This window comes from Sphingomonas sp. TREG-RG-20F-R18-01, assembly GCF_022662475.1.
In the GTDB taxonomy this organism is placed as follows: Bacteria; Pseudomonadota; Alphaproteobacteria; order Sphingomonadales; family Sphingomonadaceae; genus Sphingomonas.
On sequence record NZ_JAKNQQ010000001.1, the window covers coordinates 844,585 to 901,189 of the forward strand.

General features: G+C 65.8%; 53 protein-coding genes, 1 tRNA gene and 1 pseudogene (2 of these 55 running past the window's edge). 21 read left to right on the plus strand and 34 right to left on the minus strand.

Translation table 11 applies throughout. From position 1 onward, the window contains the following. Positions 1–174 carry the start of an alpha/beta hydrolase gene (locus L8K25_RS04320; RefSeq protein ID WP_242137655.1) on the minus strand. Its footprint begins 939 nt before the window's first position, so 174 of the gene's 1,113 nt are visible here — the first part of the coding sequence; the start codon lies at positions 172–174; its stop codon lies off the left edge, out of view. A gap of 343 nt (positions 175–517) precedes the next feature. On the opposite strand from L8K25_RS04320, the gene L8K25_RS04325 reads away from it, so the two are divergent. Next, a complete protein-coding gene (locus L8K25_RS04325) occupies positions 518–1,492 on the plus strand; it encodes a lysylphosphatidylglycerol synthase domain-containing protein (protein WP_242137656.1) in 975 nt (324 codons plus the stop codon). A 120-nt stretch (positions 1,493–1,612) separates the two neighbouring features. On the opposite strand, the gene L8K25_RS04330 is transcribed toward L8K25_RS04325, so the two are convergent. Together L8K25_RS04330 and L8K25_RS04335 are read right to left on the minus strand one after the other, a co-directional pair. Next, complete coding sequence (locus L8K25_RS04330) at positions 1,613–1,996, minus strand: LysR family transcriptional regulator (protein ID WP_242137657.1); 384 nt, start codon at positions 1,994–1,996, stop codon at positions 1,613–1,615. Beyond that, on the minus strand, positions 1,996–2,202 hold the full coding sequence (locus L8K25_RS04335; RefSeq protein ID WP_242137658.1) for a TOBE domain-containing protein: 207 nt from the start codon (positions 2,200–2,202) through the stop codon (positions 1,996–1,998). The genes L8K25_RS04330 and L8K25_RS04335 overlap by 1 nt, the downstream gene beginning before the upstream one ends. A gap of 97 nt (positions 2,203–2,299) precedes the next feature. Here L8K25_RS04335 and L8K25_RS04340 point away from each other — a divergent pair, with 97 nt between their 5' ends. Further along, the gene (locus tag L8K25_RS04340) at positions 2,300–4,360 is read left to right on the plus strand and encodes an NAD(+) synthase (protein ID WP_242137659.1); all 2,061 of its coding nucleotides are present in this window, start codon (positions 2,300–2,302) and stop codon (positions 4,358–4,360) included. Positions 4,361–4,515: 155 nt separating this feature from the next. Here the strand turns inward: L8K25_RS04340 and L8K25_RS04345 are convergent, their stop codons facing one another. Together L8K25_RS04345 and L8K25_RS04350 are read right to left on the minus strand one after the other, a co-directional pair. Next, the gene (locus L8K25_RS04345) at positions 4,516–4,848 is read right to left on the minus strand and encodes a DUF6481 family protein (RefSeq protein ID WP_010162756.1); all 333 of its coding nucleotides are present in this window, start codon (positions 4,846–4,848) and stop codon (positions 4,516–4,518) included. A gap of 36 nt (positions 4,849–4,884) precedes the next feature. Further along, a tRNA-Ser gene (locus L8K25_RS04350) sits at positions 4,885–4,974 on the minus strand. Positions 4,975–5,123: 149 nt separating this feature from the next. Between L8K25_RS04350 and hspQ the strand changes: the two genes are divergently transcribed. Next, a complete protein-coding gene (gene hspQ, locus L8K25_RS04355; RefSeq protein ID WP_242137660.1) occupies positions 5,124–5,504 on the plus strand; it encodes a heat shock protein HspQ in 381 nt (126 codons plus the stop codon). A 72-nt stretch (positions 5,505–5,576) separates the two neighbouring features. On the opposite strand, the gene L8K25_RS04360 is transcribed toward hspQ, so the two are convergent. Further along, positions 5,577–8,114: a TonB-dependent receptor gene (locus L8K25_RS04360; protein WP_242137661.1), complete on the minus strand. Its 2,538-nt coding sequence runs from the start codon at positions 8,112–8,114 to the stop codon at positions 5,577–5,579. A 513-nt stretch (positions 8,115–8,627) separates the two neighbouring features. Here L8K25_RS04360 and rplU point away from each other — a divergent pair. From rplU to L8K25_RS04375, 3 genes are all read left to right on the plus strand, one after another. Beyond that, complete coding sequence (gene rplU, locus L8K25_RS04365; protein ID WP_010162753.1) at positions 8,628–8,978, plus strand: 50S ribosomal protein L21; 351 nt, start codon at positions 8,628–8,630, stop codon at positions 8,976–8,978. Between the two features lie 13 nt (positions 8,979–8,991). Then, the gene (gene rpmA, locus L8K25_RS04370; RefSeq protein ID WP_242137662.1) at positions 8,992–9,261 is read left to right on the plus strand and encodes a 50S ribosomal protein L27; all 270 of its coding nucleotides are present in this window, start codon (positions 8,992–8,994) and stop codon (positions 9,259–9,261) included. Positions 9,262–9,426: 165 nt separating this feature from the next. Next, entirely contained in the window at positions 9,427–9,963 is a 537-nt protein-coding gene (locus tag L8K25_RS04375; RefSeq protein ID WP_242137663.1) for a GNAT family N-acetyltransferase, read from the plus strand. A 1,064-nt stretch (positions 9,964–11,027) separates the two neighbouring features. Here L8K25_RS04375 and L8K25_RS04380 read toward each other — a convergent pair. Then, positions 11,028–11,936, minus strand: coding sequence for a metal-dependent hydrolase (locus L8K25_RS04380; protein ID WP_242137664.1), 909 nt, complete (start codon positions 11,934–11,936; stop codon positions 11,028–11,030). A 40-nt stretch (positions 11,937–11,976) separates the two neighbouring features. Between L8K25_RS04380 and L8K25_RS04385 the strand changes: the two genes are divergently transcribed. From L8K25_RS04385 to lptG, 10 genes are all read left to right on the plus strand, one after another. After that, positions 11,977–12,588 carry a TetR/AcrR family transcriptional regulator gene (locus L8K25_RS04385; protein WP_242137665.1) on the plus strand — a complete coding sequence of 204 codons (612 nt, stop codon included), beginning with the start codon at positions 11,977–11,979 and terminating at the stop codon, positions 12,586–12,588. A gap of 17 nt (positions 12,589–12,605) precedes the next feature. After that, positions 12,606–13,652, plus strand: coding sequence for a GTPase ObgE (obgE, locus tag L8K25_RS04390; protein ID WP_242137666.1), 1,047 nt, complete (start codon positions 12,606–12,608; stop codon positions 13,650–13,652). A gap of 274 nt (positions 13,653–13,926) precedes the next feature. Further along, the gene (locus L8K25_RS04395) at positions 13,927–14,484 is read left to right on the plus strand and encodes a Uma2 family endonuclease (protein ID WP_242137667.1); all 558 of its coding nucleotides are present in this window, start codon (positions 13,927–13,929) and stop codon (positions 14,482–14,484) included. 54 nt (positions 14,485–14,538) lie between these two features. After that, positions 14,539–15,645, plus strand: a complete 1,107-nt coding sequence (gene proB / locus L8K25_RS04400) for a glutamate 5-kinase (RefSeq protein ID WP_242137668.1) — start codon at positions 14,539–14,541, stop codon at positions 15,643–15,645. Then, positions 15,642–16,556: an NAD(P)H-binding protein gene (locus L8K25_RS04405; RefSeq protein ID WP_242137669.1), complete on the plus strand. Its 915-nt coding sequence runs from the start codon at positions 15,642–15,644 to the stop codon at positions 16,554–16,556. The genes proB and L8K25_RS04405 overlap by 4 nt, the downstream gene beginning before the upstream one ends. 59 nt (positions 16,557–16,615) lie before the next feature. After that, positions 16,616–16,858, plus strand: a complete 243-nt coding sequence (locus L8K25_RS04410) for an acyl carrier protein (protein WP_010162746.1) — start codon at positions 16,616–16,618, stop codon at positions 16,856–16,858. A 7-nt stretch (positions 16,859–16,865) separates the two neighbouring features. After that, positions 16,866–18,125: an aminotransferase class I/II-fold pyridoxal phosphate-dependent enzyme gene (locus L8K25_RS04415; RefSeq protein WP_242137670.1), complete on the plus strand. Its 1,260-nt coding sequence runs from the start codon at positions 16,866–16,868 to the stop codon at positions 18,123–18,125. A gap of 59 nt (positions 18,126–18,184) precedes the next feature. Continuing rightward, positions 18,185–20,137 (plus strand): ATP-binding protein, encoded by a 1,953-nt coding sequence (locus tag L8K25_RS04420; RefSeq protein ID WP_242137671.1) that lies wholly within the window; start codon positions 18,185–18,187, stop codon positions 20,135–20,137. Positions 20,138–20,280: 143 nt separating this feature from the next. Further along, entirely contained in the window at positions 20,281–21,453 is a 1,173-nt protein-coding gene (locus L8K25_RS04425) for an LptF/LptG family permease (RefSeq protein ID WP_242137672.1), read from the plus strand. Next, entirely contained in the window at positions 21,450–22,544 is a 1,095-nt protein-coding gene (gene lptG, locus L8K25_RS04430) for an LPS export ABC transporter permease LptG (RefSeq protein ID WP_242137673.1), read from the plus strand. Before L8K25_RS04425 ends, lptG begins: the two co-directional genes overlap by 4 nt. A 227-nt stretch (positions 22,545–22,771) precedes the next feature. Here lptG and L8K25_RS04435 read toward each other — a convergent pair whose 3' ends face one another. Beyond that, the gene (locus tag L8K25_RS04435) at positions 22,772–23,875 is read right to left on the minus strand and encodes a fatty acid desaturase (RefSeq protein ID WP_242137674.1); all 1,104 of its coding nucleotides are present in this window, start codon (positions 23,873–23,875) and stop codon (positions 22,772–22,774) included. A 135-nt stretch (positions 23,876–24,010) separates the two neighbouring features. Between L8K25_RS04435 and L8K25_RS04440 the strand changes: the two genes are divergently transcribed. Next, entirely contained in the window at positions 24,011–25,168 is a 1,158-nt protein-coding gene (locus L8K25_RS04440; protein WP_242137675.1) for an N-acetyltransferase, read from the plus strand. Positions 25,169–25,218: 50 nt separating this feature from the next. Here the strand turns inward: L8K25_RS04440 and L8K25_RS04445 are convergent, their stop codons facing one another. The 9 genes from L8K25_RS04445 to L8K25_RS04485 all read right to left on the minus strand — a co-directional run bounded on the left by L8K25_RS04445 (position 25,219) and on the right by L8K25_RS04485 (position 33,578). Then, positions 25,219–25,479: a hypothetical protein gene (locus L8K25_RS04445; RefSeq protein ID WP_242137676.1), complete on the minus strand. Its 261-nt coding sequence runs from the start codon at positions 25,477–25,479 to the stop codon at positions 25,219–25,221. 282 nt (positions 25,480–25,761) lie between these two features. Then, positions 25,762–26,532: an exodeoxyribonuclease III gene (gene xth, locus L8K25_RS04450; RefSeq protein ID WP_242137677.1), complete on the minus strand. Its 771-nt coding sequence runs from the start codon at positions 26,530–26,532 to the stop codon at positions 25,762–25,764. A 30-nt stretch (positions 26,533–26,562) separates the two neighbouring features. Beyond that, a complete protein-coding gene (gene erpA, locus L8K25_RS04455; protein ID WP_242137678.1) occupies positions 26,563–26,904 on the minus strand; it encodes an iron-sulfur cluster insertion protein ErpA in 342 nt (113 codons plus the stop codon). Between the two features lie 47 nt (positions 26,905–26,951). After that, on the minus strand, positions 26,952–28,163 hold the full coding sequence (locus L8K25_RS04460; RefSeq protein WP_242137679.1) for a M23 family metallopeptidase: 1,212 nt from the start codon (positions 28,161–28,163) through the stop codon (positions 26,952–26,954). Between the two features lie 208 nt (positions 28,164–28,371). Then, entirely contained in the window at positions 28,372–28,842 is a 471-nt protein-coding gene (locus L8K25_RS04465; RefSeq protein WP_242137680.1) for a peroxiredoxin, read from the minus strand. 8 nt (positions 28,843–28,850) lie between these two features. Further along, positions 28,851–31,508, minus strand: coding sequence for a DUF294 nucleotidyltransferase-like domain-containing protein (locus tag L8K25_RS04470; protein WP_242137681.1), 2,658 nt, complete (start codon positions 31,506–31,508; stop codon positions 28,851–28,853). A gap of 274 nt (positions 31,509–31,782) precedes the next feature. Beyond that, entirely contained in the window at positions 31,783–32,430 is a 648-nt protein-coding gene (locus tag L8K25_RS04475; protein WP_242137682.1) for a sigma-70 family RNA polymerase sigma factor, read from the minus strand. Positions 32,431–32,524: 94 nt separating this feature from the next. Continuing rightward, the gene (locus tag L8K25_RS04480) at positions 32,525–32,668 is read right to left on the minus strand and encodes a hypothetical protein (RefSeq protein WP_242137683.1); all 144 of its coding nucleotides are present in this window, start codon (positions 32,666–32,668) and stop codon (positions 32,525–32,527) included. Between the two features lie 103 nt (positions 32,669–32,771). After that, positions 32,772–33,578, minus strand: a complete 807-nt coding sequence (locus L8K25_RS04485) for a response regulator (protein ID WP_242137684.1) — start codon at positions 33,576–33,578, stop codon at positions 32,772–32,774. Between the two features lie 243 nt (positions 33,579–33,821). Here L8K25_RS04485 and L8K25_RS04490 point away from each other — a divergent pair, with 243 nt between their 5' ends. The 3 genes from L8K25_RS04490 to L8K25_RS04500 all read left to right on the plus strand — a co-directional run bounded on the left by L8K25_RS04490 (position 33,822) and on the right by L8K25_RS04500 (position 36,051). Then, on the plus strand, positions 33,822–34,019 hold the full coding sequence (locus L8K25_RS04490; RefSeq protein WP_242137685.1) for a NepR family anti-sigma factor: 198 nt from the start codon (positions 33,822–33,824) through the stop codon (positions 34,017–34,019). Between the two features lie 7 nt (positions 34,020–34,026). Then, positions 34,027–35,610, plus strand: a complete 1,584-nt coding sequence (locus L8K25_RS04495; RefSeq protein ID WP_242137686.1) for a histidine kinase dimerization/phosphoacceptor domain -containing protein — start codon at positions 34,027–34,029, stop codon at positions 35,608–35,610. Positions 35,611–35,916: 306 nt separating this feature from the next. Further along, on the plus strand, positions 35,917–36,051 hold the full coding sequence (locus L8K25_RS04500) for an entericidin A/B family lipoprotein (RefSeq protein ID WP_242137687.1): 135 nt from the start codon (positions 35,917–35,919) through the stop codon (positions 36,049–36,051). Positions 36,052–36,149: 98 nt separating this feature from the next. Here L8K25_RS04500 and tatC read toward each other — a convergent pair whose 3' ends face one another. The 8 genes from tatC to argS all read right to left on the minus strand — a co-directional run bounded on the left by tatC (position 36,150) and on the right by argS (position 42,698). Beyond that, on the minus strand, positions 36,150–36,929 hold the full coding sequence (gene tatC, locus L8K25_RS04505) for a twin-arginine translocase subunit TatC (protein WP_242137688.1): 780 nt from the start codon (positions 36,927–36,929) through the stop codon (positions 36,150–36,152). After that, entirely contained in the window at positions 36,926–37,354 is a 429-nt protein-coding gene (locus tag L8K25_RS04510; RefSeq protein WP_242137689.1) for a twin-arginine translocase subunit TatB, read from the minus strand. Before L8K25_RS04510 ends, tatC begins: the two co-directional genes overlap by 4 nt. An 18-nt stretch (positions 37,355–37,372) precedes the next feature. After that, on the minus strand, positions 37,373–37,609 hold the full coding sequence (locus L8K25_RS04515; RefSeq protein WP_242137690.1) for a twin-arginine translocase TatA/TatE family subunit: 237 nt from the start codon (positions 37,607–37,609) through the stop codon (positions 37,373–37,375). A gap of 27 nt (positions 37,610–37,636) precedes the next feature. Further along, a complete protein-coding gene (gene scpB, locus L8K25_RS04520) occupies positions 37,637–38,212 on the minus strand; it encodes an SMC-Scp complex subunit ScpB (protein ID WP_242137691.1) in 576 nt (191 codons plus the stop codon). Further along, positions 38,209–38,949 (minus strand): ScpA family protein, encoded by a 741-nt coding sequence (locus tag L8K25_RS04525; protein ID WP_242137692.1) that lies wholly within the window; start codon positions 38,947–38,949, stop codon positions 38,209–38,211. The genes scpB and L8K25_RS04525 overlap by 4 nt, the downstream gene beginning before the upstream one ends. A gap of 292 nt (positions 38,950–39,241) precedes the next feature. Continuing rightward, a complete protein-coding gene (locus tag L8K25_RS04530) occupies positions 39,242–40,249 on the minus strand; it encodes a glycoside hydrolase family 3 N-terminal domain-containing protein (RefSeq protein ID WP_242137693.1) in 1,008 nt (335 codons plus the stop codon). Between the two features lie 47 nt (positions 40,250–40,296). After that, positions 40,297–40,974, minus strand: a complete 678-nt coding sequence (locus L8K25_RS04535; protein ID WP_242137694.1) for an SPOR domain-containing protein — start codon at positions 40,972–40,974, stop codon at positions 40,297–40,299. Next, a complete protein-coding gene (gene argS / locus L8K25_RS04540; protein ID WP_242137695.1) occupies positions 40,974–42,698 on the minus strand; it encodes an arginine--tRNA ligase in 1,725 nt (574 codons plus the stop codon). Before argS ends, L8K25_RS04535 begins: the two co-directional genes overlap by 1 nt. A gap of 165 nt (positions 42,699–42,863) precedes the next feature. Between argS and L8K25_RS04545 the strand changes: the two genes are divergently transcribed. After that, the gene (locus L8K25_RS04545; protein WP_242137696.1) at positions 42,864–44,774 is read left to right on the plus strand and encodes a CocE/NonD family hydrolase; all 1,911 of its coding nucleotides are present in this window, start codon (positions 42,864–42,866) and stop codon (positions 44,772–44,774) included. A 136-nt stretch (positions 44,775–44,910) separates the two neighbouring features. Here the strand turns inward: L8K25_RS04545 and L8K25_RS04550 are convergent, their stop codons facing one another. The 9 genes and pseudogenes from L8K25_RS04550 to murB all read right to left on the minus strand — a co-directional run. Continuing rightward, a complete protein-coding gene (locus L8K25_RS04550; RefSeq protein WP_242137697.1) occupies positions 44,911–46,059 on the minus strand; it encodes a DUF1501 domain-containing protein in 1,149 nt (382 codons plus the stop codon). A gap of 5 nt (positions 46,060–46,064) precedes the next feature. Continuing rightward, entirely contained in the window at positions 46,065–47,564 is a 1,500-nt protein-coding gene (locus L8K25_RS04555) for a DUF1800 domain-containing protein (RefSeq protein WP_242137698.1), read from the minus strand. 220 nt (positions 47,565–47,784) lie between these two features. Next, positions 47,785–48,957, minus strand: a complete 1,173-nt coding sequence (locus L8K25_RS04560) for a deoxyguanosinetriphosphate triphosphohydrolase (RefSeq protein WP_242137699.1) — start codon at positions 48,955–48,957, stop codon at positions 47,785–47,787. Next, positions 48,954–51,392: an SPOR domain-containing protein gene (locus tag L8K25_RS04565; RefSeq protein ID WP_242137700.1), complete on the minus strand. Its 2,439-nt coding sequence runs from the start codon at positions 51,390–51,392 to the stop codon at positions 48,954–48,956. Before L8K25_RS04565 ends, L8K25_RS04560 begins: the two co-directional genes overlap by 4 nt. Positions 51,393–51,551: 159 nt before the next feature. Beyond that, positions 51,552–53,054 carry a cell division protein FtsZ gene (gene ftsZ / locus L8K25_RS04570; protein ID WP_242137701.1) on the minus strand — a complete coding sequence of 501 codons (1,503 nt, stop codon included), beginning with the start codon at positions 53,052–53,054 and terminating at the stop codon, positions 51,552–51,554. A 113-nt stretch (positions 53,055–53,167) separates the two neighbouring features. Then, positions 53,168–54,430 (minus strand): cell division protein FtsA, encoded by a 1,263-nt coding sequence (ftsA, locus tag L8K25_RS04575; RefSeq protein WP_242137702.1) that lies wholly within the window; start codon positions 54,428–54,430, stop codon positions 53,168–53,170. 39 nt (positions 54,431–54,469) lie between these two features. Next, positions 54,470–55,468, minus strand: a complete 999-nt coding sequence (locus tag L8K25_RS04580; RefSeq protein ID WP_242137703.1) for a cell division protein FtsQ/DivIB — start codon at positions 55,466–55,468, stop codon at positions 54,470–54,472. Beyond that, entirely contained in the window at positions 55,465–56,412 is a 948-nt protein-coding gene (locus L8K25_RS04585) for a D-alanine--D-alanine ligase (RefSeq protein ID WP_347341138.1), read from the minus strand. Before L8K25_RS04585 ends, L8K25_RS04580 begins: the two co-directional genes overlap by 4 nt. A gap of 7 nt (positions 56,413–56,419) precedes the next feature. After that, a pseudogene (gene murB / locus L8K25_RS04590) lies at positions 56,420–56,605 on the minus strand (UDP-N-acetylmuramate dehydrogenase); its annotated part runs 687 nt beyond the window's last position; the annotation flags it as partial.

The following is a 56,605-nucleotide window of genomic DNA, read 5'->3' on the forward strand; positions in this document are numbered from 1 at the left end:
GAGCACGCCACGCGCCGCCACGCCCGCAGGCGGCATTTCGACTTCGGCCGCGCTGCTGAATCCGGGAAGCGGCAACTGCGCTAATTGACGGCGCGGTGCGCAATCGCTCGCCCGCGCAGCCCCTCCGAGGCCGACCAGCATGGCAATCGCGATGACCCCGTAATACCTGCGCATCCCCCTACCCTTTCCTGCCGTCATTCCGTTCGCGCGGCGTTGCACCGACATGTCTGCCAGCCCCCGGCGCGGTTCGCAATCGGCCCGCGTGCCTTGCGATCGGCGCGGAGCTTGCCGCGGCGGTGTCGCACCGGTGACCGTCGCGGCACCGCTTCGGGCCTTTGTGGCGTAGCGCGAGCCCATCCCCGCCCGATCCCGCGTACGGCATGCGATCCGCGCTTGATTGACTCGCACAAAGCCACAAAGACACGAAGATGATGTGCGCACAGCCCGGCTGGTTCCACCCTGTTCCGATGAAGAATGCCGCTCCCCGGATCCGCGTCCCCAGCGGCACCGCCGCGCTATGAGCCGCTCCGCGCGGATCGGGTTGCTGCTGGCCACGATCGTGGGGCTCGGCGTCGCGGTCGGTACCGTCGGCACGGTCGGGCTGCAGCAGGTGCTGCGGGCGATGGCGTCGATCGGCTGGATCGGCATGGCAAGCTTTACCCTGTGGTCGGTCGGCGTGCTCGCGCTCCTCGGCATGGCATGGCTCGCGGTCGCACCGGGCCAGCCGGTCGAACGGCTCGGCTGGTTCGTCTGGGCGCGGACGACGCGCGAGGCGGCGACCGATATCCTGCCCTTCTCGCAACTGGGCGGGCTCGTCGTCGGTGCGCGCACGCTGGCGGCGTTCGGCGTGCCGCAACCGGTGATCTATGCCTCGATGATCGCCGACATGACGACCGAGATGGCGGCGCAGCTGATCTTCACCCTGTGCGGGGTCGGGATGCTGTTGCTGGTGCTGTCCGCGGCGCCGGTCCAGCAAGGGATCGTCCCGCTCGCGCTCGGTGGACTAGGCGCGATGGTGGCGCTGATGCTGTTGTTCGTCTTCGCGCAGAAGCCGATGCTCAGGCTCGCCGGCTCGCTCGGCGCGCGGATGTTGCCGGGGTCGGTCGCGGCGATGGCGGCGGTCCGCGCGGAACTCGACGCGATCTACCGTGCGCCGCGCCGCGTGATCGCGGCGTTCGTCTTCAACCTCGCGGCGTGGCTGGCGAGTGCCGCGGGCGCGTGGATCGCGCTGCGCTTCATGGGGTCGACCATGCCGCTGTGGGCGGTGCTGACGATCGAGGCGCTGATCTTCACGCTGCGCAGTGTCGCCTTCGCAATTCCCGGCGCCGTAGGCGTGCAGGAGGCGGCCTATGTCCTGATCGGCCCGCTGTTCGGCCTGCCGCCTGCGCATGCGCTCGCGCTGTCGTTGCTCAAGCGCGCGCGGGACGTGATCATCGCGGTGCCCGCGCTGCTCGCGTGGCAGGTCGGCGAAGCGCGGCGGGTGGTTTCGTGAGTGCATCAAATTGACGCGATACGCGCATTTCCGTTCGGGCCGAGCGAAGTCGAAGCCCACGGGCGCGGCGCTTGCCCTTCGACTTCGCTCAGGGCGAACGGGCGGTAAGGGTGCGGGTGCCTATCCCTCCTCGCGCACCGGCGGCAGCGGCTCGTCCCGCAGCATCACCTCAAGTCCCGACAGCAATCCTTGCTGCGATGCCGCCGCCAGCCCCGTCTCGAGCGCGCGATACGCCCCCAGCACCTCGCGCCCGAGATCGGTCAAGGACGCACCCCGTCCCTGCCCGCCGCCCGCCACCGTCTCGACCAGTTTCTCGCACCAGCAGCGGTTCATGCTGTCGACCAGCAGCCAGCTGCGGCGATAGCTCATCCCCATGGCGCGGCCCGCAGCCGAGATCGACCCCTCGCGTGCGATCGCCTCGAGCAGGTCGGCCTTGCCCGGCCCCATCGCGAGCTCGTCGCCGCAATAGAGCTGGGCTTTGATCTTGAGCGGACCGACGCGCATTATTTCCCGATCAGGACGTCGCTCGCCTTGACGATGACGGTCACCGTGTCGCCGACCGCAAGCGCAAGGTCGCTGATCGCTTCGTTGGTGATGCTCGACGTGACGATCGTACCATTGCCGATATCGACATGGACCGACCCGTTGACGGCACCGGCGTGCACCGCGGTGACCGTGCCCGAGATCTGGTTGCGCGCGCTGATCTTCATCGAAACACTCTCCTTCGTCGCCGCTCTATCACCGCGTGGGCGCGAGAGCCAATGCGCACCGGTGGCATCACATCCCAAACCCCGCTAAGCGCCGGACATGGCGAAAACGAAGGCGCATCCGTTCCATTCGATCCACACGCACGGCCTGATCCGGGTCGGCGCCTGCACCCCGCGCGCCAGCGTCGGCGATGCCGCCGCCAACGCCGCCGAGACGATCGCGCTGGCGCAGGAGGGCGATGCCGCCCATGCCGACCTGATGGTCTTCCCCGAGCTCAACATCACGTCCTACGCGATCGACGATCTCCACCTGCAGACCGCGCAGCAGCGTGCGACCGACGCGGCGATCGCCAGCGTCGTGGCGGCGAGCGCAAAGCTGCGGCCGGTGCTCGTCGTCGGGGCGGCGCTGCCGCGCAACGGGCGGCTCCACAATTGCGCAGTGGTGATCGCGCGCGGACGGATCCTCGGGGTGGTGCCCAAGACCTTCCTCCCCAATTACCGCGAATATTACGAGAAGCGCTGGTTCGCGAGCGGGGCCGGGCTGGCCGGGCTCGACATCACGCTGGCGGGCGAGACCGTGCCGTTCGGCACCGACCTGCTGTTTGCTGCGAGCGATCTCGCGCCGTTCGTCTTCCATGCGGAGATTTGCGAGGATTATTGGGCCCCCACGCCTCCCTCGACGATGGGCGCGCTCGCGGGGGCGCTGATCTGCTGCAACCTGTCCGCCTCGAACATCGTCGTCGGCAAGGCGCGCGAACGCGCGCTGTTGTGCGCCTCGCAAAGCGCGCGCGCGGTGTGCGGCTATGTCTTCGCCGCCTCGGGACCGGGCGAGAGCACGACCGACCTCGCCTGGGACGGCCAGGCGATGATCCACGAGATGGGCGAGCTGCTCGCCGAATCGTCTCGCTTCGGTCAGGAACGCGAACTGGTGCTGGCAGACGTCGACACCGGGCGAATCGCGCAGGAGCGGATGCGAGTCGGCACCTTCAACGATTCGGCGCGGCTGGCGGGCGACCCCGAACTGCGCTTCCGCCGCATCGCCTTCGCGCACCAACCGGACTTTGCCGACGCTGGCCTGCTCCGCGAGATCCGGCGCTTCCCGTTCGTCCCCAACACCCCCGAGCGACTCGACGACGATTGCTACGAGGCGTTCAACATCCAGGTGGAGGGGCTGCTCAAGCGATTCGTCGCATCGCGCTCCGAGCGACTCGTCATCGGGGTGTCGGGCGGGCTCGATTCGACTCACGCGCTGATCGTCGCGGCGAAGGTGATGGACCGCCTCGGCCTGCCGCGCGACCGGATCCTCGGCTTTACCATGCCCGGCTTCGCGACCAGCGACGGCACAAAGTCCAACGCCTGGGCGCTGATGCGTGCGCTCGGGATCGACGGCGACGAGATCGACATCCGCCCCGCCGCGCGCCAGATGCTCGCCGACATGGGGCATCCGTTCGCGGACGGCGAACCCGCCTATGACGTGACGTTCGAGAACGTCCAGGCGGGGTTGCGCACCGATTACCTGTTCCGCCTCGCCAACCAGCGCGGCGGGATCGTGGTCGGGACGGGCGACCTGTCCGAGCTGGCGCTGGGCTGGTGTACCTACGGCGTCGGCGACCAGATGAGCCATTACGGCGTCAACGCAGGCGTACCCAAGACGCTGATCCAGTTCCTGATCCGCTGGTGCATCCGCACGAATCAGTATGACGGCGAGACCGATTCGATCCTCGAGTCGATCCTTGCGACCGAGATTTCGCCTGAACTGGTGCCCGCGGGTGCGGATGGCGCGATCCAGAGCACCGAGGCGCGCATCGGGCCGTATGCGCTCAACGACTTCTTCCTGCATTATGTCGTGCGGCACGGGATGGCGCCGTCGAAGATCGCCTTCCTCGCGCTGCATGCGTGGCACGACGCGAGTGCGGGCCGCTGGCCGCGCGGTTTTCCGGTGGCGGGGCGCGTCGCGTACGATCTGCCGGTGATCCGCGCGTGGCTGGAAAAGTTTCTGGTCCGCTTCTTCGCGACCAGCCAGTTCAAGCGGTCGGCCTTGCCCAACGGGCCGAAGGTTTCGAGCGGGGGCGCGCTGTCGCCGCGCGGGGACTGGCGTGCGCCGTCGGACGGGACGGCGCAGGTCTGGCTGGACGAACTGGCGCGCGGGTTGCCGCGCTAAGCGCGCTTACCGCTCTATTTGCGCCTCCCCGGCGAAGGCCGGGGCCCATTAGGGAGAGAAAAGACGGCGCGTGCTGCGCTAGATGACCACAGCCTTCTCTACTGGGCCCCGGCCTTCGCCGGGGAAGTGAAGAAGGAATGCGGCCAGACCCGAAATTACTTGCGGCTCTTGCGCGCTGCGTAGCGGGCGTCGCGCGCCGCCTTCTTGTCGATCTCGGCCTGGATGGCGGCCTGCTTGGCTTCTTCGATCGCGCGTTCGGCGGCTTCGGCCTTGGCGATCTTCTCGAGCCGGGCTTCCTCGATCGCCGCCTTCTTCTCTTCGCGCTTCTTGGCTTCGGCAGCTTCCTTCGCCTCGCGCGCGGCGGCGCGGGCCGCGACGACCGCGGGGTCTACCGGCGGCTTGGACTTGAGCTTTTCCAGCGCGCGCTGCTTGGCGTCGGCGGACAGGGCCGCCCGGTCTTTGAAGGAAGGTTCTTTGTAGGATGCCATGTGGCGGGCTTTAACCTCATCGAGGAAAGAAGGAAATGGCGGAGAGGGTGGGATTCGAACCCACGGTACCCGTGAGGGCACGCCGCATTTCGAGTGCGGTACATTCGACCACTCTGCCACCTCTCCGCGAGGTCGTGTGATGCAGCCGTGAAGGCCAGCACCGGTCGGTGAGCGGGCGCCTCTAACGTAGTGGTTCGCGGGACGCAAGCGCTTGCGCACCGGTTTGTCACACAGCAATCGCTTGTGTGGCGCCCGGGAGCGCCTAAATCATCCATATGCACCGCACCCCCATCCCGTCCCCCCCGTTCGACAGCAGCATTGCCCTGCCCCCGGTCAGCCACGCCCGATTCGCGATCGGCGACGTCGTGCGGCACCGGATGTTCGATTTTCGCGGCGTGGTGTTCGACGTCGACCCGATCTTCGCGAACAGCGACGAATGGTATGACGCGATCCCCGAGAACGTCCGCCCGCGCAAGGACCAGCCCTTCTACCACTTGCTCGCCGAGAACATGGAGTCGAGCTACGTCGCCTATGTCAGCCAGCAAAATTTGATCCCGGACGATACCGACGAGCCGGTCGATCACCCGGCGATCTCCGGCCTGTTCGGCGATTATGAGGACGGGAAATATCCGCTGCGGCGCGAACACCGGCATTGATCGCGTCCGTGCGGAACGCCCCGGGAAGGACAGCGTCGACAACCGCCCTTCCGCGCAGGGACCGCGTTCCGGTCAGAACTTGAACGCGATCTTTCCGTAATAATAGCCGCCGTTGATGCCATAGGGTGCCGACAGCGGCGCATCGAGCACGTTGCCGCCGGTCACCAGCGTATTGTTGGTCGTCCCCGGTACCAGCGCGACGGTCGGTGGGCGCTTGTCGAACAGGTTGTTCGCGCCCGCCGTCAGATCGATCCCCGACGTGAGCGCGTAACTGACCTCGAGGTCGGCGATGAACGCGGTCGGCACCTTTTGCAGGTAGAAGGTCCCGCCATCCGGGCTCGCATAAGTCGACGATTTTCCATAAAGCGTCCCGCGCACCGTCGTCGTGAACCCGGCGACCGACCAGAGTGCCGAGGCGATCGCCTTGAACTTGGGCGATGCGGTTTCGAGGTTGGCGCGCGCGCCCGCGTCGAACAGCGGGATGTTGCCGAGCGTTGCCGGCGCTACCGCAAGGTGCGTGATCTTCGTTTCGTTATAGTTTCCCGACAGGCTCCAGCTGACCCTGCCCCATAGGCCGAAGTCCGAAGGAATGGTCGCGGTCAGCTCGACCCCGCGGGTGCGCGTACTTGCGCCATTGGTGAAAATGTTGATGCCGGTCTGGCTGACGGTCGGATCCAGCACGTTGCCGTTGGCGACGATCGCCGCCGTGACGATCGGGAAGTTGGTCGCCCCGCCCGACCCGAAGATCGATCCGGTCCCGAGGATCCGGTCGCGGATCTTGACCTGATAGGCATCGAGCGTGACGGTCAGCTTTCCGGTCCGGACAACCGCGCCCGCGCTCAGATTGGTCGACTTTTCGGGTTTCAGGTTCTGGAAGCCGATCAGCTTGGCGGCGGCGGAGTTGGCGGGCAGCTGCACGAAGGCGGACGTCGGGGAGACGTTGGTCGCGGAATAATAGGATTCGGCCAGGGTCGGCGCACGAAACCCGGTCGAGACCGTGCCGCGCAGCGCAAAGGCGTGCGAAAAGTCGTAGCGGCCGGTTCCCTTGAAGATCACCTTGCTGCCAAAGTCGCTGTAATGCTCGTAGCGTACCGCGCCATCCAGCTTGAGCGCGTCGACCGGCGAGGCGGCGACATCGAGATAGAGCGACTCATTCTCGCGGTCGTGCGTCCCGGCATCGGATGGCCGGAACCCGGGGTAGGACTGCGCCCCCTCCTTGTAGATCGACCCCGGATCGCCCGACCCGATCGCATAGCGGTTCTTGCGATACTCCGCGCCGAACGCGACGTTCAGGGGCAAGGCCAGCCCCATCTCGAACTCGGTCGAAAAGTCGGCGTTGGCGGTCAGTTCGGAGGCGGTGAACGACCCGTTGTAGAAATCGCGCGGCGTGAAGTGCGTATCGACGAACAGCGACCGATTCGCCGAGTCGAGGGTGTAGATGAGGTTCTTGTCCTTGCCGTAGGTCGTGCTCAGGTCGAACTTCACCGCGCCGACCTTGCCCTTCAGCCCGCCGGTAAAGGCATAGTCATCCTCGCGGATGCCCTCCCGCGGGTTGAACCCGTTCGGATAGGGAATCACTTCGCCCGGCGTCGTCAGCGTGCCGCCGACCCCGAGCACCGGCGACGCAATCACGCGATCGGGGACGCGCAGATTCTCGTAAGCGCTGGCGATCCGCTTGCTGTAGGTCCCGAAACTGTAAGCCTGCACCGCGCCGAAATCATAGCCCGCGTTATACTGGCCGTTGGTCAGCCAGGACTTGGCATCCCCGTTGATCCGGTTGACGTACGGGAAGCCCGGGATCGACTGGTACAACGGGCGTTGCGCGGCGCTGAGCGAACCGAGCAATGCCCCGCTGCCGTCCGTCACCCGTCGATCGAGCCCGCCGACCTGCGTGAAATCGTGGAAGCGGTGGAACACCGTCGCGTTGATGAACCCGGCATCGCCCACGCGCGTCGCGAGATGCAGCGTGCCGGCATAGGTCGTTCCCCCGACATCGTAATTCTTCCCGGCGGTGGCATAGCCGGACCCGCCCTCGCGGTCGTCCTTGAGGATGATGTTGATCACGCCCGCGATCGCGTCCGACCCGTATTGCGCGGCGGCCCCGTCCTCGAGCACCTCGATCCGCGCGATCGAACTGGGCGAGATCAGGTCGAGATCGGCCGTCGCGGCGCCCTGGTAGGGGCCGCCGAGGACCGCCAGGTTGGCCGTGCCGTGGCGCCGCTTGCCGTTCACCAGCACCAGCGTGTGGTTGGGGCTCAACCCGCGCAGCCGGGCCGAGAGGGTCAGGTTGGCGGTATCGCCGCCAAAGGCCTGGGCGGTGAACGACGGGACGAGCTGCGTCAGCACCTGGTTCAGGTTGGGCTGGCCGACATGCGAAAGCTCGTCGGCGCCGAGGACCTTGATCGGCGTGGCACTCTCGGCCGCCGTCGTACCGATTCGGCGTGTCCCGGTAACGATGATGTCGTCCTGCACGGCATCGGGTGCGGTGGGCGGAGCCGTTGCGGGCGCGGCCGGTTCGCCAGCCCTGGCATCCGGCGTCGAAGCGAAGGTCGGCGCGGCATGGATGCTCGCGACCGCGAGCGCACAAAGCGAAATCGAATGCTTCAACATGGCTTCAGAGTCCCCCAATGTCAGGTTACTCTCAGGAGCCCCGCTCCCACGGCTATATCGTTGTACGCACGTCTCCATTCGCCATGACCGCAGTTGCGGCCATACGTTTCCCCGTCGCGAAACGCGACATCACAAGTCTTCGCATACTATACCTGAACGCTCGTTCTTCTGCGGAAAGGGCAATTGCGCCTTCCGGACTTCCCCTGATCGTCGGCCGCGCAGCTGAACATTGCATCATGCAACATTTTTGCTTGATTCGTGATCGCCGCATCTGTTCCGATACGGATGACGCCACATCGCGTTTCGCATTGCAACATAAAGTTCATGATCGGCGCGCCATACCGTCCGAAATAGGTAAGTTTCGGCCCGACTATGGCGTTTGGGCAACGATATCGGCCCCTGCGAAGCCAGCTCGGCGGTTGACACAGCGCCACGCTTGGCATAGCTGGCGCTTCTTTCCCGCGCTCGGCTTGCCGTGGCGTGGGGTACAGGCATTTTTGAAAGTGATTTGGCATGTTCGCAATCGTGCGCACAGGCGGCAAGCAGTACCGTGTTGCCGCCGGAGACAAGATCGTCGTTGAGAAGCTCGACGGCGAAGCCGGTGCGTCGATTACGCTCGGCGACATTCTGCTCGCGGGCGAAGGCTCGGAGTTGCATTCGGTCGAGGGCCTGACGGTCTCGGCGGAAATCATCGCGCAGGCGAAGGCGGACAAGGTCATCGTCTTCAAGAAGCGTCGCCGTCACAACTATCGCCGCAAGAACGGTCACCGCCAGCGCCACACGATCCTGCGCATCACCGCGATCGGCAACAATGACAAGCAGGCAGCACCGGCCAAGGCCGATGCCCCGGCCGCTCAGGCGTAAGGAGTAGTTCGAGATGGCACATAAGAAAGCAGGCGGCTCTTCGCGCAACGGTCGCGATTCGGCAGGCCGTCGCCTTGGCGTCAAGAAGTTCGGTGGCGAGATCGCCATTCCGGGCAACATTCTCGTGCGTCAGCGCGGCACCAAATTCTACCCGGGCACCAACGTCGGCATCGGCAAGGACCACACCTTGTTCGCGCTCGTCGAGGGTCGCGTGACCTTCCACCAGGGCAAGCTTGGTCGCAAGTTCTGCTCGGTCGAGGAAATGGCGCAAGCCGCCGAATAACGGGCAACCGGACGGGTTGCCCACCAAGGCGACCCGCGTATCCGCAAGGATACCGAAACAAGGGAGACGGGTCCGCCCCGGCTCCCTTTTTTCATGTCTCCCGCGCCTGCTGTCGTGTCCATGTCATCCCGGCATGCGAACGACGGCGCACGAGGAGAGTTTGTGATGTTCGCTCGGACTCCGAGATTGACGCTGCGCCCCGGCTGGCCCGAGGATGCGCCCGCGCTGGTCGAAGCGATCGCGCACGAATCCGTCTGCACCATGCTCGCGCGCGCGCCCTGGCCCTATACGCTGGAGGATGCCGAGGCGTATCTGGCGCTGCCACGCGACGATCACAGCCCACGGATGCTGATCCTCGCGCACGACGGCGCACGGCCGGGGCTCGTCGGGGGAATCGGGCTGACGCAGGACGAATCGGGTCACGAGTTCGGCTATTGGCTGACGCCCGACGCCTGGGGCCGCGGCTACGCCACCGAGGCGGGCCGCGCGGTGATCGACATGGCGCGCCATGCGCTCGGGCTGCGGCATCTCCATGCGGGGCACTTCCACGACAATCCGGGATCGGGCCGGGTTCTGCGCAAGCTCGGCTTCCGCGAAACCGGGGTCGCGCCGCGCGCCTGCCGGGCGCGCGGAGCGGACGTGGCTGGCGTCACCTACGCGCTGGAGCTGGCTCCGGCGCGGGCGATGCCGCTGGCGGCGTGAGCGGGGTCGTGGCGGCAGTCCGCGGCCGCCTGTGACCTTGCCGCAGCCGTAGTCATGGTTGACGTCGATGGCGGTAACGGAGCACATCGAACCCTCCGCTTTCCGTCAGAAAGGGCGGCGACACCCGTCATTGGGGAGCTGCCTGCCTTTCCCGCAGAAGATGGTTGAGCGAGAACGCCAGTGGCGTCCCAAAACTCGCCGTGCGGATATGAGAAGCGGTCTGCGCCAATCACGAATGGCAATCTCTGGTGGTTAGCTGCCGTTCCGAGGGCCTACGCCGAACTGCCGCTGACGCAACCGGCGCACCAGATGGTAGGGCAGTAGCGACAGTCCAACCCACGGCAACAACGACGCGAGCACGAAAAAGCCGACGAACGATAAGCTGGATCCTAGTTGGCCAGCCTCTGTAACGCCAAGTGCGGCCGCTGCTACGGCCAGTGGGGTCAGCGCCCATATCCAAAACAATACGGAACGGACGCGGGATCTTGGCAGCAGGCCTATAGCCGCGCCACCCACAACTGCGAGCAGTGCAAGGTGCCAAACCTCTTGGGCGATCAGCTTATCGAACATGGTTTGATGTTACGCCCGACGCCGAATGACAGCAATTGGGCGACACCTGCCATTCCGACCGCCTCAAAAAGAACCCATAGTGCGACAGTCGTCGGTTGGTTGCGCCAATAGCCGCCCGAAGCATCCCCTTTCCTGAAATCTGCTCCCTATTGATCTGTCCCGGAACCACCTGTCCCGGGCAGCGAACGGAATGATCGCGCTCGCCGAATGGCGGCTTTCCGAAAACCCGTTCGCAAGGGTCAGCGGCCGCGTGACGGCGTTTCCCGACACCCCCCATGTCCTACACCGCCCCATTTTGCTAAACGTCCCGCGCGCTCTTTGACAGCTCCGATCCAGCCATGCCGACCGAGCAAGGGGCGCGGCGCAGCGGCGTGCGTTACGCCTAACTTTCCCCTAACCTTCCGATCAACGTCCACTCCGGCGGACCAGGATCACAAAGCCCATTCGTGCGGTTTTCCCGAGGCTTACGTCACCCGAGGCGGGCAACAGCGCGGTCAGGCCGCCGCCACCGCCACACGTGGCAACACCGCATCGGCATAATCGCTCTCGGCCAGCGCGATCAGCGCGCGGTCGTCGTGTTTCCACGGGTGAAAGCCCGGCAGGAAGAAGGCGCACCACGCCCCCAGGATCTTGCGCGCCATGCCGGGCCGCCCGAGCGCGTACCACAGGATGCCGCGATGGGCGCGCCAGCCGGTGATCCCGTCCTGCCGCAGCAGCTCGAGCATCCCCTTGTACCGTCCGACGAAAAACTTCTGCGTCGTCGCGAGCATGACGATCGCCTTGACCATCCAGCGCCGCCGCCGCGGCCAGTCGCGCGTCGCGTGCAGCCAGGTGTCATAGGCGACGCCCTTATGCTCGATCTCCTCGGCGGCGTGCCAGCGCCACAGCGCCGCTGCCTGTTCGTCGCCCCCCGCCAGATGGCGCGGGTTGGCGATCAGTTCATGCGCCAGCATCGCGGTGAAATGCTCGAGCGCCATCGTCGCGGCGAGCGCGCCGATCGGCGGCTTGCCCTTGGTGAGCGCGAGCGCCTCGTCGATATGCCGTTCGAGCAACCGCGTGTCATAGCCCTGGTCGGTGACATGCCGGTTGAACGCGACATGCTCGCGGGTGTGGATCACTTCCTGCTTGATGAACGCCTGGATCTCAGCGCGCAGACGCGGCGGCGTGCCCTCGCGGAAAGTGCGGACGCTGTCGACGAAGAACCCCTCCCCCTTCGGGAAAGTGACCGACAGCGCATTGTAGAAAGCGGTCGCGAACGGATCGTCGTTGAGCCACCAGCGCCGCATCGTCGTGCCGCGCCCGAAGCGCAGGTCGCGCGGCGTGATCGTCAGGTCGGCGGGAGTGGTTGCTTTCGCCACGAAATCCTCCAAGTGTTGGTGGACTGCAGCGCTCCGTAGCGGCATGCGCTGCTGACAGTTCTGTCAATAGGCCATACTTACATCCGTGTCAATAACTCGCAAACGCCTCAGCCCAGAAGAGTCGCGCGACGCCGCGATCGAAGCCGCCCGCGCGCTGTTGATCGAACAGGGGCCGCAGGCGGTCACCCTCAAGGCAGTCGCCGCGCGGATCGGGCGGACGCACGCCAACCTGCTCCACCACTTCGGGTCGGCGGCGGATCTGCAGCGCGCGCTGATCACGCATCTCGCCGATACGATCACCGCGGAAATCGGTGCCGCGGCGAAGCGTGCGCGCGCGGGCGAGGCGGACCCGCGCGAGATCGTCGACCTGACGTTCGATGCGTTCGCCAATGGCGCCGGGGCGATGGCCTCGTGGATGATCCTGTCGGGCAATCACGATGCGCTCGACCCGGTGCTGACCGCGATCCACCGCTTGGTCGACGAGCTGGCCGAGGGCGATGAATCGGGCAAGGCGATCTATGAGGAAACGCTGCAGCTGGTGCTGATGGCGATGGGCGATGCTCTCCTCGGTCGCGCAATGGCAAGCGCGCTCGGGCTGCCGCCCGAAGCCGCGCGGACGATCGCGACTCGCGCGCTGATCGCGTCGCGGAGTGGCGAATCACCGGCCGATGCGGCTAGTCTGGCTAAAATCGCATAATCCGCTAAGGAGCGGCCATGCATTTTCTTGACCAAGCAAAGATCTTCGTCCGCTCGGGCGCGGGCGGCCCCGGCGCCGTCAGTTTCCGGCGCGAGAAGTTCATCGAATATGGCGGCCCCGACGGCGGCAACGGCGGCAAGGGTGGCGACATCATTTTCGAGGCCATCCCCGGCCTCAACACGCTGATCGACTTCCGCTACACCCAGCATTTCCGTGCGCCGCGCGGTGCCGGGGGATCGGGATCGAATCGGACCGGCGCGGGCGGGGACGACCTCATCATTCGCGTGCCGATCGGCACGCAGGTCCTGTCCGAGGATCAGGAAGAAGTGCTCGCCGACTTCACCGTCCCGGGCGAGCGCGTCGTGTTCCTGCGCGGCGGTGACGGCGGGCGCGGCAATGCGACCTACAAGACCTCGACCAACCGCGCCCCACGCCAGCACGGCACCGGCTGGCCGTCGCAGGAAATGTACGTCTGGCTTCGGTTGAAGCTGCTGGCCGACGCCGGGCTCGTCGGGCTCCCGAACGCGGGGAAATCCACCTTCATCAATGCGGTGACCAATGCGCAGGCGAAGGTCGGCGCCTATCCCTTCACGACCGTGCGCCCGCAATTGGGCGTCGTCAGCCGCTACAATCGCGAATTCGTGATCGCGGACATCCCCGGCCTGATCGAAGGCGCGGCGGATGGCGCGGGGATCGGCGATCGCTTCCTCGGGCATATCGAGCGGTGCAAGGTGCTGCTCCATCTGGTCGACGCGACCGAGGATAACCCTGTGGATAACTACAGGATCGTCCGTGGAGAACTCGAGGCGTACGGCGCGGGGCTTGTGGATAAGCCGCAGGTGATCGGCCTCAACAAGGTCGACGCGCTCGACCCGGCGGACGTCAAGAAGCTGATCACCAAGCTCAAGCGCGCGAGCAAGGCCGAGGTCCTCCCGCTGTCCGGTGCGAGCGGCGACGGGATCGATGCGGTGCTCGACCGGCTGATCGAGGCGATCGGCCCGGCGGAGACGGTGGCGAAGCGCGAAGACGGCAGCGACGAACCGGCGGAGTGGTCGCCGGTTTAAAGGGGCTGGGGGGCTCTGCGAAAGTGGGTTTACTGATCCCTTGTTTGCTGTTTTCCCGCAAAGGCGGGAATCCAGGGCTCAGTAAAACAACGGCTTACAGCTTGCGCGACTCCTAGGCTCCCGCCTTCGCGGGAGAACAGGTCCGGTTTCGCAAAGGTCTTGCCTTCGCGGGTGACGGTTATCGGCCGACCACCGGAGTCGGCAGGATCGACGTGCCCGAACGGGCGGCGTGGTCGCCGGTTTGAGGGGGCCGGTCCGTCTGGTATAAGGGCGTATGGCAACACATCTCGTTTACCCGCTGCTGACCGCCGAAGCGTTCCTCCAGATCGATTTCGGGGATCAGAAGGCTGAACTCGACAATGGCGTCATCCGCATGATGGCCGGCGGGACGGCGCGGCATGCGCGGGTGCAGGGAAACATCTTCCTTGCGCTCGCGCTCCGGCTGCGGGGGTCGGGATGCACGCCCTATAATTCGGACATGGCGGTTCGGACGCGACCCGATTCGATCCGCTATCCCGATGTCTCGATCTTCTGCGGACACGATGGCGAAAGCGATGATGACGCGATAGCCTTCGACGATCCCCGCGCGGTGTTCGAGGTGCTGTCCGATGGCACCGCCCGGACCGACCTGCGCGTCAAGCTCGACGAATATCGGGCCTTACCGAGCGTCGATACGATCGTCTTCGTCGATATTGCGCACGAACGCGTGCGGATCGTGCAACGCACCGGTCCGGGCGGCTGGGTCGACAACAGCTTTGACGATCCGACCGAGGTGTCGATTCCCACCCTCGACATCACCATCCTCCACGACGAGATCTTCGCGCGCGACTGATCCCGGCCAAGCCCATTGGCGCAGCGCCCCTGCCACGCTAACGCAAACGGACGCATGTCCGTCTTCCCGCCCTCTTCCTGTGCGCGCCTGATCGTCAAGGTCGGCTCCGCACTGCTCGTCGCGCCCGATGGAACGGTGCGGCGCGAGTGGCTCGAGGGGCTGGTCGCCGACATCGCCGAACGGGCCCGTGCCGGACAACAGGTGGCGGTCGTGTCCTCCGGCGCGATCGCGCTCGGCGCACGTCGACTCGGCCTCGCCAAGGGAGGCCGCGCGAGTCTCGAGGATGCGCAGGCCGCCGCCGCTACCGGGCAAATCGCGCTGAGCCAGGTCTGGGCCGAAATGCTCGCCGCGCAGGGCCTGACTGCCGCGCAGATGCTGGTGACGCTCGACGATCTGGAAGACCGGCGACGCTATCTCAACGCCGCCGCGACGCTCGGACGGTTGCTGTCGCTCGGCGTTGTGCCGATCATCAATGAGAATGACAGCGTCGCGACCGAGGAGATCCGGTTCGGCGACAACGACCGGCTCGCGGCCCGCGTCGCGCAGGCGGCAGGCGCACAGGGCGTCGTGCTGCTGAGCGACATCGACGGCCTGTACGACCGCAACCCCGCCCTCCCCGATGCAAACCATATCGCGCGGATCGAGCGGATCGACGGCGGGATCGAAGCGATGGCGGATCGCGGGTCGGCGTCGGGCATGGGCAGCGGCGGGATGGTCTCGAAGATCGCCGCCGCGCGCATCGCCAACGCCGCGGGGGCGACGCTCGCGATCGTCAGCGGAAAGATCGACCATCCGTTGTCCACCCCCGCCCGCCACAGCGTCTTTCTGCCCGAAAAGAGTGCCACGGCGCGCAAGGCATGGCTCGCGGGCGGCCTCACCGCGATGGGCGAGATCACGATCGACGCAGGCGCCAGTGCGGCGCTCAAGAACGGCAAGAGCCTGCTCGCGGCGGGGGCGACCAGGATCGTCGGCAGCTTCGCGCGCGGTGATCTGGTCACCGTCATCGACCCCGAAGGCCGCACGCTCGCGCGCGGCCTGAGCGAATATCACGCCACCGAAGCCGCCGCGATCGTCGGTCTTCGCAGCGAGGCGCAAGCTGCCATCCTCGGCTACGCGCCCCGCGCCGCGCTGATCCACCGCAATCATATGGCGCTGCTATGACCTCACAGATTCTCGCGATCACCGGCGGCACCGGCTTCGTCGGGAGCCGACTGATCGATCTGGCGCTGGCGGCGGGGCATACAGTCCGCGCGCTGACACGCCGGCCGCAGCCCGAACGGTCGGGGGTCACGTGGATTGCGGGCGCGCTCGACACGCCCGACGCGCTCGACACGCTGGTCGCGGGTTCGGACGTCGTGCTGCACGTGGCGGGCGTGGTCAACGCGCCCGACCGTGCGGGGTTCGTCGCCGGGAACATCACCGGCACGCAGGCAGTGGTCGATGCCGCCACGCGCGCGCAGGTCCGCCGGTTCGTCCACGTCTCCTCGCTAGCCGCGCGCGAGCCCGACATTTCGATCTACGGCTGGTCGAAGCGCGAAGCCGAATCGGTTGTTGAGGCCTCCACGCTCGACTGGACGATGATTCGTCCCCCGGCGATCTACGGTCCCGGCGACATGGAAATGCGCGACCTGTTCCGCATGGCGAGCAAGGGGGTCGCCTTGCTGCCCCCCGGCGGTCGCCTGTCGGTGATCGAGGTCGGCGATATCGCTACGCTGCTGCTGGCGGTCGCGGAGACCGATCCGGGCAAGCTGATCCTGGAGCCTGACGATGGCCGTCCGGATGGCTGGAGCCATGCCGAACTGCTCGGCGCGATGGGCATCGCCTCGGGCCGCAAACGCGTCGTGCCGATCGCCCTCCCCCGCTTCGTCCTCGATCTGATCGCGCGGGGCGATACGATGCTACGCGGAAAGGCGGCGAAGCTGACGCACGACCGCGTCGGCTACATGTGCCATCCCGACTGGACGATCGACCCGGCCAAGCGGCCATCCTCAGATCTATGGACCCCGCAAGTTCCCACCGCGCAGGGCCTCGCCAACACCGCGGCATGGTATCGCGCGAACGGCTTGCTATAGGCGGTGCATAAAGCCGCCGCATTTTGGCGGCACAGCGTACCCAGTTTCAAGGACCGAGCATGAGCGACCGCCAATCCATCTACGACACCGTCACCGCGCAGATCGAGCCGTTCAACAAGAAGGGCGTGACGCTGAGCGACGCGACCACCTTCCAGGGCGATCTCGAATGGGACAGCCTGACCGTGATGGATTTCGTCGCCGCGATCGAAGACGAGTTCGACATCATCATCACGATGAACATGCAGGCCGAAATCGAAACCGTCGGCCAGCTCGTCGACGCCGTCGCCAAGCTCAAGGGCTGATTTTACGATGACCGAAGCCGCTGCCACCGCCCACGCGCTCGCCGAGCCCGAGACTGTCGCCCCGGAACGCGACCTGATGAGCAAGTTCGACGGCCTGATCGCCGAACGTCAGGCGCTGCAGGATACGGGCGTGCGCGACCCGTTCTCGATCGTGATGGACGAGGTCAAGTCGCCGACCGAAGCGGTCATCAAGGGCCGCGACACGATCCTGCTCGGCACGTACAATTACATGGGGATGACGTTCGACCCCGACGTCCTCGCGGCGGGCAAGGATGCGCTCGACAAGTTCGGGTCGGGCACCAACGGCAGCCGGATGCTCAACGGCACCTTCCACGATCATATGGAAGTCGAGCAGGCGCTGCGCGATTTCTACGGCGTCAGCGGCGCGATCGTCTTCTCGACTGGCTATATGGCGAACCTCGGGATGATCTCGACGCTCGTCGGCAAGGGCGAGTACATCATCCTAGACGCGGACAGTCACGCCTCGATCTACGACGGCTGCAAGCAGGGCAATGCCGAGATCGTCCGCTTCCGCCACAATGACGTCGCGGATCTCGACAAGCGGCTCGGCCGCCTGCCCAAGGAAGCGGGCAAGCTCGTCATCCTCGAGGGCGTCTATTCGATGCTCGGCGACATCGCGCCGCTCAAGGAAATGGTTGCGATCGCCAAGAAGCACGGCGCGATGGTGCTATCGGACGAGGCGCATTCGATGGGCTTCTTCGGTCCGAACGGACGCGGCGTGTACGAGGACCAGGGCTGCGAGGCGGACGTCGATTTCATCATCGGCACCTTCTCCAAGTCGGTCGGCACGGTCGGCGGGTTCTGCGTCTCGAATCACCCGAAGTTCGAGGCGATCCGCATGGCGTGCCGCCCGTACATCTTCACCGCATCGCTGCCGCCGTCGGTCGTCGCCACCGCCGCGACCTCGATCCGCAAGCTGATGCACGCGCACGACAAGCGCCGCCAGCTCTGGGAAAACGCGCGCGCGCTGCACGGCGGGCTCAAGGCGCTCGGGTTCCGACTCGGCACCGAGACGCCGCAGTCGGCGATCCTCGCGATCATCCTCGAGGACCAGACGCAGGCGGTCGCGATGTGGCAGTCGCTGCTCGAGGGCGGGCTGTACGTCAACATGGCGCGTCCCCCAGCCACGCCGGCGGGGACCTACCTGCTGCGCTGCTCGCTGTGCGCCGAGCATACGCCTGCCCAGATCGCCACAGTACTTCGGATGTTTGAAGCCGCCGGTCGGGCGGTTGGCGTGATCGCCTAATGTCGTTACGGGCGCAACCGCCACTATCAACGGACCTGACCATCGGCTAAGATCGCGTAATGACCGGGGACATGGGCGAGACGGCGGGGGGCGCGGCGTCGGGCACGACGTGGCGCTCTTTCGCGCTGGTGACGATGGCGATACTCGGCGTGCTGGTGCTCGTCGCGCTCAGCTGGACGTTGCGGGAAGCAGACCGGCAACGGGATCGCGCCCTGGCTCTTCAGAAGCATAGCTATGAAGTGATGATCCTGTCGGCCAACCTGTCCGGCACGCTCGCTCGCGCCGAGGCGTCCCTCGGACGATACGTCATCAGCGTCGACGATCGTCTGGGCCAGGCCTATTCGGCCGATTGGCAACTGGCCTCCCAGCAGATCAGCCGCCTGAAGCAGATCACGCACGACAATCCCGACCAGCAAGGAGCGATCGAAGCGTTGCGGCGGGCATTCCGGGTGCGCAGCAACGAACTCGGCGATATCGCATTGAACACGTTCTACAAGCGCAACGATCAGGCGCTGGCGTTGTACTACAAGGCCCGCCAGGCCCCATCGCGCATGGCGATCGACACGTTGCTCGACACGATCGGGACTCAGGAACGCACGGTACTCGACCAGCGCACCGGCGCAGCGCTTGCATCGGTCGCCCGTTCCAGTGCCATCGCGAGCACGCTCGGCGTCTTTGGCGTCCTGATCCTGCTTGGCGCGCTGGCAATGGGCTGGATGACGGTCACCGCGCTCGGTCAACGCGCGGCCGCCCGGGCGGAGGCAGAAACCGAGCGCGACCGCTCGTTGGAGCTGGAGGCTGCGGTCGCCAAGGCGTCGGCGGAATTGCTCAAGCAGGAAGCCAAGCTGCGGCAGGTTCAGAAGCTCGAGGCCGTGGGGCAGTTGACCGGCGGTATCGCGCATGACTTCAACAATATGCTGGCGGTCGTGATTGGCGGGCTGGAGCTGGCGCGCCGTCATGTCGGCGATGATCCGCAAGCCGCGCAACGCCATATTGCAAACGCAGCCGAAGGCGCGGATCGCGCGGCCGCCCTCACCCGACGCCTGCTCGCCTTTTCGCGCGAGGAATCCCTGCGATCGGAAACACTCGATCCGGCAACGCTGATTGGCGGCATGTCGGACTTGCTCGACCGCACGCTCGGGGATGGAATAACCGTCGTCGTGCGGCACGAATCGGACGGAGGCTGGATGGTCCGGTCCGATCGCATCCAGCTGGAGAACGCCGTTCTCAACCTCGCGGTGAACGCCCGCGACGCGATGGATGGACGCGGCCAGCTCACCATCACCGTGTCGCATGCGACTTTTGCCCAGGGTGACATCGGCACATGCGCTGCCGGAGACTTTATCGCGCTTGCCGTGTGCGACACCGGGTGCGGCATGCCGCCTGAATTGGTCGAGCGGGTGTTCGAGCCGTTCTTCACGACGAAGCCCTCCGGCAAGGGTACCGGGCTGGGGCTGAGCCAGGTTTTTGCCTTCGTGCGGCAAGCCGCCGGCGAAGTGGTTCTGGAATCGACCGTCGGCGTGGGAACGACGGTCACCTTATACCTGCCGCGCCACATTGCGCCGACCACGACCTCGGTGATCGGTGCATTCCCGGCGGCGGCCACGCCGGAGCGCACCGCGCTCGACATTTTCGTGGTGGAAGACGACCCGCGGGTACTCAACGCGACCATGGGCGCGCTGGAGGAACTCGGGCACCGGGCGGTCGCGTGCGACGATCCGATCATTGCGCCCGGAGTGCTCGACGGCCTCGGCAACGTCGATCTGATCATCTCGGACGTCCTGATGCCGGGGCGTACGGGGCCCGAGCTGATCGACACCGTCACCCCGCAGCGGCCCGACATGGCCGTCCTGTTCGTCACCGGCTATGCGGGAGAAGCCGGCGGAGAAGCCCAATTCGGCGGGCGCCATGTCCTGCGCAAACCGTTTACGCTGGCGGGCCTGGCCCGCGCCATCGACGCCGCCGTACAGGATCGTCCTCCGCACCCCGTCGACAGCATTGCCGCCGAATAACAGTCTGGTGGCGGACTTCCTCGCAAACCGGGACAAGGATTAGGTAGCTCCGTCCGCATCGCCGCGATATAGCCGGCGCATACCCGGCATCCGCACGGGTCAGAGGCCCTCTTCCTGCCATCATGAAGTCCATCGACCGCTACATGGCCCGGCTTATCGCGGTGCCGCTGTTTTCGACGCTCATCATCTCCGCGATGCTGCTGGTGCTCGACCGGATGTTGCGGTTGTTCGACTTCGTTGCGACCGAAGGCGGGCCGGTCAGCGTGGTGTGGCGCATGCTCGCCAACCTGCTCCCGGAATATCTAGGTCTCGGTATCCCGATCGGACTGATGCTCGGCATCTTGCTTGCCTTCCGCAAGCTCGCCACGTCGTCCGAGCTCGACGTGATGCGGGCGGTGGGGATGAGCTATCCGCGGTTGCTGCGCGTTCCGTACATGTATGCAATCGCGCTCGGCGCGATCAATCTGGCGATTGTTGGCTTCGTCCAGCCGGATGCCCGCTATGCCTACGAAAAGCTGCGGTATGAGCTGCGTACGGGCGCGCTCGGGGCATCGATCAAAGTGGGCGAGTTCACGCATTTCGGCAACGACATGACCCTGCGGATCGAACAGAGCCATGAATCCGGACGCAGACTATCCGGGATCTTCCTGCGGCGTGACGACAAGAAGGGCGGATCGATCGCGATCACGGCTGCCAACGGCCAGTTCTTCGCGACGGACAATCCCGACGAGATCATATTCCGGCTCGACGAGGGAACGCTGGTGCGGACCGAGGCGAAGGTCCCGACGCCACGCGTGCTGCGCTTCACGGTATTCGATCTGCCGATCCCACTTCCAAAGACGGAGAATTTCCGCGTCCGGGGGGCCGAGAACCTCGAACGGACCCTGCCCGAATTGGCGCGTATCGGCAGCGACCGGGCCGCGCCGCGGGAATTGCGCGATACCAGCCGCGCCGCCTTCCACTTCCGCACCGCCGAGGTTCTGACGATCCTGTTGCTGCCGCTGCTGGCAATTTCCCTGGGCGTCCCGCCGAAACGCTCGACATCGGCGCTAGGCGTCTTCCTGTCGATCATCATGATCGTCGCCTATCACAAGGTCAACGAGTACGCCCAAGCCGTCGGCGGCCTTGGCAAGATTGATCCGCTGGTCGCGATCTGGGTACCGTTTCTGATTTTCGCAGGGCTTACGCTCTGGATGTTCCACACCATTGCCTTCGTTCCGGGCGGTCAGCCGATCGGTGCGCTGGAGCGCGTGTTTGCAAAGCTTGGCAAGGCGATCCTCAAGCTGCTTCCGGGCCGCCGGGAGAAGACAGCATGATCCGCGCCCTGTTCCCGTCGCGAACCATCGCCATCTATATGGGACGCATGTTCCTGATCCGGACCTTCGCGGTACTGGCGATGCTCGTCCTTATTCTCCAGGCGCTCGACCTGCTCAGTGAATCGGGCCACATCCTTGCGCATCCCGGCAACGGCGAACCGCAAGTGTGGCAGTATCTGACACTGCGGATCCCGGAGATCATTGCGCAATTCCTGCCCTTCTCGGTGTTGCTTGGTACGATCATCACCCTGTCCACGCTCAACCAGAACAGTGAGGTCATCGCGCTGAAGGCGTCCGGCCTGTCGGCGCACCAGGTGCTGGCGCCGCTGTTGATCACCAGCCTCGGCGTTGCCCTCATCTCGTTCACGTTCAATGACCGGGTCGTCAGCCGTGCCACCGCAACGCTCGATGCCTGGCAGAAGGTCGAATACGGTCCGATGCCGATCGATCGCGGCGACCGGACCAACGTCTGGGTGCGCGATGGTGACGATCTGATCCAGGTCGAGCGCGTACGCGGCATGGGCGACCACGCCAAGCTGACCAACGTCACGCTGTTCGACCGCACCAACGGGTCCCTCGTTGCGATCGTTACCGGTCAGAATGGCGTGCGCGACGGCCATGGCTGGAAACTTACGCCAGCGACGCGATTCGATGTTGCGACTGGCAAAAAGACACAACTTCCGGCCATCGTCATCGGGCAGTCTGTCCGCCCCGATCAGTTCACTTTGGCGACGATCGACGCGGGCGGCTTGTCGTTCGGTGCATTGCGATCCGCGATCGCGGATCTGGGTGCGGGCGGGCGTCCGACCAAGGCCCTCGAAGGTGCGATGTGGCATAAATTGTCGGCGCCGTTGTCGTCGATCCTCATGCCGCTACTGGGTGCCGTCGCCGCCTTTGGCCTGGCACGATCGGGCAAGCTGTTTGTCCGCGCCGTGATCGGGATGATGCTGGGATTTCTCTATTTCGTCGCCGACAACTTCGCGCTCGCGATGGGTAACATCGGCGCGTATCCGCCGTTCCTGGCAGCTTGGGCGCCGTTCCTGCTGTTCTTCATGATCGGCGAAGCGGTGTTGATCCGAACCGAGGAATGACGGGGGTCAGACGGCTGAACCCGCAACCCGTAGCGTTGCTGACGCGGCACCGGCTTCACGCTCACATGCTGCCCGGCACCAAGGACAGGCGACGTAGCCCCCGGACCGTTTATGGAACGGTAGACGATAGCCGAACCGTTCGTCCGACGTCTGGTCGAACCGTTGCTACGGGCACTCTGCCAAGATCCCGGACCGCTCCCGGCACCCGTCGGATGCCGTGCGCGACCCTAGCGGGCGCGGACCATCGTGCTGCGCACCAGCCGGGCAACCAGGCCAGGAAGCCCCGCATAGTTCGATTTGTGATACGGCGAGTCCGGTGCGAGCGTCGCGACCAGGCGCCGATGCGCCTCGTTGAGGGCATGATACGGAACGCTCGGCAGCAGGTGATGCAGCGCGTGATAGCGCAGGCCCACGGGTGCCCAAAGCACCGGCAGAAGCGCAGGCGGCGGCACGTTGACGGTATCTAGATACTGCGCCGTGACCGTCATCGTTTCCCCGTCGTTGTCCCAAAGATGCGCGACCAGAGTCCGCACCTGGTTCAGGACATAGACGCCGGAGGCAACGCCAAGCGCAATCGCGAACATGTGCAACGGGAACACGCCGGCCACTACCGAAGCGATCAGTCCGATTGCCCATACGCTGCACGCGCCCTCGAGCCAGCGCCATTGCGCCGCCACTTCGCCTTCGGGCATGCGCCGACGGAACTGCGGATTGATCGACAATGACGAAAAGCGCGAGACCAGCAGGGTCCGCATGCCGGGCACCACCAGCGACAGCGGCGTCAGCACCGCATAGCGGAACAGCAAGGCCATCGGCGCGAGGATCGAGGACACCAGGAACAACGGCAGGGTCCACGGCTTCATATGCGCCAGCGGCAGATACTCGGGATCTTCCGCTGTCCCATACCGCGTCTTGGCGTGGTGGAGGTTGTGCACGCCTTCATACATGAAGGACGGCACCAGCAGCGGAACGCCGACCACCGTATTGAAGCCCAACCGGAACCCGGGCACCGCGCTATGCTTCATGTGCGACACTTCGTGGATGAACATACCCGCCCGATACAGGCCGAGAATCGCCACCCCCGCCGCAACCAGGGCCCAGCCAACCGACCCGATCGTCATTGCGACGACGAGGCCCGCATACCCCACCGCAGCCGAAGCCAGCAGGTCGGTCCAGTAGATAGCGGGCTTGGGGGCATTCAGGTCGCGCGTAAGCTCGACCACCGCCCGCAGCATCGCCTTGTCGTCGGTAATGGCCGACAACGGCACGCGCGAAGGCGGCGTCGTGCGCTCATCGGCGCGGCGGTCGAAGGTCAGCATCGTTGTCGTCATGGAGGTAGCCATTGCAGGAAGATAGTGGCTAGATCTTGGCAAAAACAGGGGTCCAAGCCGTATCGGCCATGCAACGACTTGACTTAGCGTACCGGGCGCGGGAGGGCGCATGCTTTCAGCAAGGTGACTTATCCCGTGACCAGTGCTTCCATCGCCATTCGCCCGATCGCCAGCAAGGCTGATCGGAAGCAGTTCGTCGATCTCCCGTTCCGACTGTATAAGGACGATCCCAACTGGGTGCCGCCGCTGAAAGGCGAAGCGCTCGGCCTGATCACGCCCGAAAAAAACGGCTGGTTCAGCCATGCCAAGGCGCAGCTGTTTCTCGCCGAACGCGGCGGCAAGGTCGTCGGGCGGGTCGCCGCGCACATCGACACGCTCGCGCTGACCATGAATCCCGCTCAGGGCTTCGGCCCGGGGTGCGGGCAGTTCGGCCTGCTCGATGCCGAGGATGGCATCGTCGCCAACGCGTTAATTGCTGCTGCCGAAGGCTGGTTGCGGCATCAAGGCATGAACCGCGTGCTCGGACCGATCAGCATGTCGGTATGGGAGGAGCCCGGACTCCTCGTCGACGGATATGATCACCCCCCGACGATCATGATGGGCCACGCCAAGCCCGAATATCGCGACTGGATCGAGAATGCCGGGTACACGCGGGTCAAGGAATTGCTTACCTACGAACTCGACATCACGCTTCCCTTCCCGCCGCTGCTGCAACGGATCATCGCTTCGGGCGAAAAGAACCCGCGGATCCGCATCCGCGAGGTCGACAAGACCAAGTTCGACGAAGAAGCGGCGATCATCCTCGCCATTCTGAACGACGCCTGGTCCGACAATTGGGGCTTCGTTCCGCTGACGGAGCCGGAGATCAAGGACGTTGGCGTCAAGCTCAAGCCCATCGTCTTCAACGACCTGATCCGGATCGCCGAAGTGGACGGACGGCCGGTCGCGTTCATGATCACTTTGCCCGACCTGAACGAGGCGATCGCCCCGCTGAACGGCAATCTGCTGCCGTTCGGCTGGGCCAAACTGCTGCTGTGGTTGCGTAAGCCCAAGGTCAAGACGATGCGCGTGCCGTTGATGGGCGTGCTCAAGGAGTTGCAGTCGTCCCGCATGGCGAGCCAGCTCGCCTTCATGATGATCGAATATATCAAGCGCGCCTCGGTCGCCAATTACGGCGCGACCCGCGGCGAGATCGGCTGGATTCTCGAGGACAATCAGGGAATGCGCTCGATCGCCGATGCCATCGGGTGCCATGTGAACAAGCGGTACTGGATCTACGAAAAGGCGCTGTAGCGCCTTCGGGGCGGCGGGCTTGCGGCGGACGGGCCGCAAGCCCCCTCCGCTCATTTGGCAGTCGGGTCGAAGCCTTCCGCAAGCCACTGCGCGCGTGTTTTGCATGTCCGATACACGATATGCGACCCGGTCGGGGTATCGACGATGCAATAGCGCTGAGGGTTGGAGGCATCCGCCGTCTGGGACGACGCGTTCGACGACACGGCGGTCGGCGCGGCCGCTCCGCCATCGGGCTTGGCGTGATCGCGAGCAACGGCTGGGCTAGCGGCCGCTACCGCGCCTCCGACGAGCATAGCTACGAGCTTGAACATGATTTCCTCCGCATACCGTTGCCAGAAGTGGCGCCGGTATGCGTGTTACTGCATTATGCGTGCCATACACCTCGTTCGCGCAATTTCCGTCACTTAGTGATTTTTCGTTGCGAGACCGCTGGGATATCTTGCCAACATTGCGAACGTTTCGCCATCCTATGGTGCGACGTCCGGTTGGCTTGGATACCGATGGCTAATGTCTTCTCGCCAGGCCGCGCGGCGCCCCCGCAGCTGGCCTAACATCGCCAGCGCAGGCCGGTCCGATGGCGTTTACCGTCTGCGTTACCGCAGTGTGACCCAGGTCGGCGCGTGATCGCTGGCTTTCTCGCGCGCGCGATAATTCTTGTCGACACCGGCGTCGGTCAGCCGATCTGCCGCGATGGGGCTGAGCAGCAGGTGGTCGATCCGGAAGCCTGCGTCGCGCTGCCAGGCGCCGGCCTGATAGTCCCAGAAGGTCCAAACACCGCCCCCGGGATGCCGCGTGCGCAATGCGTCCGTCCAACCCTGCGCGATCAGCGCGCGCAGGCCAGCGCGGCTTTCGGGCTGCATCAACGCGTCTTCCTGCATCGCCCTGACGGAATAGGTATCGTCGTCATTGGGAATGACGTTGTAATCGCCTGCCAGCACGACCGGGCGCTCCTCCGCCAACAAGTCCCGCGCGCGTGCGGCGAGCCTGTCGATCCAGCGCAGCTTGTAATCGAATTTGGGTCCGGGGCGCGGGTTGCCGTTCGGGAGGTAGATCGACGCAACGATCAAATCGTCGATCTCCACTTCGAGATAGCGGCTATGGTCGTCTTCGGGTTCACCGGCGAGACCGCGCTGGCGCTCGACGGGTTCCGCCCCGCGCGCGAGGACCGCGACCCCGTTCCAGCTTTTCTGACCGTACCAGACCACGCCATATCCGGCAGCCCGAATGTCGGCCTCGGGAAAGGTTTCGTCGCTGGTCTTGAGTTCCTGGAGGCACACCACATCGGGCTGCTGCTCTGCCAGATATTCCAGCAAACGCGGCAGACGCGCCTTGATGCCATTGATATTGTAGGTGACGATTTTCACGTGCGGGGCCCCTGCTGGTCGGGGCGGACGTTACACCGAGAAGCTGGAACCGCAACCGCAACCGGACGCCGCATTCGGGTTGGTAACCCGAAACGCCGCGCCACCGAGTTCCTCGACATAGTCCACCGCCGCACCGCGAACGAGATCCAGGCTGACCGAATCGACGACCAGGCGCACCCCATCCAGTTCGGCAACCGTATCGTCGGCGTCGACCGTGTCGGCGAAACCAAAACGGTATTGGAAACCCGAACAGCCCCCGCCATCCACCGCCAACCGCAGGATCGCCGGCTTGCCCTGCTTGGCGGCGATCGCTGCCACGCGCACGGCGGCCGAGGGTGTCAGCGCGATTTCAGGAGCGAGCAATGTAGCCATGGATGAAAGATAGGCTCTCGTGACGGCATCGGCAACCGGCAGCCGGATCAGTCTGCCGCGTCCGCTGCCGCCGGGCCTCCAACCGATACCGGGATCGCGTGGATCGACTTGTCCTGAGCGGCGACGAGATAATCGGCGGTCTGCAGGAATGGCACCGGGTTCACCGCGTGGCCATCGATGCGCACTTCATAATGAAGATGGGGCCCCGTGGAGCGACCCGTCGAACCGAGCAACGCGATCAGTTGCCCGCGATGGACATGGGTCCCCGCCTCGACGAGGATCTTCGACAGATGGCCGTAGCGCGTCTGGATGCCCTTGCCATGATCCAGCTCGACCAGGTTGCCATACCCCCCGGCACGCTCCGCACGGTCAACGACTCCGTCGGCGGTTGCATAGACGGGTGTGCCCATCGGGCCAGGAATGTCCACGCCAGCGTGCATCGCGGCTGTGCCGCGGAATGGATCGGAGCGGATGCCGTAGTTGCTGGTGTAGGCCAGATGCTCGACCGGCTGCGCCGACGGAATGGCAATGACCCCCTGCTGCAACGTATCGAGCTTCTTCCACGTCATGAACAACGAGCGGAACTGCGTGTCGGCGCGGAGGTCCGCCTCGGCGGCGGCGCTGCTGGCAGCCTCGAACGGCCCGCCCATCGCGGGCTGCTGACGTTTCACGAGGCGCTCCGGGGCGATACCGAGGCTGCGAATGTGCGCAACCGTGCGGGATAGCCGCTGATCCGCCACGCGCCGAACGTCGCCTGCTGCGGCGAGTTGCTGCGCCTCGACCTTCTTGAGCGGTGCCACCACATCAGCCGCGACCGCGTCGGCCTTGGGATCGATGATCGGGGTGGGCTGCGACAGCAATGCGACATCCGCCTTGCCCCCTACCGCCGCGACCAGCAACGCCTGGCGTTGATCGACGCGAACCGCATGCGCCGCGACCGCAGCGCGGATGGTGGCGACGTCGTGCTGGAGCCGCGCGACACTGAGCCGCATCTGCGCGACCTTGATTTCCGGTGATTGCGGGGTTGCGACAATGCCGGTCATCGTTGCCGCGCCGACGGCCGCCTGGGCTACGCCATACGCCGAAAAACACATGGACACCGCAGCAACCGAAGCTGCCACGGCCTGGGCCCGCGCGCCGATGCGAAAACGCTTGAGGTCGCGGCCATCTTGCAGAATGAAATCGCGGGTCTTGAAGTAGGTGCCGACGCGCGAGGCGAACCGCGCTGCGGACGCAATCGAAATGACATTCGTTTTCATTGGACCCCGACGACCATTTGCGATTGCCGGAAATTCCAGCTCCCGCTCCTCTTCGACCGGTCTCAGCCCCCCGAAACCAGCCATGATCGTTTTGACGGAACTTTTTCCCATACGGCAAGTCGCGTAGCGGCCATGCGCGTCGAAACGGCTGAACGCTACGGCGAGTCGTTGAATTGGCTGTCGTACGCCACGTTAACCACGCGAATCGTCAGGAAAGCGTCCGCACGGCGTCGAGGACCTGGTCCACGTGGCCAGGCACCCGCACCTTGCGCCAAACCCGAACGAGAATGCCGTCTGCATCGAACAGGAAGGTCGATCGGTCGATCCCCATGTAGGTCCTGCCGTAGAGGGTCTTCTCGACCCAAGCGCCAAACGGCTCGAGTGCCGTCTCGGTATCGTCCGAGGCCAGCGGCACGATCAGGTCGTGTTTGGCGGCAAACTTGCGATGTTTCTCCGCCGTATCCCGGGAAACGCCCAACACTGCCGTACCCAAGGCGCGAAAGTCCTCGTAAGCGGCGCTGAAGTCCTGCGCCTCGCGCGTACATCCGGGCGTGTCGTCCTTGGGATAAAAATAGAGGACGAGCGGCTTGCCGACATAGCCGCGCAGATCGATCCGGCTCCCATCGGACGCACACAGGTCCACGGCCGGAATCATCCCGCCTTCCGCCAACGCCGTCATGCTCCGCCTCACTCCACTTGCGCCAACCATGTCGCCACTTCCTGCCGCGTGGCATCGAGCGACGCAACCACCTGTTGCCAGTCGGGCATGTGGAGCGCTTCTGCTATCAGCACTTGCGTCGCCACCCCCGGCGGCTGCGCGGATGGCGCGACCAGCCGCAGCGTGACAAGCAGACGGGCCAGCACGTCATACGCCCGCGCCATGCCAGCCGGAGCCACGCCCGCCTCGATCAGGGCATCGATCGCGCGGTGCAGATTGGGATCGAAGCCGAGCCGATGGGTCAGCTGGGCCATATGGACCGCGAATTCGAGATCGACCAATCCGCCCGGCAGCAGCTTGGCGTCCAGCGGTCCAAGCGGCGGTTTGTGCTGCGCCATCTCGCGCCGCATGCCGCCCGCGTCGGCAAGGATGTCCCGCTGCGGACGGTTGCCGCGCAATACGTCACCGATGATCGCCTGAACGGCCGCCCGCGCATCGTCGGATCCGAAGATGGCGCGCGCCCGGGTCAGCGCCATATGCTCCCAGGTCCACGCTTGCGCGCGCTGATAGTGCGCGAACCCGTCGACCGAAACGGTGAGCGGCCCCTGCGTGCCGGAGGGGCGAAGCCGCGTATCGATCTCGTACAATGGACCCGACGCCGTCGGCACCGACAGGGCCGCGGTCAGCCGCTGCGCCAGCCGATTGTAATAAAGCACCGCACCGAGCGGCTTTGCGCCATCCGACTCCGCCAGATAATCCCCGGTGAACAGATAGATGAGGTCCAGGTCGGACGCATGGGTCAGCGCACCGCCGCCAAGGCGCCCCAGCGCCAGGATCACCAGCTCGCTACCGGGAACGACCCCGTGCACCTGCGCAAAAGCCTCGATCGTCGCCTGCGCGAGCACGCCGATCGCCGCCTCGGCAACCCTTGCATAGCCGGCCGACACGTCCAGCGGATCGGCCACCCCCGCCACGATCTGAGTGCCGAGCGCAAACCGCTTTTCGCCGACCATCCGGCGAACGTGATCCAGTTTCGCCTGATAATCCTCGCCGCCGGCCATCTCGTGCATGAGAGCAGCCACCGGGCCGACCGGATCGAGCGCGCTCGCATCGATCAGGCCGTCGAACAGTTCCGGGCGCCCCGCGAGGTCTTCGGCGAGCGTTACGGCATGGCTCAGGACGAGGCCCAACAGCCGCGCGAGCGCCGGTCGCGCTTCCAGCAAACGGAAGAAATTGACCGCGCTCGTCAGCCGCGCCAGCATCCGGTCGAGCCGGATGATCGCGTCATGCGGATCGGGCGAACGCCCGAGCGCGAGGATCAGCCCCGGCAACACCGCCTCCAACGCAGCGCGGGCCGCTGGGCTGCGCAAGGCCGGATAGCTGCCGCTCCGCCATTGCTCGATACGCTGCACGGCGGTCGTGGTGTCGACAAACCCGGCCGCAGCGAATTGCGCGGTCAACGCGGCCCGGTCGAAGGACAACGCATCGCCAGCATCCGGGTCGAGGCCGTCATAGGTCCGCGCCGTCGCCGCGACGTGCGGCGAAAGCACCGCAAGCAACGCGGCGCCGTTCGCCACCCCGTGCAGCCGCGCGACGCCTTCCAGCGCATCACCGTCCGGCAACGTGTGCGTCTGGCGGTCCTCGATCATCTGGACACGATGTTCGATCGTACGGAACAGCGTGTAGGCATCGCAAAGCGCGTCCGCCTCCTGCCGATCGACCCACCCCGCCTTGGCCAGCGCCGCCAGGGCATCGCGGGTTGCGGGTACGCGCAGCTCGGGATCACGACCGCCGTGGATCAACTGATGGATCTGGGTGAAGAATTCGACCTCGCGAATCCCTCCCCTGCCACGCTTGAGATCAAACCCGGGCCCGAAGGCCTGGCCCTGCGCATAATGGTCGCGAATGCGGCGCGATATCCCGCGGATCTCGCCGATCGCCCCGAAATCCAGGGCACGGCGCCAGACGAACGGTGCGACGGCGGTGAGGAAGCGCGCGCCAAGCGCGACATCGCCCGCGGCGACGCGCGCACGAATGAACGCCGCGCGCTCCCACGGCAGGGCAAGCGATTCATAGTAGGAGATTGCGGCGTCCACCGACAGGGCGATCGGCGTGACCTCGGGCGACGGCCTCAGCCGCAAATCCACGCGCAGCACATACCCGTCGCCATCGCGCGCCTGGAGGAGCTCCACGACGCGCCGTGCGATCCGAACCGCCGCTACCTCCGGCGCTTCGCCGCGCCGACACGGCAGGGTTTGCGGATCGTAGATCAGGATCGGGTCAATATCGGACGAATAGTTGAGCTCGCGACTGCCCTGTTTGCCCAGCGCGATTGCCGCAAAACCAACCGGCCGTGCGTCGGGCGTCCGTTCCTCGATCGCGGTTCGGATCGCCGTGTCGAGCGCAAGATCCGCGAAATCGGACAGCGTTCGCGTAACCGTGGTGAGATTGTCGATCCCGGCGAGGTCGCCAATTGCGACGCGAAGCGCCAACCGCCGTCGCGCGAGACGCAGACGCTGCGCGACCGGCAGACCGTCCAGATCCTCGGTCAGCCCGTCGAGCGGCGGGAGTTCGCCCCGCATCAAGGCCTGCGCCAGCACCGGCTCGCGGTCGAGAATCAGCGCAAGAAACGGAGCATCTCGCCGCGCTCGCTGGACCGCCCACACCACAGCTTCGTCGACTTGCATCGTTCAATACGCTCCGCCGCAATTCTTATCGACTTCCCGGCGCGCAGAGCAACAATACGGCGCATCGATCGTTATGGCATGATGCGCACGCTTTCTGCCATTCCTTCGGAACTGTCGATGCACGCTGCGTGCGTCATCGCTGCCCCACGGCGCGGTGACATGTTGAGCGCGTCTTTGAAGTGCGCTTACCAGTGTGAAGCGGACAACCCGTCAGACTTCGATCATCTTCTGAAAGCACTCGACCAGATTGGTCTGGGCTCCGTAGGCACTACGATCAGGACCGGCGATCGCGACTGAGATCGTCTACCTCGCCCATGATCGTGTCGAGGGCGCTCATTCCCGGCTCATTGGTATGCGTGCGGCGCGACGGTAGCGAATTGTCCCCCATAACGGCTTCAAGCGCAACGCGACCACGCGCGACGCGGCTCTTGATGGTTCCTACGGCAACGCCGCAGATTTCAGCCGCTTCCTCATAGGCGAAGCCGCCTGCGCCCACTAGGATCAGCGCTTCTCGCTGCGGCTGCGGGAGATGCAGCAATGCGCGCTGCATGTCACCCAGCTCGACATGCTTGTCCTGGCTGGCAGGCGCGGCGAGGATCCGATCCGCGACCAGATCGTCCCACTCGCCCTTGAAGCGCGCACGACGCATCTGCGAAAGGTAGAGATTGCGCAGGATGATGAAGGTCCATGCGCGCATGTTCGTGCCAGCCTGGAACCGCTGCCGTGCGGCCCAGGCTTTCATCAAGGTTTCCTGCACAAGATCATCCGCAAGATCGCGATTGCCGGAAAGCGATCGTCCGAACGCGCGGAGATGCGGAATGACCTGCGCCAATTCCTTTTTGAATTCGGGATCGGACAACGCAACGTGCTCGACCGCTGGCGCGTCGTCCTGAAAGTCGTCCTGATCGATCGCGTCGGTCATGAAATCCTGTCTCGTAGCGGCCTACGCCACACATGGGGATAACTTGCCGCAAAGTCCATCAGCGACCCTGCGGTTATCCCCGTACCAATAAAGTTTAGCGGTTGAAAACCAGCAAGATGACCGCAAAAAGTACGACCACCAAGGCAAGCGATATGCCCAGGACGTACCGCGTCACATGGGGCGTCGCACCGGCGCGGGCATCATCGCGGCCAACCCTGATCTTGTCGTCGTCGGCCATCCGTGCCCCGCTTCGTTCTGATTCCGTATCGTATGGAACCCTAACTTACGGACCCCGCCAAGGGTTCCCGACGACCGACGGGAACCCTCGCAGGCATCGGCATTCAGATCGCGGGAACGGTCGTCTGGTCGAAGAACAACGCTTGCGCGATCGCCGCCTTGACGGTCGAACGCTGGAACGGCTTGGTTATCAGGAAGGTCGGCTCGGGACGCTCCCCGGTCAGCAGGCGCTCAGGGAAGGCGGTGATGAAGATCACCGGCACTTCGAACTCCGCCAGAATGTCCTTTACGGCATCGATGCCCGAGCTGTCGTCGGCCAACTGGATGTCGGCGAGCACGAGGCCCGGACGATCCTCCATGGCGAGCGCAACGGCCTCGTCGCGCGTAACCGCGACGCCCGTCACATCATGCCCGAGGTCGCGCACGATCGTCTCGATGTCCATCGCGATGATCGGTTCGTCCTCGATGATGAGCACGCGCGCCCGGGTCTGCTTCTCGATCTCGGACAAGGCTTCGGCCACCAGTGAATCCACTTCCTCCGGCTCTACCTCGATCAGGTAGGCCGCGTCTTCCGGGGTAAAGCCCTCCATCGCCGTCAGCAGAAGCGCCTGCCGCGACAACGGTGTCATTCGAGCGAGACGGGCCCGCGCGATCGCTTCCTGCCCGTCGCCATCCCCCGCGCTCATGTTCTCCGGCGTTTCATCGTAGTTCGTCGACGTCCAGATCGCGTGGAACATGCGATACAGACCAAGCCGCGGATCGACATCGCGCGGGAACTCCTCTGGCGCCGCGACGATTGCCTCCAGCGTCGCACGAACATACCGGTCACCGTGCGTCTGGCTACCGGTCAGGGCGCGGCCGTAGCGGCGCAGAAAGGGAAGATGGGGGGCGAGCTGCTGTCCAAGCGACATGGCTGTCGGGGTCTCCGTGATGGGTCGGTCGGGTGGTCTTGTGGAAGCGCCCCCCGGCATATGCAACGCGTTTTCTGGCTTCGACATGGTCGAAACTTAAATTCACATCGGAAGGGGAACAATCGAAGCGCTATTTGGTTTCATGACCCAATCGGGCCGATTGCATTCTTCGTGCAGCGGTTTTCTCAAGCCGGATTGTTACGGCAGCATTTTGACTCTATCCGGGATCCGGATCTTAGGGGGATGGCATTGCGTTCGGGCGACGACTCTTTGAAAAAGCCGGGAGCGGCCGTGGCGCCGAAGACCGGGGGCTCTGCCGCGGGTGCGAAGGTGCAAAGCAAGGATCGCGACATGGGCGCGGCTCTGCGAACCGTGTATCAGCGCACGGTCGAGGAGGAGATCCCGTCAGAGATGCTCGACCTTCTTGGCAAGTTAGACTGATCCTGCGGTGACCGAATTCGCGGGCGACACTACCCCCGCGCGGACAGGCCGAAAGATCGACCGCGTCCCGACGGGAGCCAAGGTCTTTCTGATCCTCAGCGCGGCGCTGTTGCCGTTGGCCATCATCGCATTTTTCGCGACGCTGCGGACGGCCGAGCTGGCCGATGAGGCGACGCGTGCGCAAATGCGGGTCACCACCACCGAAAGTGCCCGCAAGCTGGCGATTGAGCTGATCGGCGACATGACGGCGCTGCGGGTATCGCTCAACGCGCTGGAACTCGATGCAGGCGACGCACCGAGTTGCGCCCGGGCGCAGGGCGTCTTCGCGCCCCAGCTCACGGCAGGCACGCGGTTCGCGATCACCGACGCACGCGGGCGGGTGATTTGCGGTGCGCCCCTGCCGGTTGCCGCGTCGGCGGCGCCGCCCAGCCTGGATGGCCCCGTCACGGCGCGGATCTACCCGGGTCGCGGCCTGACGCTGTCGACCACCAGCAGTTCGGGCCGGACGCGCGCGGCGGCGTATTTCCCCGCCGCGGTGCTCGAGGCGGTCTCGGCTCCAAGCGCATACGCCCAAGCGTACGAATCCGAACTCGTTCTGGATCGACGCACGCTCACGTTGCAACAGCTCCCACGCCAGAACCCGCTCGAACGCCGGACAGCGCTCTCGATGCCGATCGGCGTCGATGACATTGCGCTCGTGACCCGTACGCCGACCGCGCCGATCACGTCTCCGGTCCTGATTGCACTGGTCCTGCCGATCGTGATGTGGGCGGCTGCCGCCGGGATCGGCTGGTTCGTGGTCGATCGGTTGCTGATCAGGTCGCTTCGCCAGTTGCGGAGCCGCGTAGCGTTGTTCGTCCCGGGCGAAGAAATCGATCCGGGCGTGATGCATGCCCTCCCCGCCCAGGAAATTCGGGAACTGGGCGAGACCTTCCGCGCCATCAGCCGTACCGTCGCGGAGCACGAGGCGGGGCTGGCCGAAGGGCTTGTCCGCCAGACCAGACTGACCCGCGAAGTGCATCACCGCGTGAAGAACAACCTTCAGGTCATTTCCAGTCTCATCAATTTCCACGCGCGCGCCGCCCGCAGCCGCGAAGCCGCCGATGCCTATGCGTCGATCCAGCGTCGCGTCGACGCGCTGGCCGTGGTGCATCGCAACCACTTTGCCGAGATCGAGGAAAATCGTGGCCTGCAGCTCCGCTCGGTCATCGGCGAACTTGCCGCCAACATCCGCGCCACCGCACCGGAAGAGGCGCAGCTGAGCATAGCGCTGGATATCGCGCCGTTTCTGGCCAACCAGGACATTGCGATCGCGATTGCCTTCCTGATTACCGAGATCGTCGAACTCGCGATCACCGTCAACGCGACCACGCAGGTGCGGATCTCGGTATCGAGCGATCCATCGGAGCAGCGCGCCCTATTGCGGATCAACTCGCCGTCGCTCGTCGATAGCGATGCGATGCGGACCCTGGTGCAGGAACGCTACGGTCGCGTCATCGAGGGGCTGTCACGGCAGTTGAGGTCGAAACTGCACTATGATCCGCTGGTCGGTGCGTATGAAATTTCGGTCGCGATCACCGGCCGCGACTGACGTAACCGTCATTACGAAAAATACGCAGACGCGATGTTTTTGCTGGAACCAGACAGCGGGCAGTCCGTTTTATGCTTCGGATAGCGAATTTATGCCCCCCCGCTCTCGCTATCCGCAACATGGGCCCGGTCGCGCTTACCCCTCCCCCCCCCCGGTGGCGCGTCCGGGCCCAATTCTCCCCAGCATCGTCGGAATTGTCTTCGAGCGCGCCGATCGCGCGTTGGAGCCGGAACGATCTTGCCGCTGGATCATTCCGTTCCCAGGCATCCAACCTTGGCTGGAAGCTGATCGTCAAAGGAGATTCGTATGCGTAAGGTTCTTAGTCTCGCTCTCATCGCCAGCGCCGTTCTGGTCAGCGCTTGCAACACCGTCGAAGGTGTCGGCAAGGACGTGAAGTCGGCCGGCAACACCGTTGCCAAGACGGCAGACAGCGCGAAGTAAGCGACGCTTCAGCATTGAAAAAGGCCGTCCCCGGGTGCCGGGGGCGGCCTTTTTTTTGGATAGGTAAGCCAGGGAACCGCAGCTGGCTGACCGATCGGTCAGCTTTCGACGAGATCGGTCTTTTCGGCCTTCTTGCGGCCGCGCTCCGAAAACCAGATCGCGATCAGCGCAAGTTCGTAGAGCAGCACCAGCGGCACCGCGAGCATGATCATCGACCCAGCGTCCGGCGGCGCAAGAACGAGCGCCAGCGCGAAACATCCGACGATCGCATAGCGCCGGGCGGCAACCAACTGCTTGCGGGTAACGAGGCCGGCACGTTCGACGATCATCAGCACGACCGGCATCAGGAATGCGATCCCGAAGCCAAACAGGAACTGCATGATGAAATCGAGGTAGCTCGCCACCGACGTCAGGGCTTCCTGATGCACGCCCCCGAGGTTGCCCTGGAAACTGAGCAGGAAGTGGAGCGCCGCCGGAACGGCGACGAAATAGGCCATCGACGCGCCCATCGCGAACAGGACGGGCGTGGCGATCAGGAACGGCAGCAAGGCGCGCTTCTCCTGCCGGTACAGACCCGGCGCGACAAAGCCCCAAAGCTGGTTCGCAATGACCGGAAAGGAGATCATCAGCGCCGCGAACAGTGCGATCTTGAGCTGCACGAAAAAGCCGTCGAACACGCCGATCGTGACGATCTTCGTCTGTCCTGCCTTAAGCAGCGGCTGGACCAGAATGGCGAAAATATCCCGCGAAAAGACATAGGTCACGATGACGGCGACGAACACGGTCGCCAGCGAATAGAAGAGCCGCCGCCGGAGCTCGATTAGATGGTCGAGCAACGGGGCGCGGCTCGCCTCCAGATCATCGACGGGGGCGTTCATGACTGGACCGCGCGGGACGCGGGCGAAGCGGGACCTGCCGGGGGCGTATCGGCCGCCGCGGGCTGCGCGGGGCCGGCTGGCCCGTCATGTGGCGGCAGCAGCACGGGCTGCTCGACGGTATGCGGTGCCGCATCCTCCTCGGCGGCGGAGGCAGCGGAGTCCGCCGACGGCAGCATCTGGACCGGCGTCGGTGGATGTTCGCGCATGATGCGCTCATTCTCCGCCGCCCATTTCTTTTCCATCTCGTGCAGTTCCGCCTCACGCAGCATCGAATCGAAGCCCGATCGGAACTGCGTCGCAACCCCGCGCACCCGCCCGATCCAATAGCCTGCCGTGCGCATCGCCTTGGGCAGGTCCTTGGGCGGGATGACGAGCAAGGCTACGACCCCGAGAATGATCACCTCAGACGATGCGACGTCGAACATGCAGCTACCGGTCCGAAATCAGACTTCGCGGTCGCGAACGCGATTGCCGTCGCGGTCGAACACAGGGTCCGCTGCCGCCTTGGCTTCGATCCGGCTCGGCTCGCGGCCCGGCTCGTCGTCTTCGGCCATGCCCTTCTTGAACTGCTTGATGCCCTTGGCGACGTCACCCATCATGCTGGAGAAGCGACCGCCGCCCAGCACGAGGATGGCGATGACGCCGAAAATGAGCCAGTGCACAAGGCTGAAACCACCCATGGTCAATCTCCTAGGAATTCATTCTATCTAGTCTTCATCGTACGCGTTTGCCACCTCCATAGTTTCAAACGCGAGATCGATGGGATCAAGAAGCCCTGCCGCCTTGAGGTCCTCCAGCCCGGGCAGATCCCGACGGCTGGCCAATCCGAAGTGCGCAAGGAACTCGGCTGTGGTCGCATATAGCAAGGGACGGCCCGGCACTTCGCGCCGCCCGGCGGGCCGGATCCATCCGGCCTCCATCAACACGTCGAGCGTTCCCTTGGAAATCTGAACCCCGCGGATCGCCTCGATTTCCGCGCGTGTCGCGGGTTCGTGATAGGCGATGATGGCCAGCGTCTCGATTCCCGCGCGACTGAGCTTGCGCGGTTCCTCGTGGGTGCGCCGCAGCAGGTGCGCCATGTCGGACGCTGTCTGAAAGTGCCAGCGATCCCCCCGCCGCACGAGTTCGATCCCGCGACCGGCGTAATCGGCCTGCAACCGCGCAAGCGCCGGCTTGACCTCGACCCCGCCGAGATGGGTCCGGATCGCATCCGCGGTCATCGGTTCGGTAGCCGCGAACAGCACCGCCTCCACGGCGCGGACCGTTGCGTCAGGCGGCGTCACGCAGCGCCCGCCACGATCGCGCGGATATACAGTGGCGCGAATGGTGACTGCTGGCGCAGCTCGACCTTGCCTTGCTTCGCCAATTCGAGCGCGGCGAGAAAGGAGGATGCGAGCGCGGACTTGCGGAACAGACCGTTCGCATCGTCGGGCAGGAACGTCTCGATGACGCTCCAGTCGATCTGCGCGCCCACCAGCCGCGACACGCGCGCGAGCGCTGCCTCCAGCGTCATCACCGGGCGCTGGGCAACGATGTGCATCACCGGCCTGGTTCGTGCCGTGATCACCCCATAGGCCGATATCAGATCGTAGATTTCCGCCTGCCACAGCGCCTTGCGCATCGTCCGCAATCCCTCGGGCGCGCCCCGCAGGAACACGTCGCGCCCGACCCGGTCGCGGGAGACCAGCCGCGCACCCGCTTCGCGCATCGCACTCAAGCGTTCGAGCCGAAGGTGCAGGCGCAACGCCAATTCCTCCGGCGATGGCTCGATTTCGGGATCGCGCGGCAACAGCAGCGCTGATTTCAGATAGGCCAGCCACGCTGCCATCACGAGATAATCGGCGGCCAGCTCGAGGGTCGCCTTGGCATCCTCGACAAACCGCAGATATTGGTCGACCAGCGCGAGGATCGAGATCTGCTTGAGATCGACTTTCTGGTTCCGCGCGAGGGCGAGCAGCAGGTCCAGCGGACCTTCCCAGCCTTCGATATCGAGCGTGAGGGTTTCGGGCGTGTCGGTCATGCGTTGCGTGGCACGCTACCAAATTCGCGCATGGAGGGGGAGCGGCTTGTCACGTTGACGCGGTGAAGGGCGGAGTGATGAATCCCCGTCACCCCGGCGGAGGCCGGGGCCGCCAAGTTTGCCGTTTTCCCGCGAAGGCGGGAATCCAGAGCCAAGCAGAACAACGACTTGCAGTTCTTGCGACTCCTGGACTCCCGCGTTCGCGGGAGAACACCAAAGGTTTCGCAAAGGTCGCGCCCACTCCGGGGTGATGCGTGTACTGCGGCTGCGCCAATCTGCGCCCCCCGCCCCCTCAAACCAGCGCGAGCAACGCATCCCGCTTGGCGATCAGCGCGGCCATGTCCCCCTCGGGCACCACCCCCGCAACCGTTGCCATCGCGCGATCGAGCCGGTCGCGCGACACTGCCGCCATCTCGCCGAGCCGCCCCGCGATATCGATCATCTCGTCCATCCGTGCCCAGCAATCGAGGACCAGGTCGCACCCCGCGGCGATCGCTCCGGCGGCCTTGTCGCCCGCGCTCCCCGACAGCGCCTTCATGTCGATGTCGTCGGTCATCAACAGGCCATCGAAGCCGATCCGCTTGCGGATGATCTCCTCGATGACGATGGGCGAAAGCGTGGCGGGTCGATCGCGATCCCACGCCTCGAACACGATATGCGACGTCATGCCCATTGGGGCGTGCCTGAGGCTGGCAAAGGGCTGAAGATCGACGGCAAGCTCCGCATCCGTCGCGGTGACGGTCGGCAGGTGATAGTGCGTGTCGACCCGCGCCCGCCCGTGGCCAGGCATATGCTTGACCACGCCGACGACGCCCGCAGCCTGCAGCCCATCGAGGATCGCCCGCCCCATGGCGGCAACGCGCAAGGGTTCGGAGCCCAGCGCCCGGCTGGTGATCGCCTCGGTCGTGTCGGGCTGCGCGACGTCGAGCAGCGGCAGGCAATCGACCGTGATCCCGACTTCGGCGAGCATCAGCCCGATCGCCTGCGCGTTCACCTTCGCCGCCTCGATCGCGGAGATCGGTGCAATATCGTAGAGCGCGTCGAACGCGGGTCCGGCTGGGAATTCCGGCCATTTGGGCGCGCGCATCCGCGCGACGCGGCCGCCCTCCTGGTCGATCAGAATTGGCAGGTCCGCCCGCCCCGACACAGCCCGGAGACTGTCGGTCAACGCGCGGACCTGGCTTCGGTCCGCGATATTGCGCTTGAACAGAATATAGCCGGCGGGCTCCACGGCGCGGAAAAAAGCGCGTTCGTCGGGCGTAAGGGTCAGGCCGGACAGGCCGAAGATGACAGGCTTCATGCGCCCGTCCTATCGCCCCGTGCCCGCCGCGTCACCCCGGTGCCGCGTCAGATCCTGGGAACGAAGCACGCCTGGCCGGCCGCCGCCAGCTTGCCACACAGGCTGGTCGCTTGGCCCGCGCTGCCGGCATTGACGCGCAGTCGGTAGACGGTTCGGCCATTGACCTGCGCCATCTGTACCGATTTGCCCAGCGGTGCGAGATAGCCGAAGCGCCTGGCGATCCGCGTCCAGCTCTCGTTGGCGTCTGCCTCGCGGTCGAACGAGCCAAGCTGGACGACAGCCCCGCCGGACCGTTCGCCCGAAGCGGTCGGAATCGCGGAAATCGCCTTGCTGGAACCTGCGTCGATCTTGGTGGGCACCACCTTCTTTCCCGCGATCGGCGTTTCGGGCGCGGCCGCCATGTCGATCGAGGAATTGCCCATGCCGACGCCGTTGCTCGTCGCGATCGCAGTATCCCCCTCGCCATCGACCACCATTCCACCGGGCTCGGTCGGACGGATCTTATAGTCGCCAGCCGGTGCAGCGATCAGCGCGCCGTTGCCGTTGATCCCCCGGTGGGTGTCCCAATAGCGGTAGCCGAGGATCGCGACTGCAACCAGCAGGAGCAGGGCGACGATGATCAGCACGATCCGGATAACGGGCGTGCGGCCGTCGTTGACCTGCTCAACCGTCTCCAACCACGGCAGCCGGTCGTTGTCGCGCATCTCCCGCTCGCTCAGCGCCATCAATTCATCTCCTGCACCGCCTGGACGCCCATGATCCCCAGGCCATTGCGAATGATCTGCCCGATCCCCTCCGCCAAGAACAGCCGCGCGCACGTAACGCCCGGGTTGTCCGCCAGCAGGAAACGCCGGTCCGGGCGATCGTTGCCGACATTCCATAGCGCATGGAGCGAAGCCGCCAAGTCATAGAGATAGAAAGCAATTCGATGCGGCTCGCGCGCCGCGGCGGCGGTGTCGACGATGCGCGGGAACTGTGCCGCCAGCTTCACCAGTGCAAGGTCTTCCGTATCAAGCCGGGACAGGTCGACCACGTCGCAGGTGATTCCCGCCTCGGTCGCGCGGCGGTGCAGCGACGCGATCCGCGCGTGGGCGTAATTCACGTAGAAGACGGGGTTGTCCTTCGACGCCTCAACTACCTTGGCGAAGTCGAAGTCCATCTGCGCATCGGCCTTGCGCGTCAGCATGGTGAAGCGGACGACGTCCTTGCCGACTTCATTGACGACATCCGCGAGCGTGACGAAATTTCCCGCGCGCTTCGACATCTTGATCGGCTCGCCATTGCGCATCAGCCGCACCATCTGGACCAGCTTGACGTCGAACCGCGTCTTGCCCCCGGTCAGCGCCTGCACCGCCGCGACGATCCGCTTGACCGTCCCCGCATGGTCGGCACCCCAGATGTCGATCAGCGCGTCGGCGGTCTGCGCCTTCTGGTAATGATAGGCGAGATCCGCGCCGAAATAGGTCCACTGCCCGTTCGACTTCTTGATCGGGCGATTCTGATCGTCGCCGAACTGGGTCGAGCGGAACAGCGGGAGCACGACCGGCTCCCAATCCTCAAGCTCCTGCCCCTTGGGCGCTTCGAGCACGCCGTCATAGATCAGGTCGCGCGCACGCAGATCGTGCTCGGCCGCCTCGGGCTTGCCCGCCGCCTGAAGCTCGGCTTCCGACGAGAACAGGTCGTGATGGATGCCGAGCTGCGCGAGATCCGCCTTGATCAGCACGAGCATCGCCGCAACCGCGCGGGTGCGGAACAGCACGAGCCATTCGCCCTCGGGCTTGCCGACGTACGTATCGCCGAATTCGGTCGCGAGCATCTGCCCGACGGGGACGAGATAGTCGCCCGGATACAGGCCCTCGGGGATTTCCACCGTCTCGCCGAGCGCCTCGCGGTAGCGCAGGTGGACCGAGCGCGCGAGCACGTCGACCTGCCCGCCAGCATCGTTGACATAATATTCGCGGATGACCTTGTGCCCGGCGAACTCGAGCAGCGCCGCGAGTGCATCGCCGACGACCGCGCCGCGGCAATGCCCCATGTGCATCGGACCCGTAGGGTTGGCCGAGACGTACTCGATGTTGACCGTCGTCCCCGCACCACGGTTCGACCGGCCGTAATCGCCGGCGGCGTCGTGGATCGCAGACAATTCGGTCCGCCACGTGTCGTCAGTGAGCGTCATGTTGATGAACCCCGGCCCCGCGACCGACACGCTCGCGACCTCGTCAAGCGCCTCGAGATGCGCCGCGATCTTCTCCGCCAGCGCGCGCGGGTTGGTCTTGGCGGGCTTGGCCAGCACCATCGCGGCGTTGGTCGCGAGATCGCCATGCGTGATGTCGCGCGGCGGCTCCACCGTCACGTTCGCGCGCGACAGGTCGGCGGGCAGATCGCCCGCGGCGACGAGAGCATCGAGCGCCGCATCGATGTGCGCGGCGAAACGGGTGTAGAGGGTCATGATCGGTCCGGTCTTGTCAGCGAGCGCGGCGCATAGCCGAGTTGCGCGCGCGGGGCAAAACATCGCGCATATCGCGACAAAAGCAACCGGCCACCATCATCAGTGATTGATTACGCTGCGACACCTTGCCTACCATCGCGGCAACATCTTCTGGAAAGGTCGCTCATGCATTCCAAGTCACTCCTGCTCGCCGCCACAGCGGCGTTGTTCGCGCTTACCCCGGCCATAGCGCAGGACAAGGCGGCGGCGCCCGCGGGCGGCGACATTTCCAAGACCTTCACCCCGCCAGAGACCGGCCGCGACTATGTCAAGCGCGAGGCGATGATCCCGATGCGCGACGGGACCAAGCTCTACACCGTGATCGTCTACGCCAAGGGCCTGACCAACGCACCGATCGTGCTGACGCGCACACCCTATAACGCCAAGGGCCGCGCCAACCGGACCGACAGCACGAGCGAGCTGTCGACGCTGCCGCTCGCCGACGAGATGTTCGTCAAAGGGGGCTACATCCGCGTCTATCAGGACATTCGCGGCAAATACGGCTCGGAGGGCGATTACGTCGTCACCCGCCCGGTGATCGGCCCGCTCAACAACACCAAGGTCGATCACACGACCGACGCGTACGACACGATCGACTGGCTGGTGAACAAGGCGAACCTGCCGCAGTCGAACGGCCGCGTCGGGATGATCGGCTCGTCCTACGAGGGGTTCACCGTCGCGATGGCGCTGCTCCACCCGCACCCCGCGCTCAAGGTCGCGGCGCCGCAGAGCCCGATGGTCGACGGCTGGATGGGCGACGACTGGTTCCACTATGGGGCGTTCCGCCTGCCCAACATCGGCTGGCTCGGGTCGCAGACCGGCTACAAGGGCGCCGGCAAGTCGCCCCCCTCGGGCGGATACGACGATTACGACAATTTCCGCACGATCTCGGCGGGCGATTGGGCGAAGAAGTCGGGCTACGACCAGCTTCCCTACTGGAACCGCATGGTCCAGCATCCCGCCTATGACAGCTTCTGGTCGGGCCAGGCGCTCGACACGTTGCTCGCCGCGAGCCCCTCGAACGTCCCCACGCTGTGGGAACAGGGCCTGTGGGATCATGAGGACATGTGGGGCGGGATCCACGCCTATGAGGCATTGGTGAAAGCGGGCCACCAGTCGAACAACTATCTGGTGATGGGCCCGTGGCGCCACAGCCAGGTCAACCGCGACGGCCGCACGCTCGGCCCGCTGACGTGGAACGGCGACACCGCGCAGCAATATCGCGAGGACATGGTGCTGCCCTTCTTCAACCAGTATCTGAAGGACGGCCCCGCCGTCACCCTGCCCGCCGCCGCGATCTACAACACCGGCGCGAACCATTGGGACAGTTTCCCCAAATGGCCGTTGTCCTGCGACAAGGGCTGCGACACGCCGCTGACACCGCTGTATCTCCAGGCGGACAAGGGCCTCGGCTTCCAGCGGGCGGCGAACGGCGGGGACAGCTATGTCTCCGATCCCGCCAACCCCGTCCCGTACCTGCCGCGTCCGATCAATTTCGAGGACGGCCGCTGGGGCGACTGGCTGGTATCCGACCAGCGTTCGGTCGACGGCCGCACCGACGTGATGAGCTATTCGACCCCGGTGCTGACCAAGACGGTCAAGGTCTCGGGCGTGCCATGGGCGGACATCTTCGCCAAGACGACCGGATCGGACGGCGACGTCGTGGTCAAGCTGATCGACGTCTATCCCGACGAGGTCGCGAGCAACCCCAAGATGGGCGGCTATCAGCTCGCGATCAGCCTCGACATCTTCCGCGGCCGCTATCGCGACAGCTTCGCGAAGCCGACCGCGATTCCGGCGAACAAGACGCAGGAATATCGCTTCCGCCTGCCCGCGGTGAACCACGAATTCCTGCCGGGTCACAAGATCATGGTGCAGGTGCAGTCGTCGCTGTTCCCGGTCTATGACCGCAACCCGCAGACCTTCGTTCCCAACATCTTCCTGGCGAAGCCCGGCGATTACAAGAAGGCGACCGTGACGATCCAGCACGGCAGCGTCGGGGCAAGCGCGGTGTTGCTGCCGGTGGTGGCGCAGTAAGCGACCTTCAGACGACGCTTCCCCCTTTAGACTACGCTTCCCCCTTCAGACTACGCTTCCCCGGCGAAGGCCGGGGAAGTGAAGGTTTGGGACGTGAAGGGTTTGGGACGCGAAGCGGTGGAGAACAGCAACGGTGCTACACCAGCCCCGCCACCGCCGCCGTTCCCTTGGACGACGGGAACAGCGCAGCCATCGCCTTAGCCGGCTCCACCCCGAAATGCCCCGCAACTGCGCCACCAATAAACGCGTCGAGCTGCATCGTCGGCCGCAAATCGCGCCCCTCGAACAGCGCGGCCTGCGCCAGCCCCGGCCAGTCGGCCAGCACCCGCCCGCCGCGCACCGCGCCGCCGAGCAACATCGCCGAACTGCCGGTCCCGTGATCGGTCCCGCCGGTCCCGTTGACCGCGACGGTCCGCCCGAACTCGGTCGCGACCAGCACCATAGTATCGTTCCATAGCGGCCCGAGCCCGGTCTGGAGCGCGCCGATCATCGCATCCAGCCCCTTGAGCTGCGCGCTCAACCGTCCACGCTGCCCGGTATGCGTGTCCCAGCCGCCGGTCTCGATCATTGCGATCCGCGCGCCGTTGGCGGGCGCCATCAGCCGCGCGGCGAGTGCGCCCGTCGCGGCGGCATTGGCCCCACCGCCCGCCGCCAGATCCCCGGTGAGCGCACGCGTCCCCATCGCCTCGCTCCACAAGGCGTGGAGCTGGCTGTCGCCCTCGTACAGCATCGAGACGCGCTGCATCAGATCGTCCGAAGCCTGTGGCAGGCTCGACGGCGCGTAGGACGAGACGTCGTTTGGCCCGCGCAACGCAAGCGGCACCGTGGCCGATACCGCGATCGCCTTGGCCTGGGTCGGCGGCAGCACGCCGAGCAGCCGGTTCATCCAGCCGTCCTTGAGCTGATACGCCCCGGTCCCGCCGCTCTCGAGCACGTTCTGTCCGTCGAAATGCGAGCGATCGCGATAGGGCGACGCGACCGCATGCGCGAACACCGCCTGCTTCCTCGCGTACAGCCCCTGCAGCGTCGTCATCGTGGGATGCAGCGCGAACATCGAATCGAGCTTGGGCGCGCTCGCAAAATCCAGCGCGAGATCGCCCCGTGCCCCCACGAAGGCCGGGTCGCCGACGGGCGCGACGATCCCGAGCCCGTCCGCCGCGCCCCGCTGGATGATGAAGACGAAGCGCTTGTCGGTCTCCGCCTTGGCGAACGCCATGCGTGGGCTGAGTGCGGCAAACACGGCGCCGGCGACGCCGGCACCAAGGAACGAACGACGATCGTACATGGCGATTACCTCCGCAGGAATTCGGGCGTGACGAGCAGCAGGGCGAGCGCCTGCGCCGGGCTCTCGCAATTGGCGAGCGCGGCCTGGGTCGCGGGGCTGACCGCTCCGGGCAGCACCTTGGGTGCCAGCGCGCGTGCATCCACGTTCGCCGCGCGCGACGCGAACCGTTCCGCCGCCTCGACCCGGCGCAGCACCGCGTCGGGCCCCGCCCAACTCGCGGCAATATCGTCGTAGCCGATCGGCTGCCCCGGCTTCCAGGTCGGTTGCCCGAGCTGATTGAGCAGCCCGACCATCGCCTGCGGTTCCGCCGTCTTGACGTTCAGCGCGCGCATCGACGAGATCGTCCATTCCCACGGCGTCTTGAACTTGAGCGGGCGCTCGACCCAGACTTCGGGCGCGGCGATCAACGCGCGATAGACGGTCGGCAAGTCGCCGCCTGACGAAAGGAAGGCGGTCTGGAGGCGCGCGACGAGTGCGGGCGGCGGGGCGTCCCCCGCAAAATGCCGCGCGAGCTTTGTCATGACATGCGTCGCAGTGGCAGGTGCGATCGACACGTCCTGCAGAACCGCACGCGCCTGGTCGACGCCACCGGCCGGATACCGCTTGCCCATGATCGTGCGATCACCCGGCTCGTGGATCGGCGCTGCAAAGATGAAATCGCCCGGCAAACCGTCCATTCCCGCAGCGGCCGCCCCCGGACCCCGTCCGATACCCGCGACGGTCCACCCCGTCATCGCGCGGGCGAATTCGGTAACGTCCGCCTGCGTGTAGCCGGTCCGCACGCCAAGCGTGTGCAGTTCCAGGATCTCCCGCGCGAGATTTTCGTTGAGACCGACCTTCCGATTGCCGCGCGCCGCGATCTGCAGCCCACGCGGAGAGGTGGGCCCGACCGACACCGCCTGATCCAGATACAGCAACATCGCGGGGTGCTGTTCCACCGCGATCAGCATGTCACGGAACGTCCCCAGCACATGCGGGCGGATCGCCTCGAACTCGAGCGTCCCCGAAAGGCCGATGATTTCGAGCTTGTCCGCCGAAACCGCGAAATGGTTCGCCCAGAAATGGACGAGCCGCTCGACGAACGGCGTGTCGGTCACCAGCGCATTGGTCGCGCGCGCGCCGACCGCGCCAGCGTAATCCTCCCGACCGGTGCGCTGCGCAAACTGCCGCGCCTGTTTCATCGCGTCATCCTGCCCGCCCCCGGCCACGGGGGGCACAGCCATGCCCGGCTTACCCGGCAGCTGCATCGGCATCATGCCCGCAGCCGTCGGCGCAGCTATCGGCGGCCGATTGCCCTGCATCATCCGCAGGGACCGCTGCTGCCGGAAATAGTCAGCCAATTCGGCGGACACGGCGGCGCTCGTCGGTGCATTGGCGATGACATCGGGATGCGGGTCATAGGTCGTCAACTGGCCGGTCAACCAGCCGACGGGATCCGATGGAACCGGCTGATCGCCACGTGCTCCGAGCCCGAACCGATTAAGCGCAATACTTGCCTTGGTCACGCGAACTGTCCCGATCCTGAGTCGTGAAGCACGGTATGGACCTGCTTTGTCGCAAGACTATGCCTGTGCGCCTACCCCCACGGTCACGCAGGCAACCGGTCGCGCGGGCTTGGCGCTTGGGACGAATGCTGCAGCACGATATCGTCGCGCCGTCGGGTTTGGAAAGGATGCTGACCGGCGACGGTGCGCGAGCGCGAAGTCGCCGTGCGCCGAAGGTCCGTTAGAAGCCGTCTGGAAGATCGATCGGGCCGACCGCTTCGCGATACCGCGAAACGGCATACCGGTCGGTCATGCCGGCGATGAAGTCGGCGATATGGCGGCTGCGCCATGGTTCGTCGTCGGGCAGGGACGCCGCCCAGTCGCCAGGCATCAGCGCGGGGTCCGCCCGATAGGCGGCGAACAGGCTGGAAACGATGCCCTCCGCCGCACGCGCCGCTTCGAGCTGGCGCGGATGATGGTAGAGGTTGGCGTACATGAAGCGCTTCAGCGTCCGCTCGTCGTCCCGCATCGCATCCGAGAAGCCGACCAGGCATCGCCCGGCGGCGCGGACATCCTCGATATCGCCGATGCCGTCGAGCCGACGCTGCGTTTCCGCGATCAAATCGTTGACCATGGTGCCGATCTGCGTGCGGATCAGCTCGCCGATCAGGCGGTCAGGCGCCACGTCCGGGAACCGGGCGCGGACGCCATCCCATTCGCGTGCCACCACCGGCACTGCCAGCAATTGCTCGCGCGTCAGTAACCCGGCCCGCAATCCGTCATCGATGTCGTGATTGTCGTAAGCAATATCGTCGGCGATCGCCGCAACCTGCGCCTCGAGGCTCGACCAGCGGTGCAGGTCCAGCGGGAAGGCGGCGTCGCAGTCCGCCAGGGCCCAGCCGGGCTTGGTGATCGGCCCGTTGTGCTTGGCCAGCCCCTCGAGCGTTTCCCATGTCAGGTTGAGCCCTTCCCACCGGGGATAGGGACTGTCGATCCGCATGAGCGCGCGCAGCGTGTGCCCGTTGTGATCGAACCCGCCCTGCGCCGCCAGCGCTCGTTCCAGCGCATCCTCGCCCGCATGGCCGAACGGCGGATGGCCGATATCATGCGCCAGCGACAGCGCCTCGGTCAGGTCCTCGTTCAGGCCAAGCGCGCGCGCGATCGTCCGAGCGATCTGCGCGACCTCCAGACTGTGGGTGAGCCGGACCCGGAAATGGTCGCCGTCGGGCGCCATGAAGACCTGCGTCTTGTGGCGAAGGCGACGAAAGCTGATCGAGTGGACGATCCGGTCGCGATCCCGCTGGAACGCGTCGCGCGGTCCTCGCACCGACGTGGCAACCGCCCCGGCCGGTTCTTCGTGGAGACGGCCGCGGCTCTGCTCCGGGCGGCTCGCCCAGCGCGCGGGTATGTTCATTTGGCAGGCAACTTCGTGACTTTCTGGCCGGCTTCGCTGGCAAAGACGAAGCCCGACATGCCCTGTTTGGCAAGACTGTTGACGAACGCCTGCGCCTCATCCTCGGTCTTGAACGGGCCGGTCAGGATTCGATTGGTCGCACGCTGCGGCGTGGCATAGCCGACACGCCCGCCGAGCGCCTTGGCGTTCTTCGACTTCAGCTTCGTCCATTGTTTCGACAGGTCGTTTTCGTTGGCCCCGCCGGCGACCTGCACCCAATAGCGCTGCGGCTCGAGCAGCTTCGGATCGTTCCTGCGTTTCTCCTCGGCCTTCTTGGCGTCGGCGAGCTTCTTCGCATCCGCGGCTTTCTTGCCCGATTTGTCGAGCCGGTCGCTTCTGGTCCCCTTGCCGGGTGTCGCGCTGCCGTCCGTCTCCTCGGTGCTGTCGACCTTGCCGTGTCGGTCCTTCAGCGTCTTCTTGTCGGCCGGCCCCTTGCGGGACGTGGCGGCTGTCTCCGGCGGCTGATCGTCCTCAACCGGCGGCTTGACGATAGCCTTCCGCGCGATCGTCCTGCGGTCCGCCATCGCCGTGTCCGAGCGCGCCGTATTCGCGCCCGCGCTGTCGGTTTGCCCCTGGTGCAGCGCACGGTCGCGCACGGCACCCGACATGCCATGCGGCCGAACGGCGACGGGCTCGGCACCAAGCGGACGGCTCGGGATCGCACGCTGGATCGGCGGTGGCGTCGTTACCGCCATGCGCTCGGGCGCAACGCCCAGCTCAGCGCCTGGCACGTTGATATCGGCGATGATCGCGGCGAGGATCGACTGCTCGCTGCGCATCGGCGCCGGCGCAGCGACAGCGGGGGCTGCGGCCACGCCAACGACCGGGGCGACTGCGACTGCCGACACCGGCGGTGGGGATGACGACGGCGGCGGAGCCACGGTAGCCGTAGCGGCCGGCATCGCGCCGCTGACGGGCACCACCGTGACGGGTCGATACGGCGGCGTCGCGCTCACTACCGGGAAGGACGGAACCTCTGCTCTTGGCGGGATCGTCCCCGATGAAGGTGCTGCCTGGACGGATGTCGGTGTGGGTGTGGGTGTCGCAGAAGCCGCGTTGGCCCGCTGCGTCGGCGTGAGCGCGCCATACACGGTCGCTGCCGGTGGTCGCGCCAGACTCGCTGAAGCGGTTGCCGGAGGCGCGCCACGATAGGGCGTTACCAGCGTCGATGATCCAAGCGCCACCGACGATGGCAGAGACGCAGCGCCAGGCTGCGTCGGAACCGATGGGCTTGGCACCGCCCGCGCGAAGCGCGTCGTCGCTTCGGGCGTCCGCAGCGCGTTCGCCGCCGCCAGATTGGCGGCGCGCGTGCCGCTCGATGCAGGACGGCTGACGCCTTGATAGCGTGGTCCCTGATACGGTGCCTTCGCCATTACCGTCTGTGCGACATAAGCGGGCGGGGCCGGTAGCGGCACGACCGGCGGCGTGGTTGCGGCGACGATCGTGTCCCGCTGACGTTCCTTGCGCGACCGTCGATCCCTGCGCGCCGGAACGGCGACGGCGCTGGCAGCTGGCGTGGGGCGGCTCATCGCCGCGACTTCGACCGGCGCGCTCGTGTCCGGACCGAGCGCAGCCATCGGTGGCGCCATGCGCGCGTCGGCGATCCGCGTGGGCGAGGCGCGCACTTCTCCGAAGTGAACCGCGAACGCACGATCCGCCGGGCGCAACGTCGGCAGAAGGTCAAAGAACGGCTGGAGCCCCTGCGCCATGCCGGCGGGCATCATCGTCGTCGCGATCCGCTCGGCGCCGGGGCGATCCCCGCCCATCGCCAGGATGAAGGCACGCGAACGCCATGCGCCGCGATCGCTCTTGCGGAGCAGCGGTTCGATTTCCTTGAGCGCGAGCTCACGCTTGCCCGATATGCCGAGCGACAGCGCATAGCGTCGGCGCGTCTCGTCATTTTCGACCGCTCGTAGCGCCAGGCGGTAATCGCGCTGTGCGCGCTCCTGCTCGCCGAGCAGATCGTAGGCCAATGCCCGATCGGCAGCGAAAGTGCGAACGTCCCCACCAAGGGACTCCGCTTCCGCAAAATGCCGGAGCGCTTCGCCTGGACGCTCCGCGCTGACCAGAAGGCTTCCCTCACCCGCCTTCACCCGGGCGTTTCGCGGATCTATTCGTGAAGCGCGCGTGAAGAAGGCCGCGGCAGCCGTGTCGTCACCCAGTTTCAGGGCGAGCTCGCCCGCGCGCACCAGCGCCTGGACGTTATTGGGATCGGCGGCCAGCAAGCGGATTTCGCCGGCGAGACTGTCCGCGTCGCTCACCGGCTGAACCGTGGTCGACGTGCCCGTGGGATAAGGCGAAGGATAGGCCAGCGGTCGGGAAGGCTGGACCTGTGCAACCCCTGCCCCGCTCGCGGTCAGGGCGATGATGGAAGCAGCAAGGCGAACGGTGCGCATGAACTATCCTAAAGCCCGTCGCCGCTGAACCGGCAATGACGGGCTGCCTCGGCTTGCGCCAAAACGAAACGGATCGGAGGCGGGTGGCAAACGTCGATGCGCGGCCCGGGGTCGACTGCCCCTGCCGCACGCGCCTGGGCCGTGCGGCAGGGGAAGGTGTTACTGGTTGTTCTGCCGATGCAGGAACCGCGGGATATCGAGCGGATCCTTGTCGGACGAGGGTTCGTCCTCGCGAGCCGCACCCCGGGAAACGCTCGACATGCGCTCGAACAACGTACCGCCGAGCTTGACGCGCGGCGCGGGAGCGACCGGCTCGGCCGCTGCCGGAACGGGCGCATCTTCCGAAACCGCGGCCCCGGGCGAGAGCCAACGGCGACGTGTCGGCGCGTCGGCCGGCGTATCGTCGCTGGCGGGCGCGGGCGCCTCGACATCGCCGTAGACGCGCTTTGCCGGCGGCATCGCTGCTTCGCTGCCGAGGACGAGCTCATCGGACTCGGGCGGCGCGCTGGCTGCGACCGGAGCGGGCGCAGCGGCCACAGGGGCTGCAGGCGCAACCGACGCCGCGGGGGCAGGCGATGGCGTCGGCGCCTGCGCAGGCGCGGCGGTCGCAGCGGCGGAGGCGGGCTCGTCACTCTTCTTGCTGGCGGAGAAGCTGAAAGCCCGAGCGGCGGGCGCCTGAGCTTCGGCCGGGCGCGCTTCCGCCTCTATACCGGTGGCGACCACCGAGACGCGGATCTTGCCCTCAAGGTCGGGGTTGAACGCCGAGCCCCAGATGATGTTGGCGTCGTCATCGACCAACTCGCGAATATGGTTCGCGGCTTCGTCGACTTCGAGCAGGCGCATGTCGTCGCCGCCGGTGATCGACACGATGACGCCCTTCGCGCCCTTCATGCTGACGCCGTCGAGCAGCGGGTTGGCGATCGCCTTGGACGCCGCCTCGATCGCGCGATTGTCGCCATCGGCCTCGCCGGTGCCCATCATCGCCTTGCCCATTTCCTGCATCACCGAACGGACGTCGGCGAAATCGAGGTTGATGAGGCCGGGCATGACCATCAGGTCGGTGATCCCGCGAACGCCCTGCTGGAGGACCTCGTCCGCCATCTGGAACGCTTCCTTGAAGGTCGTGTTCGCGTTCGCCACCAGGAACAGGTTCTGGTTCGGAATGACGATCAGCGTGTCGACGTACTTCTGCAGTTCCTCGATGCCCGCTTCGGCGCTCTTGGCGCGACGCGTGCCCTCGAAGGCGAACGGCTTGGTCACGACGCCGACCGTCAGGATCCCCATGTCCCGCGCCGCCTTGGCGATGACGGGTGCAGCACCGGTGCCGGTGCCGCCGCCCATGCCGGCCGCGATGAAGCACATGTGCGAGCCTTCGAGCATCTTGGTGACCTGCTCGATCGTCTCCTCGGCCGCCGCACGCCCGATCTCGGGACGCGAACCGGCGCCGAGCCCCTGCGTGATCTTCACGCCGAGCTGGATCTTGTGGCTCGCCGCCGACTGCTTGAGCGCCTGCGAGTCGGTGTTGGCGACGAGGAACTCGACGCCTTGCACGTCCGCGCGCATCATGTTGGCGATAGCGTTGCCGCCCGCGCCGCCGACGCCGATCACCGCGATGCGCGGCGTCAGTTCGTCGACTTCGGGGGGCAGAAATTCGATGCTCATGTCCCAGTCTCCAACGGGCAGCTACGGCCCGACGCACTCATTACTTCAAAGGCGGTTCTGCACCATCGCTGCCATGCGTTCCAGCGCGAACCGCCCGTTCGTGTCGTTATTGTTTAATAATTTGCACGGGCTGCCGCCATCAGGCGACGAATCACCGCAAATCCCTTCGGACGGTGCACGAGCTGCTGCTTGCTCGACAAGGCGCGCAGGTCGATCGGATCGGCGGCGGCATAGAAGGCCAGACCTGCAAGCGTCGTGAACGCCGGGGTGGCGTGTGCTTCCGGCAGGCCCGTCAGACCACGTGGCCGACCGATCCGGACCGAGCGGCCGAGCGCCGCCTGCGCGTAATCGGCGATGCCCTTGAGCTCCGCGCCACCCCCGGTCAGCACGACCTGCCGCCCAACCGGGCCCTCGAACTTGAGGTCCTTGAGCGCCTTGGACACTTCGCCGATCAAATGGTCGAGCCGCTGGCGGATGACCGCGATCAACTGCGCCTTGGTGATGCGCGTCCCGTCGCTCGCGTCTTCCTCGGCGGAAATCGGGGCGACGTCGATCATCTCGTGATTGTCGCGCGGCGACGCATTGGCCGAGCCGTGGACGCACTTCATCCGCTCCGCCTGCGCGCGGCGCGTGCCAAAGGCCGAGGCGATGTCGTCGGTAATGTCCTGCGCGCCGATCGGAATCGACATCAGCCCGACGAGCATCCCGCCCGCGAACAGCGAGACGTTGGTGATCCCCGCGCCCAGTTCGACCAGGGCGACGCCAAGCTCGCGCTCCTCGTCGCTGAGGCACGCCATTCCGGTTGCGACCGGCGAGGCGATGATCGACTTCACTTCGAGATGCGCGTTGGCGACGCACAGGCCAAGGTTGCGGACCGGCGACCCATCGGCCGCGACGACGTGAATGTGAACCCCGAGCCGGTCGGCGTGCAGCCCGAGCGGACGCTTCACCCCAGTGAGGCCGTCGAGCGTGTAGAGCGCAGGCTGCGCATGGAGAACCATCCGCCCCGCCGGATCGATCGAATCCCGCCCGGCCTGGAGCAACGCATCGATATCGGTCTGCTCGACCCGGTGCCCGCCCAGCTCGAACTCGATCGACGCGACGTCGGACACCAGTCCGCCCGCCGAGAAGCTGACCCAGACGTTCTCGATGTTGAGACCCGCGATCCGCTCGGCCTGCTCGACCGCCTCGCGCACCGCGACTTCGGTCGCGGCGGCATCGGCGATATAGCCGCGCTTGACGCCCTTGCTCTCGCGCTGGCCGGTGCCGAGGACGATCAGTTCCCCGCCATCGCCCTTCTGCGCGATCATCGCCGACACCTTCGACGATCCGATGTCGAGTGCGGTGATCAAACCTTCCGGTGCGGTTTTCGCCATGCCCTTACCCCTGTTCCCGCCAACCCTTAACGCAATCGGTTAAGCCTGTGAATCCGTGCTCGTTCTTTTTAACGCCGTCAGCCGCGGCGCGCTGCTTTCGGAAGCCGCCGGGCTCGGCGTCGCCGATGGCGCCGCGGTGGGTGCCATGCCGGGCGCGGCCCCGGGGTCGGTGATCGCCTTGTTCGTCGTCACCCCGGGCTTGCGCGCCACCAGCCGCGTCGGATCGCGCATGTCGAACCCGAGCCAGCCCTTGCCGAGCAGCGGCCGGACCCCGTCGAGCTGCGCGAACTTGACCAGCGCCTTCGCTGCCTCGGTATCGCCCTCTGGCAAGGCGAGCGTCTCGCCGGTCTCGAAGGTCAGCGTCCAGCGCCGGTTGCCGACCCAGGTCGCCGCCTTGACCTGCCCCTTCAGCGCGGGCGCCGCGTCGAGCAGGGTGCGGTAGGAGACCTCCTGTTCGTTCGCATGCGGGCCGATCACCACCGGCAGATCGGGCATCGCCTGCGGGTCGACCGGCTCGAGCCACGTCCCGTTCGCGGCGATCAGCGCAAGCTGCCCCTTGTTCTGCCAGATCGCGCTCGGCTGGCGCTCGATCACATTGACCAGCAGCGTGTCGGGCAAGCGCCGCGAGACATGCACGTCCTCGATCCAGCCGCTGTGCGAGACGAGGTCCTGACGGATCTTCTCGAGGCTGACGAGCGGCATCGCCATCGACGGCTGGTTCGCCGCGATCTTGTAGATGACGTTGTGGTCCATCCGGTTAAGCCCGGTGATCTGGATGTTGGTGACCTTGAAGCCGGCATCGCCGATCCCCTCGCCGATCGCGGTGCCGATCGCGCCGGGGATCCCGAAAAACGACGCGAGCGCGATCAGACCCGCACCGACCACGCCGGTGATCGTCCAGGTCGCGGCCTTGCGCAGCGTCGCCTCGCTCACCGGAAGCGCGGTGATCGCGCGGTCGATGACCGAGGGCTTGGCGGCTTGCTTCCGCTTGGGCTGGACCGGGCGGCGGACGGTGCCGCGCTTGATCGTGCCGCTCATGGAGAACCCGCCTTCGCCGCTTTGTCCTTGAGCGCCTCATCGATGATGATCTGGACGAGCTGCGGATAGTCGATCCCGCAATGCCGTGCCTGTTCGGGGACGAGGCTGAGCGCGGTCATCCCGGGCTGGGTATTGACCTCGAGCAGGAACAGCCCATCGACGCCCTGCTGGTCATCCCAGCGGAAATCCGAGCGCGACGTGCCCTTGCAGCCGAGGAGCCGGTGCGCGTCGAGCGCGATCCGCTGGCAGGCTTGCGCGATCTCGTCGGGGATGTCGGCGGGAAAAACGTGTTCGGTCAGCCCGTCGGTGTATTTGGCGTCGAAATCGTACCAGCCGGTCTTGGGCTTGAGTTCGGTAACGCCGAGCGCCCGGTCGCCGAGCACTGCGGTCGTCAGTTCGCGGCCGCGAATGTACGGTTCGGCGAGCAATTCCTCGAATTCGGTCCACGGCCCCGCCACGCCGCGCGCGATCGGGTTGCCGTAATTGCCTTCGTCGGTGACGATCGCGACCCCGACCGACGAGCCTTCGTTGACCGGCTTGAGCACATAGGGGCGCGGCAGCGGGTCGCCCTCGTACAGCGACTCCGACTTGACGATCCGTCCGCCCGGCATGGGGATACCGCCGGGGACGAGCAGCAGCTTGGTCAGCTGCTTGTCGATTGCAATGACCGACGTCGCGAGACCGCTGTGCGTATAGGTCAGCCCCATCAGGTCGAGCAGCCCCTGGACGGTGCCATCCTCTCCCGGCGTACCATGGAGCGCGTTGAACACGACGTCGGGGTTCGCTTCCGCGAGCCGCGCCGCGACGTCCTTGCCCATGTCGATCCGGGTGACGCGGTGGCCGAGCGATTCCAGTGCGTCGGCAACGCCGGTCCCCGACTTGAGCGAGACTTCGCGTTCGGCCGATGGACCGCCCATAAGCACGGCTACGTGGAGTTCGCTCACAACCCGTCACCCCGACCCGCTGGATTTCCCACGTCAATTCAACCCCCGATTGTGCCTTCACGCGATCCCGAACCTCTTCCCCCAGCGCCTCGATCTCGGCGCTGGACGCCGCCCCGAGGTTGAGCAGAAAGTTGCAATGTTTCTCGCTGACCTGCGCGTCGCCGCGCGTCAGCCCGCGACACCCGGCGGCGTC

What these genes read in the sequence shown, in the direction of transcription:
- L8K25_RS04325 (WP_242137656.1), top strand. Translation starts at nt 518, where the DNA reads ATGAGCCGCTCCGCGCGGATCGGGTTGCTGCTGGCCACGATCGTGGGG.
- L8K25_RS04330 (WP_242137657.1), bottom strand. Translation starts at nt 1,996, where the DNA reads ATGCGCGTCGGTCCGCTCAAGATCAAAGCCCAGCTCTATTGCGGCGAC.
- L8K25_RS04335 (WP_242137658.1), bottom strand. Translation starts at nt 2,202, where the DNA reads ATGAAGATCAGCGCGCGCAACCAGATCTCGGGCACGGTCACCGCGGTG.
- L8K25_RS04340 (WP_242137659.1), top strand. Translation starts at nt 2,300, where the DNA reads ATGGCGAAAACGAAGGCGCATCCGTTCCATTCGATCCACACGCACGGC.
- L8K25_RS04345 (WP_010162756.1), bottom strand. Translation starts at nt 4,848, where the DNA reads ATGGCATCCTACAAAGAACCTTCCTTCAAAGACCGGGCGGCCCTGTCC.
- hspQ (WP_242137660.1), top strand. Translation starts at nt 5,124, where the DNA reads ATGCACCGCACCCCCATCCCGTCCCCCCCGTTCGACAGCAGCATTGCC.
- L8K25_RS04360 (WP_242137661.1), bottom strand. Translation starts at nt 8,114, where the DNA reads ATGTTGAAGCATTCGATTTCGCTTTGTGCGCTCGCGGTCGCGAGCATC.
- rplU (WP_010162753.1), top strand. Translation starts at nt 8,628, where the DNA reads ATGTTCGCAATCGTGCGCACAGGCGGCAAGCAGTACCGTGTTGCCGCC.
- rpmA (WP_242137662.1), top strand. Translation starts at nt 8,992, where the DNA reads ATGGCACATAAGAAAGCAGGCGGCTCTTCGCGCAACGGTCGCGATTCG.
- L8K25_RS04375 (WP_242137663.1), top strand. Translation starts at nt 9,427, where the DNA reads ATGTTCGCTCGGACTCCGAGATTGACGCTGCGCCCCGGCTGGCCCGAG.
- L8K25_RS04380 (WP_242137664.1), bottom strand. Translation starts at nt 11,936, where the DNA reads ATGCCGCTACGGAGCGCTGCAGTCCACCAACACTTGGAGGATTTCGTG.
- obgE (WP_242137666.1), top strand. Translation starts at nt 12,606, where the DNA reads ATGCATTTTCTTGACCAAGCAAAGATCTTCGTCCGCTCGGGCGCGGGC.
- L8K25_RS04395 (WP_242137667.1), top strand. Translation starts at nt 13,927, where the DNA reads ATGGCAACACATCTCGTTTACCCGCTGCTGACCGCCGAAGCGTTCCTC.
- proB (WP_242137668.1), top strand. Translation starts at nt 14,539, where the DNA reads ATGTCCGTCTTCCCGCCCTCTTCCTGTGCGCGCCTGATCGTCAAGGTC.
- L8K25_RS04405 (WP_242137669.1), top strand. Translation starts at nt 15,642, where the DNA reads ATGACCTCACAGATTCTCGCGATCACCGGCGGCACCGGCTTCGTCGGG.
- L8K25_RS04410 (WP_010162746.1), top strand. Translation starts at nt 16,616, where the DNA reads ATGAGCGACCGCCAATCCATCTACGACACCGTCACCGCGCAGATCGAG.
- L8K25_RS04415 (WP_242137670.1), top strand. Translation starts at nt 16,866, where the DNA reads ATGACCGAAGCCGCTGCCACCGCCCACGCGCTCGCCGAGCCCGAGACT.
- L8K25_RS04420 (WP_242137671.1), top strand. Translation starts at nt 18,185, where the DNA reads ATGACCGGGGACATGGGCGAGACGGCGGGGGGCGCGGCGTCGGGCACG.
- L8K25_RS04425 (WP_242137672.1), top strand. Translation starts at nt 20,281, where the DNA reads ATGGCCCGGCTTATCGCGGTGCCGCTGTTTTCGACGCTCATCATCTCC.
- lptG (WP_242137673.1), top strand. Translation starts at nt 21,450, where the DNA reads ATGATCCGCGCCCTGTTCCCGTCGCGAACCATCGCCATCTATATGGGA.
- L8K25_RS04435 (WP_242137674.1), bottom strand. Translation starts at nt 23,875, where the DNA reads ATGACGACAACGATGCTGACCTTCGACCGCCGCGCCGATGAGCGCACG.
- L8K25_RS04445 (WP_242137676.1), bottom strand. Translation starts at nt 25,479, where the DNA reads ATGTTCAAGCTCGTAGCTATGCTCGTCGGAGGCGCGGTAGCGGCCGCT.
- erpA (WP_242137678.1), bottom strand. Translation starts at nt 26,904, where the DNA reads ATGGCTACATTGCTCGCTCCTGAAATCGCGCTGACACCCTCGGCCGCC.
- L8K25_RS04460 (WP_242137679.1), bottom strand. Translation starts at nt 28,163, where the DNA reads ATGAAAACGAATGTCATTTCGATTGCGTCCGCAGCGCGGTTCGCCTCG.
- L8K25_RS04465 (WP_242137680.1), bottom strand. Translation starts at nt 28,842, where the DNA reads ATGACGGCGTTGGCGGAAGGCGGGATGATTCCGGCCGTGGACCTGTGT.
- L8K25_RS04470 (WP_242137681.1), bottom strand. Translation starts at nt 31,508, where the DNA reads ATGCAAGTCGACGAAGCTGTGGTGTGGGCGGTCCAGCGAGCGCGGCGA.
- L8K25_RS04475 (WP_242137682.1), bottom strand. Translation starts at nt 32,430, where the DNA reads ATGACCGACGCGATCGATCAGGACGACTTTCAGGACGACGCGCCAGCG.
- L8K25_RS04480 (WP_242137683.1), bottom strand. Translation starts at nt 32,668, where the DNA reads ATGGCCGACGACGACAAGATCAGGGTTGGCCGCGATGATGCCCGCGCC.
- L8K25_RS04485 (WP_242137684.1), bottom strand. Translation starts at nt 33,578, where the DNA reads ATGTCGCTTGGACAGCAGCTCGCCCCCCATCTTCCCTTTCTGCGCCGC.
- L8K25_RS04490 (WP_242137685.1), top strand. Translation starts at nt 33,822, where the DNA reads ATGGCATTGCGTTCGGGCGACGACTCTTTGAAAAAGCCGGGAGCGGCC.
- L8K25_RS04500 (WP_242137687.1), top strand. Translation starts at nt 35,917, where the DNA reads ATGCGTAAGGTTCTTAGTCTCGCTCTCATCGCCAGCGCCGTTCTGGTC.
- tatC (WP_242137688.1), bottom strand. Translation starts at nt 36,929, where the DNA reads ATGAACGCCCCCGTCGATGATCTGGAGGCGAGCCGCGCCCCGTTGCTC.
- L8K25_RS04510 (WP_242137689.1), bottom strand. Translation starts at nt 37,354, where the DNA reads ATGTTCGACGTCGCATCGTCTGAGGTGATCATTCTCGGGGTCGTAGCC.
- L8K25_RS04515 (WP_242137690.1), bottom strand. Translation starts at nt 37,609, where the DNA reads ATGGGTGGTTTCAGCCTTGTGCACTGGCTCATTTTCGGCGTCATCGCC.
- L8K25_RS04525 (WP_242137692.1), bottom strand. Translation starts at nt 38,949, where the DNA reads ATGACCGACACGCCCGAAACCCTCACGCTCGATATCGAAGGCTGGGAA.
- L8K25_RS04530 (WP_242137693.1), bottom strand. Translation starts at nt 40,249, where the DNA reads ATGAAGCCTGTCATCTTCGGCCTGTCCGGCCTGACCCTTACGCCCGAC.
- L8K25_RS04535 (WP_242137694.1), bottom strand. Translation starts at nt 40,974, where the DNA reads ATGGCGCTGAGCGAGCGGGAGATGCGCGACAACGACCGGCTGCCGTGG.
- argS (WP_242137695.1), bottom strand. Translation starts at nt 42,698, where the DNA reads ATGACCCTCTACACCCGTTTCGCCGCGCACATCGATGCGGCGCTCGAT.
- L8K25_RS04545 (WP_242137696.1), top strand. Translation starts at nt 42,864, where the DNA reads ATGCATTCCAAGTCACTCCTGCTCGCCGCCACAGCGGCGTTGTTCGCG.
- L8K25_RS04550 (WP_242137697.1), bottom strand. Translation starts at nt 46,059, where the DNA reads ATGTACGATCGTCGTTCGTTCCTTGGTGCCGGCGTCGCCGGCGCCGTG.
- L8K25_RS04560 (WP_242137699.1), bottom strand. Translation starts at nt 48,957, where the DNA reads ATGAACATACCCGCGCGCTGGGCGAGCCGCCCGGAGCAGAGCCGCGGC.
- L8K25_RS04565 (WP_242137700.1), bottom strand. Translation starts at nt 51,392, where the DNA reads ATGCGCACCGTTCGCCTTGCTGCTTCCATCATCGCCCTGACCGCGAGC.
- ftsZ (WP_242137701.1), bottom strand. Translation starts at nt 53,054, where the DNA reads ATGAGCATCGAATTTCTGCCCCCCGAAGTCGACGAACTGACGCCGCGC.
- ftsA (WP_242137702.1), bottom strand. Translation starts at nt 54,430, where the DNA reads ATGGCGAAAACCGCACCGGAAGGTTTGATCACCGCACTCGACATCGGA.
- L8K25_RS04580 (WP_242137703.1), bottom strand. Translation starts at nt 55,468, where the DNA reads ATGAGCGGCACGATCAAGCGCGGCACCGTCCGCCGCCCGGTCCAGCCC.